General features: G+C 43.6%; 32 protein-coding genes (1 of these 32 running past the window's edge). 21 read left to right on the forward strand and 11 right to left on the reverse strand.

What is annotated here, in order from left to right; translation table 11 throughout:
* The 6 genes from secE to rplL form a co-directional block, all read left to right on the forward strand.
* Positions 1-45: the 3' portion of a preprotein translocase subunit SecE gene (secE, locus tag EO126_RS01295; protein WP_040770771.1), read on the forward strand. Its footprint begins 183 nt before the window's first position; the window shows 45 of its 228 coding nt (coding positions 184-228); its start codon lies beyond the left edge, outside the window; it ends in the stop codon at positions 43-45.
* A gap of 11 nt (positions 46-56) precedes the next feature.
* The gene (gene nusG, locus EO126_RS01300) at positions 57-593 is read left to right on the forward strand and encodes a transcription termination/antitermination protein NusG (protein WP_006555620.1); all 537 of its coding nucleotides are present in this window, start codon (positions 57-59) and stop codon (positions 591-593) included.
* A gap of 105 nt (positions 594-698) precedes the next feature.
* Positions 699-1124 carry a 50S ribosomal protein L11 gene (gene rplK, locus EO126_RS01305; RefSeq protein WP_006555621.1) on the forward strand — a complete coding sequence of 142 codons (426 nt, stop codon included), beginning with the start codon at positions 699-701 and terminating at the stop codon, positions 1122-1124.
* Positions 1125-1203: 79 nt separating this feature from the next.
* Positions 1204-1914: a 50S ribosomal protein L1 gene (rplA, locus tag EO126_RS01310; protein ID WP_006555622.1), complete on the forward strand. Its 711-nt coding sequence runs from the start codon at positions 1204-1206 to the stop codon at positions 1912-1914.
* Between the two features lie 181 nt (positions 1915-2095).
* Complete coding sequence (rplJ, locus tag EO126_RS01315; protein ID WP_006555623.1) at positions 2096-2599, forward strand: 50S ribosomal protein L10; 504 nt, start codon at positions 2096-2098, stop codon at positions 2597-2599.
* Positions 2600-2651: 52 nt separating this feature from the next.
* Positions 2652-3023, forward strand: a complete 372-nt coding sequence (gene rplL, locus EO126_RS01320; protein WP_006555624.1) for a 50S ribosomal protein L7/L12 — start codon at positions 2652-2654, stop codon at positions 3021-3023.
* 108 nt (positions 3024-3131) lie between these two features.
* Here the strand turns inward: rplL and EO126_RS01325 are convergent, their stop codons facing one another.
* The 6 genes from EO126_RS01325 to EO126_RS01350 all read right to left on the reverse strand — a co-directional run bounded on the left by EO126_RS01325 (position 3132) and on the right by EO126_RS01350 (position 7125).
* Positions 3132-4037 carry a tyrosine-type recombinase/integrase gene (locus EO126_RS01325; protein WP_127007095.1) on the reverse strand — a complete coding sequence of 302 codons (906 nt, stop codon included), beginning with the start codon at positions 4035-4037 and terminating at the stop codon, positions 3132-3134.
* An 11-nt stretch (positions 4038-4048) separates the two neighbouring features.
* Complete coding sequence (locus tag EO126_RS11140; RefSeq protein ID WP_127007097.1) at positions 4049-4198, reverse strand: Arm DNA-binding domain-containing protein; 150 nt, start codon at positions 4196-4198, stop codon at positions 4049-4051.
* A gap of 15 nt (positions 4199-4213) precedes the next feature.
* Positions 4214-4684 (reverse strand): hypothetical protein, encoded by a 471-nt coding sequence (locus EO126_RS01335; RefSeq protein WP_006555626.1) that lies wholly within the window; start codon positions 4682-4684, stop codon positions 4214-4216.
* Between the two features lie 14 nt (positions 4685-4698).
* Positions 4699-5550: a relaxase/mobilization nuclease domain-containing protein gene (locus tag EO126_RS01340; protein ID WP_127007099.1), complete on the reverse strand. Its 852-nt coding sequence runs from the start codon at positions 5548-5550 to the stop codon at positions 4699-4701.
* Positions 5465-6010: a plasmid mobilization protein gene (locus EO126_RS01345; protein ID WP_127007100.1), complete on the reverse strand. Its 546-nt coding sequence runs from the start codon at positions 6008-6010 to the stop codon at positions 5465-5467. The genes EO126_RS01340 and EO126_RS01345 overlap by 86 nt, the downstream gene beginning before the upstream one ends.
* A 533-nt stretch (positions 6011-6543) precedes the next feature.
* A complete protein-coding gene (locus tag EO126_RS01350) occupies positions 6544-7125 on the reverse strand; it encodes a hypothetical protein (protein WP_127007102.1) in 582 nt (193 codons plus the stop codon).
* A 415-nt stretch (positions 7126-7540) separates the two neighbouring features.
* Between EO126_RS01350 and EO126_RS01360 the strand changes: the two genes are divergently transcribed.
* The 9 genes from EO126_RS01360 (at position 7541) to EO126_RS01400 (ending at position 26054) form a co-directional block, all read left to right on the forward strand.
* Complete coding sequence (locus EO126_RS01360) at positions 7541-8191, forward strand: helix-turn-helix domain-containing protein (protein WP_127007104.1); 651 nt, start codon at positions 7541-7543, stop codon at positions 8189-8191.
* Positions 8192-8699: 508 nt separating this feature from the next.
* Positions 8700-10379: a ShlB/FhaC/HecB family hemolysin secretion/activation protein gene (locus tag EO126_RS01365; RefSeq protein WP_127007106.1), complete on the forward strand. Its 1680-nt coding sequence runs from the start codon at positions 8700-8702 to the stop codon at positions 10377-10379.
* A gap of 30 nt (positions 10380-10409) precedes the next feature.
* Positions 10410-17267, forward strand: coding sequence for a two-partner secretion domain-containing protein (locus EO126_RS01370; protein ID WP_127007108.1), 6858 nt, complete (start codon positions 10410-10412; stop codon positions 17265-17267).
* Positions 17227-18267 carry a hypothetical protein gene (locus tag EO126_RS01375; RefSeq protein WP_006555633.1) on the forward strand — a complete coding sequence of 347 codons (1041 nt, stop codon included), beginning with the start codon at positions 17227-17229 and terminating at the stop codon, positions 18265-18267. Before EO126_RS01370 ends, EO126_RS01375 begins: the two co-directional genes overlap by 41 nt.
* Before the next feature lie 400 nt (positions 18268-18667).
* Positions 18668-19234 (forward strand): hypothetical protein, encoded by a 567-nt coding sequence (locus EO126_RS01380; protein WP_127007110.1) that lies wholly within the window; start codon positions 18668-18670, stop codon positions 19232-19234.
* Positions 19235-19781: 547 nt separating this feature from the next.
* The gene (locus EO126_RS01385; RefSeq protein ID WP_006555636.1) at positions 19782-21107 is read left to right on the forward strand and encodes a hypothetical protein; all 1326 of its coding nucleotides are present in this window, start codon (positions 19782-19784) and stop codon (positions 21105-21107) included.
* Between the two features lie 870 nt (positions 21108-21977).
* Positions 21978-23585 carry a multicopper oxidase family protein gene (locus tag EO126_RS01390; RefSeq protein WP_006555637.1) on the forward strand — a complete coding sequence of 536 codons (1608 nt, stop codon included), beginning with the start codon at positions 21978-21980 and terminating at the stop codon, positions 23583-23585.
* Between the two features lie 59 nt (positions 23586-23644).
* Positions 23645-24073, forward strand: coding sequence for an FKBP-type peptidyl-prolyl cis-trans isomerase (locus EO126_RS01395; RefSeq protein WP_006555638.1), 429 nt, complete (start codon positions 23645-23647; stop codon positions 24071-24073).
* A gap of 565 nt (positions 24074-24638) precedes the next feature.
* On the forward strand, positions 24639-26054 hold the full coding sequence (locus EO126_RS01400) for an aspartate ammonia-lyase (protein WP_006555639.1): 1416 nt from the start codon (positions 24639-24641) through the stop codon (positions 26052-26054).
* A gap of 222 nt (positions 26055-26276) precedes the next feature.
* Here EO126_RS01400 and EO126_RS01405 read toward each other — a convergent pair whose 3' ends face one another.
* The 5 genes from EO126_RS01405 to thiS are packed head-to-tail and all read right to left on the reverse strand — an operon-like array spanning position 26277 to position 30025.
* Positions 26277-26948 (reverse strand): thiamine phosphate synthase, encoded by a 672-nt coding sequence (locus tag EO126_RS01405; protein ID WP_127007112.1) that lies wholly within the window; start codon positions 26946-26948, stop codon positions 26277-26279.
* On the reverse strand, positions 26929-28167 hold the full coding sequence (gene thiH, locus EO126_RS01410) for a 2-iminoacetate synthase ThiH (protein ID WP_006555641.1): 1239 nt from the start codon (positions 28165-28167) through the stop codon (positions 26929-26931). The genes EO126_RS01405 and thiH overlap by 20 nt, the downstream gene beginning before the upstream one ends.
* A gap of 46 nt (positions 28168-28213) precedes the next feature.
* Positions 28214-29035: a thiazole synthase gene (locus EO126_RS01415; RefSeq protein ID WP_275938035.1), complete on the reverse strand. Its 822-nt coding sequence runs from the start codon at positions 29033-29035 to the stop codon at positions 28214-28216.
* A 1-nt stretch (position 29036) separates the two neighbouring features.
* On the reverse strand, positions 29037-29831 hold the full coding sequence (gene thiF, locus EO126_RS01420) for a sulfur carrier protein ThiS adenylyltransferase ThiF (RefSeq protein WP_006555643.1): 795 nt from the start codon (positions 29829-29831) through the stop codon (positions 29037-29039).
* On the reverse strand, positions 29831-30025 hold the full coding sequence (thiS, locus tag EO126_RS01425) for a sulfur carrier protein ThiS (protein WP_006555644.1): 195 nt from the start codon (positions 30023-30025) through the stop codon (positions 29831-29833). The genes thiF and thiS overlap by 1 nt, the downstream gene beginning before the upstream one ends.
* A 515-nt stretch (positions 30026-30540) precedes the next feature.
* Between thiS and rpoB the strand changes: the two genes are divergently transcribed.
* From rpoB to fusA, 6 genes are all read left to right on the forward strand, one after another.
* The gene (gene rpoB, locus EO126_RS01430; protein WP_127007114.1) at positions 30541-34692 is read left to right on the forward strand and encodes a DNA-directed RNA polymerase subunit beta; all 4152 of its coding nucleotides are present in this window, start codon (positions 30541-30543) and stop codon (positions 34690-34692) included.
* 33 nt (positions 34693-34725) lie between these two features.
* Entirely contained in the window at positions 34726-38937 is a 4212-nt protein-coding gene (gene rpoC / locus EO126_RS01435; RefSeq protein ID WP_127007116.1) for a DNA-directed RNA polymerase subunit beta', read from the forward strand.
* Between the two features lie 357 nt (positions 38938-39294).
* Positions 39295-39540: a ribosomal L7Ae/L30e/S12e/Gadd45 family protein gene (locus EO126_RS01440; protein WP_127007118.1), complete on the forward strand. Its 246-nt coding sequence runs from the start codon at positions 39295-39297 to the stop codon at positions 39538-39540.
* 77 nt (positions 39541-39617) lie between these two features.
* Entirely contained in the window at positions 39618-39992 is a 375-nt protein-coding gene (gene rpsL, locus EO126_RS01445) for a 30S ribosomal protein S12 (protein WP_006555648.1), read from the forward strand.
* A 45-nt stretch (positions 39993-40037) separates the two neighbouring features.
* Positions 40038-40508 (forward strand): 30S ribosomal protein S7, encoded by a 471-nt coding sequence (gene rpsG, locus EO126_RS01450; RefSeq protein WP_006555649.1) that lies wholly within the window; start codon positions 40038-40040, stop codon positions 40506-40508.
* 22 nt (positions 40509-40530) lie between these two features.
* Positions 40531-42606 carry an elongation factor G gene (gene fusA / locus EO126_RS01455; RefSeq protein ID WP_006555650.1) on the forward strand — a complete coding sequence of 692 codons (2076 nt, stop codon included), beginning with the start codon at positions 40531-40533 and terminating at the stop codon, positions 42604-42606.
* Positions 42607-42737: the final 131 nt, after the last annotated feature.

Here is a 42737-nt window from a genome sequence, read left to right on the forward strand (position 1 = left end):
ATTTTTAGCGAATTATTCCAGTTGTTGATGCGTGTTGTCGGATAGGAGGCCTTTCCGTGGAAGCAGAAAAGAAATGGTATGTTATACATACTTACTCAGGCTACGAAAATAAAGTAAAAACTAATCTTGAACGGAAGGTTCAGTCCATGGGCATGGAAGATACGATTGGTCGTATTTTGGTGCCTGTTGAGGATGAAATCGACGAGAAAGATGGCGTTAAAAAAGTTGTAAAACGCAAAATCTTCCCCGGCTACGTAATCGTAGAAATGGAAGTAAATGATCGTTCCTGGTATGTAGTTCGTAACACGCCGGGTGTAACAGGCTTTGTAGGCTCTGCTACTAAACCGGTACCGTTATCTGATTCCGAGGTTGAATATATCCTCAAATCACAGGGGCTGGATCAAGCGCCGAAGCATACGATTGATGTCGTAGTAGGCGAAACAGTGCGCATTACTTCCGGTGCCTTTGAAGATAGATTAGGTACAATTACTGAAATCAATCACGAAAAACAAACATTGAAACTTGATGTGGAAATGTTTAATCGTGAAACGTCGGTAGAGGTAGATTTTTCTCAAGTTGAGAAAGATCTTTAATATATACAATATAACTCTAAACTTTTTAGGCGGCTTGGTGGTCGCCAGTGGGAGGAAGTAATTTCCGTTACCACCACATTTTGAGCGCAAGGAGGTGTAATCACCATGGCTAAAAAAGTTACAAAAATTGTAAAACTTCAGTGTGAAGCAGGAAAGGCAAGTCCAGCGCCACCTATCGGTCCGGCTCTTGGTCAGGCAGGTGTTAACATTATGGCGTTCGTTAAAGAATTCAACGAACGTACAGCACAGCAGGCTGGCTTAACTATTCCGGTTGTTATTACTGTATTTGAAGATAGAAGCTTCACTTTCGTTACAAAAACTCCACCGGCAGCTGTTCTTTTATTAAAAGCAGCTGGTATCCCTAAAGGATCCGGTGTCCCTAACCGTGACAAAGTAGCAAAAGTTAGTCGCGATAAAGTTCGTGAAATCGCTGAACTTAAAATGCCTGACTTGAATGCAAATACTGTAGAACAAGGCATGCGTATGGTAGAAGGTACTGCACGCAGCATGGGCATTGTAATCGTTGATTAATTAGCGTACGACGTGTGCCAATGAGGGCACATATCGGTGGGAGGGAATTCCCGTTAAACCACATAAGGAGGATTTTAGAATGGCAAAAGTAGGTAAGAAATACGCTGAAGCAGCTAAACTTATCGAAGCCGGCAAATTCTACGAACCAGTAGAAGCTGTTGAGCTCGTTAAGAAAACTGCTACTGCTAAATTCGACGAAACTGTTGAAATCTCTTTCAACTTGAATGTCGATCCTAAATACGCTGATCAACAAGTTCGTGGTGCAGTAGTTTTACCTCATGGTACTGGTAAAACTAAACGCGTCCTCGTATTTGCGAAAGGCGAAAAAATTAAAGAAGCGGAAGATGCCGGTGCAGATTTCGTAGGTTCTGAAGAATTAGTAGCAAAAATTCAGGGCGGCTGGAGCGACTTCGACGTTGCTGTAGCAACTCCTGACATGATGGGCCAAGTTGGTCGTTTAGGTAAAATTTTGGGTCCTAAAGGCTTGATGCCAAACCCTAAAGTTGGTACTGTAACGATGGACGTTGCTCGTGCTGTTAATGAAATCAAAGCCGGTAAAATTGAGTATCGTACTGATAAAGCAGGTATCATCTCCTGTGCAATCGGTAAGGCTTCTTTCGATGATGCGAAATTGCTTGACAATTACCGCACAATCGTTGATACTATTATTAAGGCTAAACCGGCTGCAGCTAAAGGTCAGTACATTAAATCTGTAACCTTGAGCTCCACAATGGGACCTGGTGTTCCTCTTAACGTATTCAAATTGACTACGGTTACGAAGGAACAATAATTAGATATGTTCTCTTAGCTGTAGACCGCAGGTATGTATAATGGATGTAAATCCGCCCGCTGAGGCTGACACCGATTTCTTATTTTAGAACGGTTCCGACCTCATCGTTTTGGCGGTGAGGTCGTTTTTTACGCTAAGATAGTACATAGAGCATCACCAAAATCTATAAGGAGGTATTCTAATGGCTGTCACTACACAGAAACAGGCAATCGTTGCACAGATGAAAGAAAATCTTTCTGAAGCAAAGGGGGCCGTACTTGTTGGTTACCATGGCTTGACAGTAGCTCAGGTAACTGATTTACGCCGTAAATTCTTGGCTGAAGATGTAGAGTACAAAGTAATCAAAAATACATTGACTCGCATTGCAGTTAATGAATTAGGTATTGAAGGTTTCGCGGAGCATTTGGAAGGTCCAACAGCGTTGGCAATTTCCAAAACTGATGCAGTTGCTCCGGCACGTATCATTGAAAACTTCATTAAAGACACTAAAACTGAAGCAATTGACGTTAAAGTAGGTCTTGTTGAAGGTAAATTAATCAATGCTGACGAAGTTAAAGCTCTTGCTAAATTGCCTAACCGTGAAGGTATGCTTTCCATGCTCCTTTCCGTACTTCAGGCTCCAATCCGCAACGTGGCTTACGCTGTAAAAGCGGTTTCCGAAGCAAAAGACGAAACTGTAGCATAATCGGTAATTTAAACATATTACTACCAAATATAATTAGTGGAGGAACTAAATCATGGCACTTAACATTGAAAACATCGTTGCTGAATTAGAACAAGCAACAATCCTTGAATTAAATGATCTTGTAAAAGCTATCGAAGACAAATTTGGCGTAACTGCAGCTGCTCCTGTAGCTGTTGCTGCTGCTGGCGGTGCTGCCGGTGCAGGCGAAGAAAAATCTGAATTCGACGTAATCTTGAAAGACGCTGGCGCTGGTAAAATCAACGTAATCAAAGTTGTTCGCGAAGTAACCGGTCTTGGCTTGAAAGAAGCTAAAGCTGTTGTTGACGGCGCTCCTGCTCCTGTAAAAGAAGGAATTGCTAAAGCTGACGCTGAAGCTCTTAAAGCTAAATTGGAAGAAGCTGGCGCAACTGTTGAACTTAAATAATTTCATTCTTGAAATTACAAGTCCCACAAACCGCATGTTAATGCGGCTTGTGGGACTTTTTTGATTTCTGGAAAAGGCCTGTTTGATACTACTTTGATACTAAAACTTCTAAAAATTGAAATTAAGGGTATCTAATTTTTCGGAAACTTCGGTTTGTTTATGGGGATATAGGTGAGAGTAGATCTGCAAGGTCGTTGTGATTTTTTCATGTCCTAACCGATCGGCGATGACCAAAGGTGAAAATCCCATCTCGATGAGCAGTGATGCATGAGAATGACGCAGGTCATGCAGTCGGATGACTTTAATTCCGGTCTTTTTTGCCGTCGATTTTAATTTCCGGGAGAGACTACTCTTATTGAGGTTGAAAACAATGCGCTGTTCTGGCGAATAGAGGCGGTTTATGTGAGCTTGAAGGATATGACATAGGAAGAGTGGAATACTAATGGTGCGGTAGCTTTTAGCCGTTTTTGGAGTCTGGATTATTTTGGCACCTGTGACTTGAACGTAATTTTTGCTGATTCGAAGCGTGTGATTTTGGAAATCACAGTCTGCCGGCGTCAGGGCCAATAATTCTCCTAAGCGTAACCCCGTAAAGAAAAGCGTTATAAAAGCGACACGGAAGCTAATATTCTTTTCATCGGTAAGGCCTTTCAGGAACGTCTTGAATTCGTCTAGGGTCCAGAAGGATAGGTGCGGTGATTGACTGCTGCCGATGGTTCCTGCTTTGTGTACCGGGTTTTCCGGTAAGTTGTAGTATTTTACAGCATAATTGAAGAGCGCTGATAACTTTGTGTTGATAGAGCGTTGATAGGTAGGGGCCAAATTGCTGTGCTGCATCAGTTCTGTTTGCCACTTTCGGATCATAAGCGGTGTAATCTGGTTGATGGGCATATTTGAAAAAGCAGGCAGAAGCCAGCGCTTGATAATATTTTGGCTGGTATACTGCGTCGTTGGCTTTAGACGGCCTTGGTTGTCACTAAGATAGTGCTGGCAGAGATTGTCGAACGTGATCAAACTGCCCTGAGTCAGCTCGTTGAAAAAATCTCTTTCGTATTTTTTGCTTCCTGGGATCGGTTGAAACCGCGTTTTAGTTTTTGGTGATGCTGGCCGCGCCAGTCCCGGTAATAAAATTTAGCATAGTATTTTTTTGTCTTTTCATCTCGATAGACAGGCATTGTTCTTCCTTTCTGCTATTGCCCGGTATCTTCTCGGCTTCTTACGTAGAGTTGATGATTGTCAGCATCATACCAAAAAGAGGTATCTCCACGTAAGAGATTATTTATCATGTAGACTCCGTCAAGAGCGTTGCGGGCGGTTTTGTTGACGGAGTAGGTGAATCCGATATTTAGGAACAGAAGCGCTATGAGAAAAGAGAGTAGCATTTTAAGCACCCATTGTCGTTCATCGACATTGCTCTTAATGCGTATTTCTGAATTGAAAATGTCGTCTGAGAGATCTTTTCGTTCGCTTTTTATCGTTTCAATTGTTTGAGAGCAGCTTCTGTCAGTGTCTCTTTGAAACACTTTAATCTCTTTCATTAATTCGGTGATATGCGCTTCTAGTGCCGCGTTTTGTGTTTCTAGTGCATTGAACCGGTCGAGAAGTTCTTTTTGTATTGTCACTTGGCTTGGTGTAAGCCCGTTTTTGTTTATTAATGCCATGGATGAAACCTCCTTTATAGACTCCAACCGCGATATATTTCCTTTTCGATACGTCGAAGCTTACTTTTCTTTTTCGGATGTTCTTCAGTGTTGGTATGACTGTGGATACGATAAGAATATTCTTGTTCAGACTCAAAAGCCTTAAGTAGGCTTGGTTTATCGTAGTTGAGTCCAAATTTCTGACCTCTAACCTTCTTTCCGTTGGGATGGATATAGGTCATACCTCGGCCATGGTCACGTGTGATGATGACGCTCCATTCGTTTTCCAATATAGTTTTAAAATCGTCGTAATTTTTCGCTTCTTGCTGAACGGCGCTGATGACGTCTCTCAACTCTTGTTTCCAGACGTCTTGTCCTCGGGCGGATGCCCAATATTCACCATTTGTAATGCCTTCACTACGTTGTGGAATTGGCTGCAGACCTCGATTTTGGCAAATCTCATCGACGTATTCTTTCATCTGTCTCAGGTCATTCCGGGACGTATGGAGTTTTTGTCCCGTGTCTTGATTGACGGCATTAACCACGATATGGTCGTGGAGGTGATCTGTATCGGTGTGAGTAATAACGGCGAACTGGAATCCCTTTCTTCCGAAAAACTCTCTGGCTGCTTCGATGCCTAGGGTATTAACCTCAGATGGAGAAAGCGTTTTTGTTTCCTCTGGACTGAAAGACAAAATGAAATGATAATATCGTCGCCCTTGCGTCTTACCATAGAGCTGCTGCACTTGATTGAATTGCTTTCCAAAATTATCAGCCCTGACATTGAATCCGTAGATGACGCTATCTTGGATTTTCTTGTCCTGTAATAAATAGTCCTCGATGGCTTGAGGATTGCGACGACTTGGTAGAGCTTTTAGGATTGCCATGCATTATCCCCTCTTTTTGAATTTTCATTTTTTTTAATTCTAGCTTTTTCAGTTGAATAGAAGCGTCGAGTTTTTTCTGCATTTCCTTAGTTTTATTTTCTTCTCTGCAAAGATTTAAAAAATCGCGATGATACCTTCGGAGTTCACGTAGATATGCCCTTCTTGCGGTCAGAATTTCGTCGCAGCATGTATCGAGTTTTTGCATTAGCAGATGTAATTCTTTTTCCTGTTCGGCAAAGTGTTTGCCACGGTGGAGCAGATGGGCTATTTGATTTAGATTGATGCCAATGCGATGAAGTTCTTTCATGAGTTTTTTGTCTTCATCGTCACGTTCTTTTTCTTCGGCCAGCGTGTGGCGAAGAATGTATGATGTTAAGGTCTGCTGTTCTTCTTTCGCATGAAGAAGCAGCTGCTGTTTTTGCTCATTTGTGACGCGAAAATAAATGCGGCAATCTTTCATTTTCAGATCCTTTCCGAGGGATTCCCAAGGGGGCAGAGTCCCTTTGGGCAAGATGGCCTATTGCTCGCTGTGCGAACAATAGGCGTATCTTGCCACCCACCTCAAAACACAGATTGACGGTCTGAGAATCTAACCACTAGTTGCTGGATGTGTCGAGGATATCTCAGAATTTGTCGCAACAAAATTTCGATAAGGATGCCGTCATGCCTCGCCATAAGATGGTGAATCTTACCAATAGACTTGCAAGGTGGGTGTAACTCTATCAGATAAGTCATAAAGGCTTGTAGTGGTTCATTATGGCCTCATAAAGATATCCCATTGGCTTATCCTTCTTTTTACTATCCTTGATGTATCGCTGTAATTCTCTTTTAGTGATGGATTCTTTTTGTACGGCATTGACCAGTTTAAAGATACCAGGACTGGCGAAGCCGGCCTCTTTTAGATCTTCTAGAGTGCAGAGGGAATCATCCTCCCTTTTGTTATGTTGTGTTAATTGGTTTGTATTGAATTGTGTTATGTTATGTTATGTTATGTTATGTTGTATTGTCATGTAAATTCATGTCGTCTGTCACGGTATCTGCCATGTTATCCGCCACGACAGCTTCGTGTAATTCCATGGAATTTCCTGTACTCTCCACGAAATTTCCTGTAATCTCCATGGGCTTTTCTGTAATCTGATTATTTTCAAGGGATAACATATCCATGTTTGACTTCTTCATAACATATTGACTCACCGACATAATTCGTTTTATCGTTTTTCCGTTCTTGGTAATTCCGACCATAATTTGAATATCAGGGAATTTTTCGGCTAAAAGTGGCAAGTAATAGCTGTCTCTTTTGCTGCGGGCATCCATATTTCGGTTATGTTTGCGATAGTCGGGAAGATAACCAATTGCCGGTTTTTCTAAAAATAGAACATATTTTTTTTTTTCCAGTTCATTTAAGTCGGAAAATTGTGTGTGACTGACCTGCATTGGAAGATATGCATCGACGATACCGTCATCATCAGCATACATTAACAAGTAAAAATAGAGCAGTTTTGCTGTCGGTGGCAAGGTTAAAAAACGGCCGCTATTTACAGTTAAAATATCTATCATTGTTTGAGATTTACCCATGATTAACTCCTATCGTATAATGTACTTTTTGGCGAAAATTTGCTATAATAAAAATGGTAATTTTTGAGAGCTCCGGACCTGTGGTGCAACACGGGGCGGAGCTTTTTTAAATGGAAATTTTTTCTTCAAAATAACGACGATTGACGCGGCCGCGAAGAACCAGTTTCCCTTTTTTGGTCAACTCGGCATTCATCTGTCAAATGATGCTGTACGCACGGGATGGTTTGATTTGCAGGATTTTTGCAACATCAGCAGCGGTAAGCATGATTTTTTCGTTGTTTTCCATAATAGGATCTCCTTTCGTACGAAATGATACACTACCAATTTACATATTTTAAATAAAAATATTTTAAATAAAAATATTTTTATTAATACTATTATAACTGATAAACCAAAATATACAAGGGGAACGACTATGCTTTTTACTATATTTGGGGAAAATTTAAAAAATCTAAGAAATAGCTATCAATTAAGTCAGGTAAAACTAAGCCGATGCTTGTTTTTGAAAAGTCATAATGGCGTGGCTCGTTGGGAAACGGGGCGTAGCGGCCCAACTGTTGAAAAACTGACTGAAATAGCGGACTTTTTTGCGGTTTCTACTGATTGGCTGTTAGGAAGATCATCCGTTATGTATACGGACGATATGGTTAGCCTAGCTGAGGAAAAAGTGCTTGATTTTTTGTATCAAGTTCCTAAGAATAATAATGCCGAGATTTTTTATGAGGGGTATCTTGGATATTTTTTGAAACAATTAATAGAAACTCTGCCACATTTACCCTATGGAGATAGTGTGAAAAGGAAAAAAGAATATAATTTAGAAGTAAGAGCTAATCTAGTGGTTTTATTTCAGATTTTATTTGTTAGCTATATAAATGAAGTTAAATTTGCAATCCATCAGTTAAATCAGAATCTTAATGTAGATGAAGACCGTAAGGTATTAAAAGGATTAATTGTGCCATTTACAACTAACCAAATAGATACATATGGTGATACTATGGAAAAGTTTTTAGCGTTATTTACCCAGAAAGAAAAACATGCTCTTTATCATGTCATCCAGAAAAAGTGAGTCCTGTTTAAATATATAGAAAATTACCATAATTACCATAATTACCATAGCAAAGGGGCTTCCCTTGGGATGACGATTACCGACGGGGCGTCAGCCTCAATGGGAATCCCGATGCAAGGTGATTCGCCAGTACAACTTATTCTGCGATGGTGGACGAAATTATCAAGGTGGCAGGAAAGCGTCGCAGATTCAAGATTAATCATGACAGGGAATAGGCACTGAATCAGTTTATCTTAAGGGGTTATCAAATCATGATGACCTCTTTCTTTTATGACTTAACGAATGTCGCATAATCATAAACTTTCATCTGTCGCTGTATAATCTTAAAGAGGTTTCGGTTTGATAAATATATGGTGAAACACAAGCTATAATGCGGATATTTAATGATTAAAGAACATTACTTTATGCATTCTATGCTGTTATATTACAATTTATTGAATTTATGTATTGTGTGTTGTAAAATACAAACATAGTATTCATCGTATATTTAACCGAGGTGAATGGTTCAATGAAATTTTCTTTTTCGTCATACGGTCTGGCTTTGGTGCTGGCTGTACTCCCTTTTTCAGCGTTGGCGGCTAATTCAGTCCTGCAGCAGGAACAATTAGAACAGGCACGGCAGAACGCGGCATTGCGAGAGTCACGTTTACAGTCTCGTCCGGTAGTTTCGTTTCCAGAAACAGAAATGGGAATCGATACGTCTGCCGGTTTGCCGTCGGGGCCGTCTTTTTTTATTCGCCATGTGGTACTTGAAACAGAAGGCTCGACATTTTCTTTTCTCTCTTCCTATATTCACGATTGTGAAAATAAGAAGATGAATTTAAAAGATATAAATCAAGTTGTTCACAAGATGAATGCGGAACTGCTTAGAAGAGGCTATGTGACCAGCCAGGTCATCATTCCGGAGCAGAATATTGCCGGCGGTACACTGCGGCTTCATGTCCAGGTAGGACGGATCCATCACGTGCGTTACAGTGAAGGCAGTGCTCATTTGCCATGGCGAACCTCTTTTCCCATCTGGAAAAGTGATATTTTGAACGTACATCTGCTGGAACAGGGCATCGAGCAGATGAAACGTCTGAGCTCGCAAGATGTCCATATGGAGCTGGTACCGGCAGATGTCCCGGGAGAAAGCGATATTGTTCTGACAATTCAGCGCACTTCCCCGGTCCACGGCATCCTTTCTATCGATGATTCCGGCCTTAGTGAGACTGGGCGTTGGCAGCTCAATGCCGTCCTTGGTATCGACAATCCTTTTTATGCGAATGATTATCTTCAAGTAGATCTCAACGGTGATGGCATGGCCGACGGGTATAAACGCGGTACACGGGGAGAGCAGTTCTATTATCGGATTCCTTACGGCAAGGAAATATTCTCTATTTCTTACAGCCATTATAAATATCATCAGACTGTTTCCAATACACCGTATGATTTCATCAGCAGTGGGAAGAGTGACATCAGTATGCTTTCTTGGGAACACCTTATAAGTCGGAACCAGCACCGGAAAACGAACTTCGATGTCAGCCTTCGTAAGCGAAATTCCCATTACTACATCAACGACTTGGAAATTCCGATTCAAACCCTGCATACGACCGCTTTGGAAATAGGGTTATCACAGCAGCTTTACCATGGTGAGGATATGTGGTACGGACGCCTCTCTCATCGCATGGGCTTAGGTTGGTTCGGTGCGATGCCGGAAAATACCTATGAAGATGGGCCTAAGACACGCTATCATATGTGGCTTTTGGATATGGACTATCGTCATGCTTTTACGATGGGACACCGGCCGGCAGCCTATACTTCGTCTCTTCACGGTCAATGGACAACGAAAGGAGACCGGCTTTACGGGATCGATATGCTCAGTATCGGCAATCGCTATACCGTACGGGGCTTTGATGGAGAAATGACATTGATGGCTGAAAGCGGATGGTATTGGCGTAATGAGTTTTCCACTCGAATTGAGCCTCTACACAGTGATCTATATTTAGGCGTCGATACAGGGGCCGTTTATGGGCCGGCTACCGAAGACTTGTTAGGGCATACGATTGTGGGTGCTGTCCTTGGGATGAGAGGGGATTTCTCGTCTGGCATTTCTTATGATGCCTTTATCGGCTGCCCCTTGTATAAACCCGATGGATATCGTACAGACCGCGTCACGACCGGTATTACACTGAGCTGGCGCTTTTAAAAAATATTTGCAAGTAATGGAAGAAACGAGATGACAGAAATGAAATATACAATCTTGACTCGACAAATTACAGCCTGGTTGCTCATGGGACTTTTCATTACTGAACCGGCGGCCATCTTTGCAGCAGATGCACCGATTTTGCCGGATCTCAAAGCGCCTGCGGCCCATCAACCGCTGGTACAGCAGACGTCAAATGGTATTCCTTTAGTCCAGATTACGGCTCCGACGGCCTCTGGCGTATCACGCAATTTGTATACGGATTTCAACGTCCCGGAAAAGGGGGCGGTCCTGAACAATGCCCATAAGGTGACGAATACCCAGCTTGCCGGATATGTCCAAGCGAACCCCAATTTAGGACGTGGCACTGCTAAACTTATTGTCAATGAAGTGACCGGAACGAATAAAACGGCCATGAAGGGCTTTCTGGAAGTAGCGGGCGACCGGGCCGGCGTCATTGTTGCCAATCCGAACGGTATCGCTGTCCATGGCGGCGGGTTCCTCAATACATCGCGGGCTATGCTCACGACGGGACGGCCGCGGTATGCAGAAAGTGGGGACGTCGCTTCGCTTCAGGTAGCGGATGGTACCATCCAAATAGATGGTAAAGGGCTCGACGCCTCAGAAACGAATCAGGTCGATATGCTGGCACGGGCAGTAGAGTTTAATGCAGGCGTCTGGGCAAAAGAGGCGCATATCGTAACGGGGCGTAATGAAGTTACTTATGGCTCCTTAGCGGCAACACCAGCGTCCGCGGATGAAGAAGGCATGCGTACGGCTCCGAAAGTGGCACTGGATGTGGCAGCACTCGGCGGCATGTATGCCAACCGTATTTATCTTGTGGGTACTGAAAAAGGCCTGGGTGTCAATGTAGCAGGTACGATATCAGCATCTCAGTCCTTATCTCTTGAAAATAACGGGGACCTTCATATTGCTAAGACGGGGACTGCTTATAGTGATGCTGCTTTAAACATGCATACGACCGGCACCGTGACGAATGAACAGACGCTGGCCAGCGGCAGAGAGGCTGTTATCCAGTCGGACAGCGGGATTGTCAACACAGGTGTCATCGGGGCTGGTGTCAGTCGGGACGGTAAGGTCCAGCAAACGGGGACGCTCACGGTTAAGACAACTACCCTGAAGAATGATAAAGCTCAAGTAGTCAGCGGCGGCCGTTTGGACGTACAGGCAAATACGATTTCTAATCGTGAAGGGGAACTCTCGGCTCAGGGGGATGCTGCTATTCAGGCTGCGCAGATACTTGATATGGAAAAAGGGAAGATTTCTTCAAAAGGGGATTTGACGATTCACTCAGATGTACTGCCGCTGAATGGTGTCATTGCCAGCGGTGGGGATGCGACGATTACCACGCATCAATCTCTGAGCAATGACCATAGTGCAGAAAACATGGGGACGGTTATGGCTGATGGAAACCTTACCCTGCATACCGATGGAACCTTGATGAACAGCCGCAGGATAGAAAGCGGTAAGACCCTGATCGTTGAAGTCGGACAGGGAATCAAGAATACTGCGACCGGAGACATGAACGGACAAGATGTTGTCCAACAAACGACGACCCTTGATAATACGGGGCTGATTAATGGGACGCATCACGTTGCCGTGACGTCAGAAAGTATCATCAATCACGAAAACGGGCGCATGTATGGGGATGACGTGGTCATTCAGACAAATCGGTTGGAAAACTACCGTCAGGCTGAGCTGGAAGAACAGCTGGCCGCAGCGATGAAGACCCTGGCTGAAAAAGAAAAGGCCCTTGAAGCTGCCTATGCGGCAGATGTCACGAAATATACCAGCAGTGCCCAAGAAGCACAGTATAAGACGGCTATTGCCAGTGCCGATAAAGATTATGAGGCTCAACTCGCTGTTGTGAAGTCTGTCCGGGCCGAACTGGAGGCACATAAAGCCGGGACGATTGCAGCCCGGAATTCGCTGACCGTACAGGCAAAATCTATCGAGAATCGCCATAATGCGATGTTGTACAGTGGCGGAGATATGCAGTTAACGGTTTCTGACACGCTGACCAATCAGGGGGCCTCTATTGAAAGCATGGGGAACCTGACGATTCAGGCCGGGCAGATTCGCAATGAAAACGACGTTTTCTCTGCGAAACGCGTCAGCAGCGAATGGGTGGATAATCCAGAGAAAATCCGTATCGATCAGGCAGGCCATCCCGAACAGGGAGAAGCCTTTGACCGCAGTGAGTTCTCGAACCTTTCCAGCGGTTATGGGGCTTATCATCACCCGAAGGCTATGCCTACGTATGCGTCGGCCTATGATACGGTAGAAGCCCCGGAACCCGGAGAAACAGTAGATCCGGATCATCCAGTCGGCAGTCTGATTGCGAATTATGAATGGAATGACCCGATTTTTCAGACCTTTGGCTTGGTACCCATGGCGACAAGTCGGCCAGAAACGGCTGGTGACGCACAGAATGCTTGGGACAGCCAGTTCCAAACGCTCTTGAATCAGCTGGATGAAAAGATTACAGCGTACAATGCACAAGCTGAAAGGCATAATGCGGCCTTAGGCCTGACAGATACCCAAAAGATTAACAATTATACGATTATCCGCAGCCATTCCCAGACTTCGCATGAAGAAGTACAGTCTACCAATGCTGGCGTTATCCGCAGCGGGCAGGCTATGAAGCTGGACGGGGCTGTTTATAATACGAACAGCCAGATTACGGCAGGGACGACCCTTGCAGCGTCCGGTACCGTCGTCAATATATCCAAGGAAAATCAGGAACGGACCGTAACGTTTGGGACGCCCCAGGGCAGCTATACCTATAAACGACACTGGCCCCATAAATCGAGACGCCGCGGGTATAACTCGGAAGTTTTCATGACACCCCAGGAAGACTTAAGTAATACCTCGTCTTTGGCAGTAGGTGCCTATGCGGATCACGGAACCGTACCGACTCGACAGGATATTACCGAGACGGAACGAAATGAGGCCTCTTCGTATTTAGATCCGTTCTCCCTCGATACCAAACACCCTGTATCGACACCGGCTTCCTGGCAGATAACGGCGGCTAATTTAATCAGTTCCCTTTATATGCTCCACCCGGAAACGACGGCGAAATACCTTGTCGAAACAGATCCGGCCTTTACGAATAAACGGAATTTCCTGTCTTCAGACTATATGTATCAGCAGATGCAGTGGGATCCGGATAAAGCACCGAAACGGCTGGGGGACGGATTCTATGAACAGTATCTTATCCGCAGTCAGATCCTTGACCAGACAGGACGCCGTTATCTTGGTGATTATACAGACGATATGACGCAGTATAAAGCACTGATGGACGCTGGCATTACCTATGCCAACGCCATGGGCCTGGTTCCCGGTGTGTCCTTATCGGCGGCTCAGGCAGCTGCGCTTACGAGCGATATGGTCTGGCTGGAATCGAAGACGGTTACCGTAGACGGCCAAAAAGAAACCGTCATTTATCCGCATGTCTATCTGCGGGCCGGAAGCAGACAACAACTTTTGGCTGACGGCAGCCTCATCAGCGCTAATACGCTGATTGTGGATACAAAGGATGCCGTCACAAACAGTGGGCTCCTTACCGGCAATAACATCCGAATCCAAGCTGGCAATGTAGACAATGCCGGCCATGTTCAGGGACAGGATATAGCCATTGCCAGTGAAAATAATATCCATCAAACGGGCTTGATTACGGCTGCCGACCGACTCCGGATGCAGGCAAAAGGGGATATTACGCTTGAAAATACGGTCGACCATTTGGCCAATCAGGATGTCCTTAACCGTACGGCAGGCATTGCTGTTACGGGAAGCCAGGGTGTGGCCGTCATCAGTGCCGGCCGTGATTTGAATCTGGCCGGGGCTTCCTTGCAGGCTTTAGGTGAAAAAAGGGCTGTGATCTTGCAGGCCGGGAAGGATGTCAATTTGACGTCACAGACACTGAATGCTCGTAAGGATATGACCCTCAACAAGGATAACTATCTGCGGACACAGCGGCAGACTGAAGTCGGGACATCGATGGATGCTAAAGGCGGCGTTGCGGTCCAGGCTGGTCAGAATATAAACGCGCGGGCAGCCTATATCAACAGCGATAACGGTACGGTTGCTATGGCAGCCGGTCGGGATATTAACTTCACGACCGGCCGTGAAACTGCCGTAGACGACTATGGCCTGAAGCATAAAGAGTCGGGGTTACTGTCGAGTTCTACGACGACCGTCCGCACCCATGACGATCATCAACGGGTCCTTGGCACGACGGTTACGGGACAGGCGGTACAGATAGGGGCTGTACAGGATGTGAATATGACAGCGGCTACTGTTGCCGGACAGGATGATGTAACCGTTGCGGTAGGACGGAATGTGACGACGACGTCGGATATGCAGTATGACAAGGCTACGGCCTACACGAAGGTCAAATCTTCGGGCGTATTGGGGGCCGGCCTTGGAATCATGGTTGGTACACAGAAGATGCAGGATAATTACGAAGGCGAGTCCAAGACGCAGATCGGGACGACCCTCGGCTCCTCTGAAGGTAGCGTAACGATTGCGGCCGGTGATACGGCGCATTTGACGACCACGGATATTATTGGCAAGACCGGTGTAGATATGGCGGCGCAGGACATTATTCTCGAGGGCAAGCAGAATGAAGCCTATGAACATCAGACCCATGAAGAATCCATGTCGGGCCTTACGATCGGACTGAGTAGTCCTGTGATTACGGCAGCGGAAGGCGTGCGCAGCACCATCCGCACGGCCCAGACGCGGGATAATAAGACCTTGCAGGCTTTGGAAGCCTATGAAGGCGGCAAGACGCTGAACGATCAGATCCAAACCATGAAACAAGGCGGAATCGGTTCTGTCGGGATTCATGTAGGTATCGGCTCCAGCTCATTTAAGCAGGAATACCAGAAGGATACGGTCACCTATGCCGGCGGGACGCTGGCAAGTGAAGGGACGATCACGCTGACTGCCGGCAGTGAAGATGCAGCGAAAGGAAATATTAAAGCCATTGGCGAAACCATACAGGGGCAGAATGTTACTCTGGCAGCGTCTCATGATATTGACTTGGGAGCCGCGACCAATACGCAGACCATAGCAGAAAATTACAATAGCAAAGGATCTTCCCTTGGGATGACGATTACCGGCGGGGCCATCAGTGGTGTCGACGCCAGCTTCTCGAAGGAAAAAGACGAAGGGACGACGGCAACGACGACCCATGCCGGGACGACGGTGACGGCATCGGATACGCTGACCATGCAGTCCGGGAACGATATGAATATTACGGGCTCCCAGGTCGGTGGGAATACGGTAAAAGCAGACATAGGTGGAAATCTGCATATCACCAGCTTGCAGGATACGGAAACGTATCGAGGAAATAGTTCTTCCCTGGGTGGCAGTATATCCAGATCGCTGTCGTCCGGCAGTAAGAAGGAATGGCTGCCAGACTCTTTACGTAAGTATGATTCCACCCCATATGTCCCGGGAATGACAAGCAGCTCGGCTTTCTGGGGAAAAGGCCGTATGGACAGCGACTATGCCAGCGTAACGAAGCAGGCCGGTATCTATGCCGGTGAAGGTGGTTTTACAGTCCATGTTGGAGATAATACGCATCTTACGGGAGCGCTCCTGGACAGTACTGCGGCGGCAGATAAAAATAGCCTGACGACGGGGACGCTGACGATGGAAGATATCGGCAATAAGGCAGCCTATGATGTGAAGGATATCGGTGTTTCTTATCATCACTATGACTCAGAAAGTGAGCGCAACAGGCTTTTCAATCAGAGTGGCCTTACGCCGTCTATTTCGACAGGTGCTCAGGATGAATCGTCATCTGTCACTCAGTCTGCTATTGCACCTGGGACGATCATTACGACGAAAGCACAAACGGATTTGTCTCAGATTAACCGAAATACGGCGGATTCCCTTCATAAACTGGATCAGATTTTCGATAAGAAAGATATCAAGGAACGGCAGGAACTGGCGCAGCTATTCTCTAAAAATGCTAATGAACTACTCCATTACTACGACCGTGACGGTAAATTTGATAAAGTCTTAGCTCATGGCCTCGTAGCAGAAATCTCGTCTCAGATTGCCGGAAATGGAGCAGGCAGTGGCCTTTCTGCTGGATTTGCGAATGAACTGCTCATTAATAAGATAAAAGAATGGTCCGGAGGCGATCCGGCAAAAGCACAATGGATTAGTGCAGCGCTGGGGGCTACGGTTAATGAAGTTACCGGAAAAGATACAGAAACAGGCAGTGCTACGGCACAGTATGGGACGAAATGGAATTTATTTGGTGATGGACATCCTGGACAGAAAATTACAGATGTTGCAATTGGGATTGAACATGGAATTATGGGACATACATCATTGGTTATGAAATTTGAAGATGGAACATATGAGCAAGCTAATTTTGGTAGATATGGAGGAGATGGAGAACGAATAAGTTTTGGAAGATATCCTGCCCCTAATGGATCTGGAACATATACATTTGATTATCACTATTCTCCAGGCAAAGATGGGCAAACCTTATATTGGGTGAATTTAAATGCCAATGATATAGCATATTATTATAATCAAACAATCCTAAACAATGGCTACTATAGTTATAATCCGCCAAATGGAATAATTATTGGAGAAGATGTCAACGGGAATAAAATTTATTCAGGTGATTCTTATCGAAATGGAGAAGACTCTGATTATCAGTTACTTGCGAATAATTGTACGACAACTACGATGCTAGCTCTTTATGGACCTAGTGGGAAAGATAATTGGCTATTGAATGATTTGAGTGATGAAATATCTCCTTATATAGTTAATTGGAAATTGCAGCAATGGGGGTTTGCAAGTGGTTTGGTTTCAGCAATTTACGATCCAGAGGAAAATTAAATTTAAAGTAATGGTTTTTATCTTTATACTGGCAGGCCTTTTTACTGGGGGGCTTTTATTCAGCCGTGGCAAGGAAGGAGTAGAGTGGGGACCGCTTACTGTTCTTGAGATTAATTCAGGTGATTCTTGTACTTTTGTTTATCCTCAGGAAAGGTATTATCATGTCACGTTGGATAGAAACAAGCTTGTATTTCCGGAAATAATCAATCATCAGGCTTGTGATTGTAAAATTGATGATGATAAAATTCTTGTTGCTTATATCAATACGAAATCTCCCAGTGAATTAATTTTTAAAGTGATTACCGAAGGTAATAGCCAGCGGCGGATTATATTGGAAACATTAAGCAATCAACGAATAGAAGAAGGTGCTTATCCTAAAATTTATATTACTGAGAAATCCTATTATGTTTTGTCTGGGCGTTTTCTGTATAAACTAAGTAAAGCGAATTTGAAAATAGAAAAAATACAATTGGAAAGTTATGAAACTCCATTGATTACGAGGGATGGGAGGTTATTTTTTAGACAGGGTGATTTCCTTGTTTTGGATGACGATTATGGTGATAAAAAGATGTTACCGTTATCCTCTAAGGAAAGAGTTCGTGGATGGGGAATTGAAGGAGAATCGGTTATTATCGAGAGGAAAGATATGGCGAAAATGGTATCGTTAAAAGATGAAACGCAAACCAAACTTAGAACTCCTAGCTATGGGAGATTGAACGTTGTTGGAAATATGGGCCATATTGCTATTATTCTATTTTCTCACACAAGTGGTGAAGTTCCCCTATTCGATCCGGCGTTGGCAGCTTATTCGATAATTGACCATGTCGACTATTGGTATTATTCTCCGTATTTATATGATGCTGTGCAACATAAATTTTATGATATACCTGACGAAGTCAAACAATTATTTCCTAGCCATGATGCCTCACTAACGGGGTATTGCGCTCCTCTGAATCTAAAGTTAATTGAAGCAGAATTTCATCAATACATGGATAATTGAGGGAACAATAGGGTATATACCGTACATACCGTAAGATGGTATCTGTTCTGGATAAGGAATCTGCGATGAAGAAAAAGAAATTAGGCAGATTTTAACGCAAGACTCTTATTTCTCAAAAAATGATTTTAAGTTTAGCGTACGCGTTCTTGTTTCCTCAGATGGAACCTATCAACAGACGAATACATTTGAAGCAGGAGGAGACATTTATACTATTGCCGGTATCGATCAATATAATCGGATTTATGGTGTTGATGCAAACGGAAATACGGCGTATTTAGACAAACAATATAATATAGGAGGCAATCGAACCGCTACTTCTGCCGGAAAGCGTGATGAATTTGGACACCTTATTGGTATTGCCAATGATACGGGAGAAACGGTTAAACTAAATGATTGGGTATTGCCGGGTGGTATCCATGCATGGTATGACAGAACTAATCGGAAAACGGGAGAAGTTATTGTCACAGACGGTATTGGTGAATACACGACGGCGCAAATAAAAAATCCGGGTATTTCTTCTGGAGTGACAGAAGGAGCGATGATGCCGCCGAACAATACGCCCGACCCGTCCGACTTGGCCGATTTACTGTTACAGAGCCAGCAGCACAATAATAATAAGCCTGATTATTCGAATGATACGTCGTTTCTATATGCAAAGAATGTAAGCAAAGCCCTGTTAGAACAGGCATTGAATCGTATAGGCGGAAAATATGGTGCATCTCATTTAGGGACGGCAGCCATTACTGGCAGTGGTGTTGTGACTGATTATATGCAAGGTAAAAGTGCTGAAGAGATTGTTTTGAACTCAATATTCTCTGCGGGTGTAGGGAAATTTGGTCAATATAATAGTGAACGAACCAAGACCAATCCTGATATTATGTCCGCTTTATTTGCAGCAGGGGCTGATACCATGATAGACAAAAATGATGCAGAAGAAGAGAAAAAGCGAGTAGACTTTAATAAGTGAGGTAATATATGATTTCTATTCATAATGTTAAAGAAATACTTATAATCAGCGGGCTTTCAGCTTTCTTTTTATATGCTTTAAAAACAGAGTTGCAGAAAAACTTTGATAAAAAATGTTGCGTGTTTATCAATATAGTATTCTCTTTTTTTTAGGAATATTTATAACTTTGATTTCATGGTTCGGATGTGTGTATTCATTTTACTATGCCGCAAAATATGCCCCCTGGTTGTTGATATCAACTTGCATGGGATATTCGCTTGTGATTTATAGTGATGGTATTTTGGCAAAATACCAAAATGATGAAAGAAAATATAAAAAGATAATGAATATGACAAAGAATTCGGCAAAATATCTAATCATTGCTTTATTTGCCCTTATTTTGAAGGAGTGGTTTATTTAGAAAATGTTTCTCTTCTGTTTTACGATAGTAGGTAGTTTTCTAATTCAGTAATGGTAGTGAGGTTGTACAATGCAAAAGCATATTATTATAGCAGATGCTGTAAGATATGCTTTTGCTGGTACGGTTTTGTAAAAGGAGAGTTTTTTTATGAGACGAAGGCTTTTTATTCTATGGGGACTCTTGGTTTTTATGATGATGCAGTGCTTTTGGGTCATGGGGTACTCTACACGAGATAATCCGCCAGTATTTGGTATAGTACATCAGAATGATTCGAGCATTGTGTTTGCCAGGGAACATTTAGATTATAACGAGTATTATTTTGTAGAATTACAGAAGGTTCAAAAGAACGGAAATACGCAGACGCTGCTCCGTATTTGGGGTCCTTCTGACTATGATAAGGTGGAAATCCGCTCTCCAAAAGGAAAATCTGTTTTTCTGATTGAGGATACGAGCATTCCTATTCCTACACCCCAAATCGGTGAAGATCGGTGGTATACGGTCGATTTAAATGAGTGGATACAGTTACCCAATCCAGATTCCTGCCAGATTCGGCTGCATCGTCCGAACGGGAAATATTATACAGTAACCGCCAAGCGTCTGTTGGCATGTGCCCGACAACTGACAGGAAACATGCTGCCGCAAGATAAAGTAAAAGAGCCAAAGCCATATGGGCCATTTTACAGTATATTTTATCCTAATGTTTCGTTAGAACAAGTACGTAATACATTTGCTTATTATTTGAACGGGCCCTCTAAAATAGGGAATAGTAAAATATATCGCAAAGGAAATTGCCATTATCTAATGAGCACGAAACTGCCGCTGATTGCTTTTTTGCTGGAAGGCCAAAGCGGTCATGGGCTGGCAACTTTTAAAGAGGTAGCTGGCGGAGTCTGGATGGATATGGATTTTTGGAGCATAGGTTATACCCAGTATGGCTATTACTGTTCAACTCTGGTAGATGACGAAGTAAAAAATATTGGCATGGAGGCCGTTGCAATGACGTATAGGCACTTAGTGCCATTTGCGGATTATGGAATCGCATTAAACGGAGGATATAACAAAAGTAATCCGACGATTGACACAGTGAATTTAACTAAGCATCCAGAGTTAGCAGCAGTACAACATGGTGATAAAGTCTTATCAATTAATGGTATAGATCTAAAGGCAAGCAAAAACTATTCTGTGGAATACATGCTGACGTATGGAAATGCTCCCTTGTCTATTACATTACAGCGCAAAGATAATCCGCCTTATACTGTGGAAGTTATACCTCAAATGAATGTCCCTATGCATGCAGATGTTGATGTTACCGCAGAAGTAATGAAAGAAGAAAGGCAACATATAAAAGAAGAAAAATTATGGCAATTTTGGCCGCAAATGCCTCTTCCGGAAGTATTTGATCCTATGCAGTCCCCAGACACTCATATGGATTCGCCGCTTACGACACCATTGTTGAAAGGTGCTAGAACATAAGCGGAAACTGAACCCGTTGGGGGATCTTTAACCCGAAAGATTTGGAAGGACGGTAAAAATCTACTAGCGACATTTTTGAAAAAACTTAAAGTGGTGGGTCATCTGCAAATTTGTATTTGGCTATTGAGGTTGAAAAATCGAGAAAAGCTTTATCAGAAAAATGCCGTTGATTGAAGGGCAAAAAACATGCTGACGGATCGTAAAGAATACCGGAGCGTGATACTCAAATGATACTATTTTTTTAAAAACTGCTCAAATGAGGATGATTTTGAAAAACTGATGCCATAAAAATGGCTTAGTGAAGCCATTCTCATTTTTACGAAATGCCGATGGAGTAGAACTTAAATAATTTAAGTTTAGCATCATAGTTTAACAAATCAAACACCCTGTAGCTTAGGCCATAGGGTGTTTTTTTGTGGAGTGAAAATGAATTTAACGAAGTGCATCATACAGCCTTCTGGAATAAAATTAACAGTGAATATCAGGAAAAATAGTGTGTAGCTTGGTAAGTATTTTGAAATACTTAGATTAAAAACACTTCAATATTTAAATTATAAATTGACCTTTTAACGTTAGACGTAAACACTAATGTTAGAAGGCCTTTTTATTATGGAAATTTTTAAGAGTCTTATCATAAAAGACGTATGTTCATTATAATACCCCCTTGTTGAATATTTCCTACAATCATGGTATGATTATATGGTGAAATAAGTCGATATACCGGTAGGGGTACACGCTATGCCTGCGTAATTATGAAAAAATGCAGGTGCCGGCTGTATTATATTGGTATAAGAACACGTATACCCTGTATTTTCAGGTAAAATATTTAAGATGTGTTGTAGTAAAAATGTAAGTATTGGAGACGGTGAAATGAAGAAGTATTCAAACTATGTAAAGGCGCTTTTAGTAGCGACTATTTTAGTGGGGGGCACTACCATTGCTTCCGCTGCTGACACAGCGAATACATGCTGTACCGGCAGTACAACAAGTACAATGGGTCAAAACATGACAGCCAATATGAGTTCCATGATGAACGGCGGTATGATGGGGATGACCGGAACTAACATGATGAACGGTATGAGTGGCATGATGGGCCATATGCACGGTGTTGATGATGTACCTGTTTTGAAACAGGTTCAGCAGGTTGAAAAACCATTGGCTATACCCCCTATGCAAAAAGGTACGGTAGATGGAAACGGCGTTCGCCATTTGGAAGTTGATGCTCAAGTCGGCAAAACAGCCATTAAAGACGGTGCTCTCACCGATACTTATGGCTATAACGGCAGCGTACTCGGTTCTACTTTATACATGAAACAAGGTGAAAAAGTAGCGATTAAATTGAAAAATGATTTGCCTGAAAAAACTACGTTCCATTGGCATGGCATGGTAGTTCGTTCCGATGTTGACGGCGGTCCTCATTATTCGATTGCCGCTAACGGCGGTACCGGTGAAGTAGACTTTACCGTAGACCAGGTTGCCAATACCGCTTGGTATCATCCGCATGCTATGGGCTTTACGGCCAGCCAGGTATATAAAGGCTTAGCCGGTTTTATCTATGTGGATGACAACAAAGAAGGTGCTTTGAACTTACCGCACACTTATGGCGTTGATGATATTCCGGTAGCGATTCAGGATCGTAACTTCACATCGGATAATCAATGGGATTACCGGAAAGATTACAATGCGGACGGTGTATATGGTGATACTCTCGTAGTAAACGGCACCATCAATCCGTACTTCGATGTAAAAACTAACGTAGTTCGTCTTCGTTTGTTGAACGGTTCCAATGCACGTACTTATACTTTGCAGTTGTCCGATATGGGCACGATGATGCAGGTAGCCGGTGACGGTGGCGTATTGCCGTGGCCGGTACCAAAACAATCTATTACCATTGCTCCGGGTGAACGTGTTGAAGTATTGGTAGACTTCTCCCAATATAAAGATGCTTTGCCAAGCTTAGTAACTCAGAACGGTAAAAACGGTACAGCTACAGTATTAGCATTTAAACGTGGTGCTGATACCCTGGCTGCAGAAGCTAAAGTAAATACGGACATGGCTGCTTGGAACTATAATAAAATTAATTCATCAGACGATTTGACAAAAACGGCTGACAAATCCATTGTGATGTCCGGCATGGCTCAAAATGTGTTGATTAACGGTAAGAAATTTGACATGGGTCGTATTGATTTCACCAGCAAATTGGGCTCTACTGAAATCTGGGACGTATCTAATGCGGATCCGGGCATGATGGGTATGATGCATCCGTTCCATGTTCACGGCGTACAGTTTGAAGTATTGTCCCGCAACGGTCAACCGGTAGATCCTTCTGAAAAAGGTCTCAAAGACACTATCCAGGTAAATCCGGGCGAACACGTTCGTATCAGACTCCACTTCACAAAACCGGGCGTATTCATGGTTCATTGTCATATCTTGGAACATGAAGAAAACGGCATGATGTTGCAGTTGGAAGTTAAATAATGTACAATGAAGAAGATTCAAACATTTTCAGAAATTCTCTAAACAGAATGGAGTACATTATGAGCAACGAAAACAAAAAAGTACAAGTACATTACACCGGCACTTTCAATGACGGCACGAAGTTTGATTCCTCTTACGATCGTGGCGAACCGTTAGAATTCATTTGCGGCGCCGGCATGATGATTAAAGGTTTTGACGAAGCTGTTAAAGACATGGCAGTAGGCGAAGTGAAAGATATTCACTTGATGCCCGCCGATGCTTACGGTGAACCTAATCCTGCTTATATTTTGACGACGGAAATCGCCGAATTACCGGGTTCTGAAAAACTTGAAGTAGGCAACCGCGTTCAGTTAACTAACACGGCAGGTCAACCGGTACCGGCTAAAGTTGTTGAAAAAACTGAAACAATGATTACTTTCGACGCTAACCATGAAATGGCCGGTAAAGAATTGAATTTTAAGATTGAATTGGTTTCCGTAGAAGACTAATAGACAATCTAAAGACAGTCTAAAGACAATCTGAAGATAATCCAAAGAAGCTGTAGCGAAGTACAGATTTATTCTGTATAAATGCTATGGCTTCTTTTTTTATATAAAGGTACTCATTTTAAGAAAAAAGTTTTCACAAAAGTGTAATGACGTACTAAAAAACGTCAAAACTCGTCAATACTATGCGTCAAACTCATTGTTGGTATACCTTGTTAGTTTGCGTGTTTGTTAACTGTTCTATAGAAAAAGACATTTACACTATGCTCTATATCCTTATTTGATATAGGTTTATCGCTCGTTTAGTCTTTGTTGTACATTGTATACATGTTATAATGAACGTGTCCGGTAGATATTGGATGGAGCGAACTTAGCTCATGCCGGACATTTCCTATATGTGTTTTGAATAATGACTGCGACTGAATGACAATGTCGGAGTCTTGGACGATTGGAATGCATACAGATACGAATTTGAATTAAACTTAACAACATAACAATAAAAGGGATTTTAACCGATTTGCGATAATCGGTACATATAGTAGGTTGTAGAAGAAATGAGGTAAAACGTATGCGTAAGGAACATGATTTTTTAGGTGAAATGGAAATTGCCGACGATTTGTATTATGGTGTGCAAACATTGCGTGCTATGGAAAACTTCAATATTACGGGCAAACACATTGACCGTGATTTTATTAAATCCATGGCGATGGTTAAAAAAGCAAGTGCTTTGGCCAATTTGAAAACAGGTCGTATGGATCCGACGATTGGCAATGCCATTATTCAGGCTGCTGATGAAATTATTGTCGGTAAATGGGTAGAACAATTCCCAATCGATCCGATTCAAGGTGGTGCGGGTACATCTTTCAACATGAATATGAACGAAGTATTGGCTAACCGCGGCCTTGAAATTTTAGGGTATGCTAAAGGTCGTTTTGACATTTTGTCGCCAAACAATCATTGCAACATGGCACAGTCCACAAATGATACGTTCCCGACGGCTATTAAAGTTTGCGCCATTTTAAAAAGTAAACCGTTAATTGAAGCGTTACAACGTTTAGTTGACGAATTGGAAAAGAAAGCGGAAGAATACAAGGAAGTTTTGAAAATGGGTCGTACTCATTTACAGGATGCGGTACCTATTACGCTCGGTCAGGAAATGGGTTCTTATGCATCCGGTATTCGTCGCGGTATTAAACGTATTCAATCTTCCATCGAAGGTGCTCATGTAGTAAACATGGGGGCTACTGCTGTAGGTACCGGTCTTAATGCGGAACCTTCTTATATCGCAGATGTAGCTCATGAATTGTCGGAAGTTGTTGGTGAAAAATTCATTACTGCCGACAACTTGATTGATGCGACTAATAATACGGATATTTTCGCCGATATTTCCAGCGGCATGAAAGTAACGGCCCTTGTTTTGATTAAAATGGCTAACGATTTCCGTTTGATGGCATCCGGCCCTCGTTGCGGTATCGGCGAATTAAAATTACCACCTCGTCAACCGGGTTCTTCTATTATGCCGGGTAAAGTTAACCCTGTAATTGCTGAAGTATTGAATCAGGTTTGCTACCAAGTAGTGGCTAATGATTTAGCCGTAACCTTGGGCGTTGAAAACGGCCAGTTCGAATTGAACGTAATGGAACCGGTTATTGCGTATAACTTATTCAATGCTATGTGTTACTTGAAGAACGGCGTAAATACTTTTGTTGACAAATTGTTAATCGACTTGGAAGTAGACCGTGAACGTTGTGCATACTGGTTGAACCGCAGTGTGGGTATCGTAACTGCCTTGTTACCGCATGTTGGTTATGAAAATGCCTCCGCTTTGGCTAAAGAAGCCTATACAACCGGCCGTGCTATTAAAGACATTATTTTGGAAAAAGGTTTATTAACCGAAGCCGAAATGAATCATATCTTATCGCCGGCTGAAATGACGAAACCTGGTATTGCCGGTGCCGACATTTTAAAAGTAAAAGGCAACTAACAGGTATTAATATCATATCGAGTATTAGATATTTAACGCCTAATGCCCAATACCCAATGCTCAATATTTGAATATCTAAGTGCTCAATAATGATATAGTCAATGACTAACTATAAAAACCACCCTAATCTTTTCTCTGCTAAAGATTAGGGTGGTTTTTGTTTGTTGTGAAATTGTTACCTGCATACGTCCGTGAGGATTCGTTGATAAAATTCAGCTTTGCTTAGTCGATTAACAAGTTACGCCATTTTTGTGTGTAACTCTTAATATCGACTTGTTCCATGGTTTCCGTCATCACATAGATGCCTGCGTAGTCGTTTGGCATGAGGGGGTATGTATTGAAATTGATCCCACCGATGCCGTGAATGGGAATGTTGTCTTCTTTTGCCAATTCGAGAATACGTTGACAATCAGTTTCCGAGCGAGGGGCTAAACCGGGCTTACAGCGGGAGGGGAAGAGATGACCCAGCACGAGTCGACGGGCCCCGGTTGAAATAGCGGTATTTGCTTCTGCTAATGAATGTACGGATACGCTAACAAATGGCAGTTCTGGAAGTGTGTTCGTCTTAGTCGACGTATTCGCTGAAGTCAAACTTGTGCATTCCATGGCTGACAGTTGCACCGGTACGTTATATTTCACTGCTAACTCTATATGATGGCTGACAATGAGTTGTACTTCGGACTCTTTGGCTGTGGGCAAGAGTTCTGATAGTAAGCGTTCATAATCTTTCGGAACTGACTCCTTAGCTCGCAGCAATAGGGCATTCGGTTTGGAACGGATTAACTCCTTTAGGTAGTCTGTAGCCGATATAAATGAGTTAGTCTTTTTCAAGAATTTAGCGAGTGCCGGCAAGTGAGTAACGTAAGTTAATTCTTTAGACACGGATGTGGTCATGGTACACCACCTGTAACCCCAGTTTTTTTATATCATCGTGCATTTCGGCGACGCTGCGGGTGTCGTTAATATCGAACTGGTCACTGCTGCGATGTTTGTTGCCGGCACTGTGGCCGCCCACGTCAACTTGAACGCCGGCGGATACTTTGGTGGCGCAAATATTCATGACCGCATTACGGAATTCTCTGCTTTCACGACTGGATACGGTGATTTGGGCCTGAGGTACGAATAAACGATAAGCACACATAATTTGTACGAGGTCACGGTCGCTTACGAGATGGTTGAAGTGGCCGAGTTCGCCGTTAACCGGACGTAAACGTGGGACGGAGAAGCTGAGTTCGGCAGCCGGGAAGGCTTGTTGCACAGACCATACGTGCAGACCGGTAGCCAAGGCGTCGTAGCGGAAGTTGCTGAGCCCCAGTAAAGCGGCGAAGCCGGCACCGCGAAAGCCGCTGTTCAAGGCTCGTTCCTGTGCATAGAAGCGATACGGGAATGAGCGCTTGTTGCCGTAAGGATGATAGTATTCATAGGCTTCAAGGTCGTAGCTTTCTTGGAAAACCGTAATAAAATCGGCACCCACTTTATGGAGAATTTCGTAATCCGCCTGATTGGCCGGATAGATTTCGATGCCGATATTGGCGAAGTACGGTTTTGCCAATTCCAGAGCTTCGGCAATGTATTCAATGGAAGAACGGGCTTCCGATTCACCGGTTAAGAATAAAATTTCCTGTAAGCCTGTTTTGGCAATACTTTCCAATTCGCGTTGAATTTCATCGGCGGAAAGTTGTGCCCGTTTGATAGTTTGTTTGCTGTTAAAACCGCAATAGCGACAGCCGTTGCTGCAATAGTTGGCAATGTATAAAGGGGTGAAAAGTTGAATGTTATTACCGAAGCGGGCTCGGGTCAGTTCTTTTGCTTTTTGGGCCATTGCCTCTAAATAAGGGGCTGCGGCTGAACTGAGGAGTGCCATAAAATCGTGAGGCTCTAAACTATCTTTGGCCAAGGCGATTTTTACATCCTTAGCCGTAAAGTTTTCATCCGCAAAACTGTTTTTAGTATTGAGGACGTAGTTGAGCCGAGACATGTCTAATTGATCCATGGCTGATGTGTAAGCCATGATATTTTCTTTTAATAGGGCGGCGTCTTGTGCATTGGCCGTTTTAATACGACCGTTTAGTTGCGGCGCCGTGGTCTTATGATGATTAGGTAGTATATTCATTTAAAACCTCCTAAAGTATTGGACAGATTAGTAATATGGGGATATATTAATTGTTTAAAAATCCGGTCAGCGGACTGGAGGCTTCGGCCTGGTCGGTAATGACACGGCCCGTTTTACCGAGATAAGCTAACCGGCCTGCTTCGATAGCAAGACGGAAGGCCTTACACATTTGGGCTACATTGCCGGCTGTGGCAATGGCCGTATTACACATGATAGCGGTGACGCCCATTTCCATGGCCTCACAAGCTTCTGACGGTTTGCCGATACCGGCATCAACGATAATCGGTAAATCGGTACTTTTGAGTACAATGTCGATAAAAGCTTTGGTACAAAGTCCGCGATTACTGCCGATAGGAGCGGCCAGCGGCATAATGGCGGCGGCACCGGCCTCTTCAAGCGCTTTGGTGGCATAGTAATCGGGATACATATAAGGGAGAACGACGAAACCTTTATCGGCTAACATCTTGGTAGCACGAATGGTTTCATTGTTGTTCGGCAGGAGCCAACGGGCATCGCTGATGATTTCGACTTTTACAAAATCACCGCAACCCATGGCACGGGACAGTTCGGCGATACGCACGGCTTCTTCGGCGGTACGGGCACCGGACGTGTTAGGCAATAAGGTAACATCTTTAGGCATAAAGTCCAAAATGTTTTCCTGGCCGTCCGGCGTAGCCCGACGAAGTGCTAAGGTAATGATTTGGGCTTGCCCTTCTTCGGCTACTGCTTGGATAAGGGGCAGGGAAAACTTACCGGAACCCAAGATGAGGCGGGATGAAAAAGTTTTACCGCCTAATGTGAAGGTATCATCGGCGGGTGAAAATTTAGAATTGGTTTTCATCGGAGAAGTTTGAGAGTTGTTTGGCATACTATGACTCCTTTTGTGTCAGTAATAAATGTAAGAGGATGGTCGCTTCATGAGCAGCGCAGAGCATGACGCGCGGCGCCAAAAGACCGATCGTGCTTTCACTATGACCATCACCGGTTTGGTAATAGCGGCTGAATAATTCTTTGGTTTGGACTGTGTTCGGATGATCATAACCGCTTACGCCGCTGGCGCCGATTATGATTGTTTGCGGGTAGTGTGTTAACACGTAGCTTGTTAATTCCGCTTTGTTTTCGGCCGAATCGAAGGCTTCAACGATGTACGGGAAGTCTTTTAAATAGTTGTCATAATTGCCGCTGTGAATCGTGGTGTGAACGGCATTGACTTTGATGAACGGATTGATGCGGTGCAGAATATTTTTTAGTGCGTATACTTTAGGTTTACCCAAATCCGTCATTTCATACGCTTGACGACCGAGATTGGTAAGATCGACTACATCCTTGTCTATGATGGTGAGTTCGCCGATGCCGAGTCGGGCGAGACTGATGGCGATGTGAGAGCCGAGGCCGCCGGCACCGCAAACGGGAATATGACTTTGTTTGAAGCGGGTATAAATCTCGGTGCCGTAGCGCGCATTCCACACGGCATCATAGGTTGCTTCGTCGGGTACTTTGTTGCGTGACACACATAATAGGGCGTCGCCGTCTTGAAGCGGTGTATCGGAATCAACGGCAAAGCCGTTCAATAACCAAAGGTCATCGCTCTTGTTGGTAATGACGTCGGCGGTCACTGTGTCGGGAGCTACCGACACAGTTTGACCGTTAATTGTAATATTCATCAGCCGCCTCCTACAAAATGAACAATTTCCAGCGTATCGCTGTCCAGTAGCCAAGTTGATTCAAATTTGCTTTGCGGAATAATGGTGCGATTCCGTTCTACCACAACGCGTTTGGAATTGTAGCCCGCAGTTTCGAGATAGGCGAGAACTGTCACAGATTCCGCAAGCGGTTGTTGTTTGCCGTTGACGATCATGGATGCCTCCTTATAAAAAAAGACATGAAGGGAGAGCACCCTTTTGGTGGTGCTCCCCCTTCATGTCATGATTATAGATTGATTTTAGTATATCAGAGTTTAGTTGTAACGCAAAGCAAATTTTTCAAAAAAATGAATTTTAAGCATGCGAAAATAACGGGCGTAATTTATTTAAAAAAGTTTTTGACAAAGTAATTATATAATGCTATAATACTTAATTGCAAATGTACTCGGATATATATTGATTTATGTATTATTTTATTTTATAGACGTATGAATGCGACGCATAAAATTAAGGAGTACTTAATAAGATGACTATAACATTGTTACTGATAAAGGGTAAATCTTCCAAGGTTGTGTTAACCGGAGGCGAAGCAAGGTTCAAAATAAAAAATTAAGAGCCTTGCTTATTTTGTCATTGTGTTAACAGGAAAACTGAGACCTGGATTTTTGTCTGATGTCATACCGTTATAGAATAGAAGGTAAGCCAATTGAAATGAGGGGTGAAAGCTGGTATGTTCAAACCTGAGAAGGTAGGTAAAAGAACGCGTTATACGTATGCCAAGATTAACGAAGTTCTAGAAATGCCACATTTATTGGACGTGCAACGTAAGTCTTATGAGTGGTTTTTGGAGAGCGGTTTACAAAATATTTTTGACGATATTTCTCCGATTAAAGACAATTCAGGTAATTTAGTGCTTTCTTTTGAAGGCTTTAGCCTTGGGGAGCCAAAATACGACATTAACGAATGTAAAAACCGTGATGCTACGTATGCAGCACCATTGCGTGTTAACGTTCGTTTGATTAATAATGATCCTGAAAACCAGGATATTAAAGAACAGGAAGTTTTCATGGGTGACTTCCCGTTGATGACCGAAACCGGTACATTCATTATCAACGGGGCAGAACGTGTCATCGTATCTCAGCTCGTTCGTTCGCCGGGCGTTTACTACACTCGCGAAATTGATACCATGGGTAACCGTTTATACGGTTCTACGGTAATCCCTAACCGCGGTGCTTGGATCGAACTTGAAACGGATGCTAATGAAATCGTATCCGTACGTATCGACCGTAACCGTAAATTGCCGGCTACTATTTTAGTTCGTGCCCTCGGTTGGAGCACGGATGAATCCATTTTGGAATTATTCTGGAATGGTGAAACCGACGAAGAAGGCAATCGCGTATATGACGAACGCTTACTTCGTACACTTGAAAAAGATACTACCGAATCTTCTGAAGAAGCTTTGGTTGAAATTTACAAAAAATTACGTCCGGGCGAACCGCCTACTGTAGAAAGTGCCCGTAATTTATTCGACAATTTATTCTTCGATCCTCGCCGTTATGATTTAGCGCGTGTAGGTCGTTATAAATTGAATAAAAAATTAGGTTGGCGTCAACGTATGTTGGGTCAGACTTTGGCTCAACCGATCGTTAATATGGAAACCGGCGAAATTATCGTGGATGCCGATACGGTAATGAACGAAGAACAGCTCGATATCGTTGCACAGAGCGGTGGTTTCCGCGGTGAAGGTTTTGCCGAATTCTACGTGAAGAGTGCGGAAGGTCATTCCTTCAAGGTGATTTGCAACAACAGCAACTTGCCGTTCGAACATCGCACCGTAACTCGCGAAGATATGATTGCCAATATCAGCTATTTGTTGAATTTAATGGACGGCGTTGGTCACGTGGACGATATCGACCACTTGGGTAACCGTCGTTTACGTTGCGTTGGCGAATTGTTGCAGAACCAGTTCCGAATCGGTTTGACTCGTATGGAACGTGTAGTTCGTGAACGTATGACTATCCAAGACAATGCTATGATTACGCCACAGGCGCTCATCAACATTCGTCCGGTAGTAGCAGCCATTAAAGAATTCTTTGGTTCCTCCCAGTTGTCCCAGTTCATGGACCAGACTAACCCACTTGGCGAATTGACACATAAACGTCGTTTGTCCGCGTTGGGACCTGGCGGTTTGTCTCGTGAACGTGCGGGCTTCGAAGTTCGTGACGTGCATCACTCCCACTATGGTCGTATGTGTCCGATCGAAACTCCTGAAGGTCCGAACATCGGCTTGATTTCATCTCTTTCCAACTACGCGAAAGTTAATGAATTCGGCTTTATCGAAGCTCCATATCGTCGTGTAGAAAAAATCTACGGTACCGGCGATGAAGCTAATAAAGTTATTAAAGTACAAGTTAGTGATCAAGTTGTGTATATGACGGCCGATGAAGAAGAAGGTATGACCATTGCACAGGCTAACTCCATTCTTGATGAAAACGGTTATTTTGTAGATACTCATATTGCCTGTCGTCGCGGTTCTGAAGTCCTTGAAGTGGCTCCCGATAAAGTTGACTACATGGACGTTAGTCCGAAGGAAGTTGTTTCCATCGGTACTGCTATGATTCCGTTCCTCGAAAACGACGATGCTAACCGTGCCTTGATGGGCGCGAACATGCAGCGTCAGGCTGTGCCTTTGCTTCGTGCGCAGGCTCCGCTTGTAGGTACCGGTATGGAATATAAAGCAGCGACTGACTCCGGTGTTTGTGTACTTGCTAAAGAAGAAGGTATCGTTACTCGTTGTTGGGGTAATGAAATCCATGTACAGCGCGACAACGGTCGTGTTGACGTATATAAATTAAATAAATTCCTTCGTTCCAACCAATCCACATGTTTCAACCAGAAACCAATCGTATTCCGCGGTGACCGTGTTGTTAAAGGCCAGGTATTGGCTGACGGCCCGGCTACTGACGGCGGTGAATTGGCACTTGGTTTTAACGTGCTCGTGGCGTTCATGCCTTGGGAAGGTTACAACTACGAAGATGCTATCTTGCTTAGTGAAGAACTTTGCAAGGAAGATATTTATACATCCATTCATATTGAAGAGTACGAATGTGATGCTCGTGACACCAAATTAGGTGCCGAAGAAATTACCCGTGAATTGCCTAATACCGGTGATGACAATCTTCGCAATCTTGACGAAGAAGGTATCATCTGCATCGGTGCGGAAGTTCATCCGGGCGATATCCTGGTAGGTAAAGTTACACCAAAAGGTGAAACTGAATTGACACCTGAAGAACGTTTGTTACGTGCCATCTTCGGTGACAAAGAACGTGAAGTGCGTGATACATCCCTTCGCGTACCACACGGTGAATCCGGTAAAATCGTTGATGTTAAAGTATTTACCCGTGAAAACGGCGATGAATTACAACCGGGTGTTAACAAATTAGTTCGTGTATATATTGCGCAAAAACGTAAAATCCACGAAGGCGATAAAATGGCCGGTCGTCATGGTAACAAGGGTGTCGTTTCCCGCGTTATGCGTCAGGAAGACATGCCGTTCTTGCCGGACGGCACTCCGGTTCAAATCGTATTGAACCCGTTGGGCGTACCTTCTCGTATGAACATCGGTCAGGTATTGGAAACTCACCTCGGTTGGGCTGTTCAGGGGCTCGGCATGCAGATTAAAGCAACCGACCTCAAGATTCAAAATGTATTGAACCAAGCGAAAGCCGACAGCCGTTATTGGGATAATATCGACCGTATTAAAGAATTATATAGCGAAATGGACGCTTTAAAAGCTAAAGTGGCTGAAAATGTAACTGTAGCACATCTTGATGTAGACAGTGAAATCGATGCACGTCGCGAAGAAGCGTTGAGCTTAATTTATACGGAAGCACAGAATCAGTTAGCTGAACTCGGCGGCCGCGAACGTTACGATGAATTGCGTGCTATCGAAAAAGAATACAGTGACGCTGAAATTGAATATTTTGACGATGAAGAACAAGCTCCGGAAATGGAAGAATCCTTACAGGTGGAATTAAAAGACATTTCTGTAGTGGTTGATATCATCGATGCTATTGAATCAGCTCGTGAAAAACGCGAAGAAATCCGCAAAGATTTAGAATCTTACGGCTATGATTATGAAACTTACGGCATGCCGAAACCTGATGTAGCCGGTATTCACATCGCTACACCGGTATTTGACGGTGCGCACGAAAGTGACGTATTCGATACACTTCGTATTGCCGGTAAAAACGATGACGGTAAAACCGTATTGTATGACGGCCGTACAGGCGAACCGATGGATAACAAAGTTACCGTTGGTTACGTATATATGTTAAAACTTCACCATTTGGTTGATGATAAAATCCATGCGCGTTCCACCGGTCCTTACTCCTTAGTAACGCAACAGCCATTGGGCGGTAAAGCTCAGTTCGGCGGTCAGCGTTTCGGGGAAATGGAAGTATGGGCGTTGGAAGCTTATGGTGCAGCGTATACCTTGCAGGAATTGCTCACAGTTAAGTCTGATGACGTGGTAGGTCGTGTGAAAGCATACGAAAAGATTGTTAAAGGTGAAAATATTCCTGAACCGGGCGTACCGGAATCTTTCAAAGTATTGCTTAAAGAACTTCAGAGTATCGGTCTTGATGTAAAAATCTTAAATGAAGATCAAGAAGAAGTTGTAATCAAAGAACTTGATGACGATGATGATGTAGATACTAATGAAGATGAAATCAAAGAAGTAATGGAAGGCTCAGATGCAGTAGCTGACGATACGGAAGAAGCGAACGTTATCGAAGAAGAACCGGTAACGAGCGGTGAAGATGATGATGTACTTAGCACAATGGCTATGTATGATCAAGAGTCCGAAACTGATGAAGACTAATATTTGAGTATCCGAAAGAAGGGAGCGATACTTGTGCTAGACGTTAATGAATTCGATTCTATGCGAATCGGCTTGGCTTCGCCGGAACAAATCTTAGATTGGTCCTATGGGGAAGTTAAAAAGCCGGAAACAATTAACTATCGTACGCTTAAGCCGGAACGTGACGGCTTGTTCTGTGAGCGTATTTTTGGACCGACCAAAGACTGGGAATGTCATTGCGGTAAATATAAACGCATTCGCCATAAAGGCGTAGTCTGCGATAAATGTGGTGTAGAAGTGACTCGTTCTAAAGTGCGTCGTGAACGCATGGGTCATATTGTATTAGCTACACCGGTATCTCACATTTGGTACTTCAAGGGGATCCCATCTCGTATGGGTCTCATCCTTGATGTATCCCCACGTTCCTTAGAGCGCGTACTTTACTTTGCTGCTTACATCGTTGTAGATCCCGGCAGCACGCCGCTCATGAAACGTCAGTTGTTATCTGAAACTGAATTCCGCGAATATGAAGCGCAATTCAATGAAGAAGATTACAAAATCAACGGTAAACAGGTGGAAATCGAAACCGTGGCTCAGCGCCGCGATCGTTTGGCTGTTATTGCCGAAGCACAACGTAAGATTGCTGCTAATGAAGCATTAAAAGCTAATACCGAAATTGCCGAAGAAGAAAAAGAATATGAAGAATTGACTCGTGAAGAACGTTACGAATTGGGCGCTCAAGAAGAAGTGGAATTCGTATGTGTTGACATGGGTGCCGAAGCCATTAAAGCTTTACTCAGCGAATTGGATTTGGAAGCGCTTAATGTTGAACTTCGCAGTGAATTGGAAACAGCTACGGGCCAACGTAAAATTCGTGCCGTACGCCGTTTGGAAGTAGTAGAAGCATTCCGTCAGTCCGGCAACAAACCGGAATGGATGATCATGGATGTAGTACCGGTTATTCCACCGGAACTTCGCCCTATGGTTCAGCTTGACGGCGGCCGTTTTGCTACCTCCGACCTTAACGACTTATATCGTCGTGTAATTAATCGTAACAACCGTTTGAAACGTTTGCTTGATTTAGGTGCGCCTGATATTATCGTGCGCAACGAAAAACGTATGTTGCAGGAAGCTGTTGATGCCTTGATCGATAACGGTCGTCGCGGTCGTCCGGTAACAGGTCCGGGTAACCGTCCTTTGAAATCTTTATCCGATATGCTTAAAGGTAAACAAGGTCGCTTCCGTCAGAACCTCTTGGGTAAACGTGTTGACTATTCCGGCCGCTCCGTAATCGTAGTTGGTCCGGAACTCAAAATGCATCAATGCGGTTTGCCTAAAGAAATGGCGCTCGAATTATTCAAACCTTTCGTTATGAAACGTTTGGTAGAACGTCAACAGGCAAGCAACATTAAAGCCGCTAAACGCCAGGTAGAACGAATTGGTCCGGGCGTTTGGGAAGCTTTGGAAGAAGTAATTAAAGAACATCCGGTACTTTTAAACCGTGCACCGACATTGCACCGTTTGGGTATCCAGGCATTCGAACCTATCCTTTGGGAAGGGCGTGCCATTAAATTGCATCCGTTAGTATGTACTGCGTTTAACGCCGACTTCGACGGTGACCAGATGGCGTGCCACTTGCCGTTATCCGTAGAAGCACAGTCCGAAGCGCGTACGCTCATGTTGTCTTCTCATAACATCTTATCCACTAAAGACGGTAAACCGGTAGCGGTTCCTTCTCAGGATATGATTTTGGGTACTTACTACTTAACCGTAGTACGTCAACATACGAAGGAAAAAGCTAAATACTTCGCTAACTTTGACGAAGTTATGTTGGCTTACGATTCCGGCGTAATCGGTTTGCAAGATATTTTATATATTCGTGAAGAAGGCCGTGGTCGTGTAGAAGCGACAGCCGGCCGTTTGATCTTTAACAACGCCCTCTATCCTGAACTTCGTCAGTACGAATTACAGGAAGACGGTCACTATACATTAGGTCGCGTTATGGACAAGAAGATGGTTGGTAAATTGGTCGACCAATGCTTCCAGTTATTCGGCAATGAAAAAACCGCTGAACTTCTTGACCGTGTAAAATCTTTGGGTTACTCCTACGCCCGTCGTGCCGGTATGACTATCGCTATTGCCGATATTAAAGTACCGACTGAAAAAGCTGAAATTTTACAAAAAGCCGATGAAGATGTAGAAAAAGTATCCCGTAACTATCGTCGTGGTTACATGTCCGAAGATGAACGTTATCGTAAAACTATCGAACTTTGGACTCAGGCTACGGAAGATGTAACGGATGCCATGATGGATACCATGATGCGTGACCAGGAAGGTTTCAACCCGGTTTACATGATGGCTATCTCCGGTGCCCGCGGTAACAAACAGCAGATTCGTCAGTTGGCCGGTATGCGTGGTTTGATGGCCGATCCATCCGGTCGAATCATCGACTTACCTATCAAGGCAAACTTTAAAGAAGGCCTTACTGTATTGGACTACTTTACATCCAGCCATGGTGCTCGTAAAGGTTTGGCCGATACGGCGCTTCGTACAGCTGACTCCGGTTACTTGACTCGTCGTCTCGTTGACGTATCGCAAGACGTTATCGTTCGCGAAGAAGACTGTGACGTAGTTGGTATTGACTTAGTACGTGAACGTGCTCGTTTGGCAAGCTCTACCCGTCAGGCGCTTTCCTTATTGAAAGATAAATTGATCGGTCGTGTGCTTGATAAAGACGTAGTGGATCCTGCAACAGGTGAACTCGTATTGGCAGCTGAAACTATTTTAACGCTTGCCGATTTGGAATCCTTGGCAGATCACAAAATTACCGATATTGATCTTCGCGGTGCTCATTTGGGTAGCGATAGTGATATCAACCATACTAATTTGGTGCAAAAAATCAGCCTTGGTGAAACCGATGAAGGCATTCGTCAAACATTGCGTGAAACCATGGTTCAGAATATGCTCGGCAAAGAGACAGTTAATGCTGTAGTTGACAGCGAAGGCAACGAAGTGTTCCCTGCTCACAGTGCTCTTACCGAAGAAGGTATTGAAGCTATTCTTGACAGCGATGTTAAAGAAGTGCAGGTACGCAACAATGATATCCACGGCATCGAAGTGGAAGCCATCGTTGAAGGTTCCGGTATTATCGAACCGCTTAAAGACCGTATCGTAGGTCGTACGGCGGCTGAAGAATTAATCAATAAAGAAACCGGTGAAGTCATCGTTCCGCTTAACGGTGAAATTACGGAAGAATTGGCTGATGAAGTAGTTAAACACTACGAAAAAGTTAAGATTCGTTCCGTATTGACTTGTCGTTCACCATATGGCGTATGTATGAAGTGTTACGGTCGTGACCTTGGTACCGGTAACCAGGTACAGGTAGGGGAAGCTGTAGGTATTATCGCAGCTCAGTCTATCGGTGAACCTGGTACTCAGTTGACAATGCGTACGTTCCATACAGGCGGTGTTGCCGGTGACGATATTACGCAAGGTTTGCCACGTGTTGAAGAATTGTTCGAAGCACGTCGTCCTAAACGTCATGCCATCATCAGCGAAGTGGAAGGTACTGTTCGTGTAGTACCTAATGATAATAAGAAAGGTACCAATACCATCTATGTTACCGACAAAGACGGTGTGGAATTCGATTACCTTATTCCTTACGGTGCCCGTATTATCGTTCGTGACGGCGATGTAGTTAAATTGGGTGCCCGTTTGACGGAAGGCTCCATTAATCCGCATGATATTATGCGTGTAATGGGTACGGAAGCTACACAGCGTTACCTCGTTTATGAAGTACAGAAAGTATATAAATCTCAAGGTGTAGAAATTAACGATAAACACATTGAAGTTATTGTGCGCCAGATGCTTCATAAAGTGAAGGTAGAAGAAGTGGGCGATGCCGACTTGTTACCTGGTGATCCTATCGATGTAAATACCTTTGAAGAAGAAAATCGTCGTCTTATCTTGAACGGCAAACAACCGGCTACGGGTAAACGTATTTTACTCGGTATTACCAAAGCTGCGTTGGCTACCGACAGCTTCTTGTCGGCCGCATCCTTCCAGGAAACGACGCGTGTTCTTACCGATGCTGCTATTAAAGGCAAAATCGACCCATTATTGGGCCTCAAAGAAAACGTTATTATCGGTAAATTGATTCCGGCCGGTACGGGTATGAGCCGTTATCGTAAGATTAAGGTAACTAAAAAGGAACCTCAAATCGAAGATATTGCAACGGTAGAAGCTCCGACTGCGGTTGAAGAATAAACTGTATAATAATTGTTAAAGTTTTAACAGTATAATAGAGTTGTTATAAGAGTGTCATTATGTTAAAAATAATGACACTCTTTATATTTATTGCGAAAGTTATGTATGCTAATTTTGCAAACATTGCATAGAATTGTATAAAAAAAAGAAAAATTACGTAAATTTTGTATAAAATTATGAGAAATATACAAAAATAAAGCCTTTTGGAACACACGGATAAGTGTACATATAAAATGTTGATTTAATGCGGTGAAAAGGCTATAAAAGTTGTTGACAGGCAGGGGTTAGTAATGCTAAACTGTTATAGTGCTCGGGGGAGAGTGTGCCTGAGTACAAGAAAAATCAAGGAGTAATGGTATGGAAATCGAAGTTTTAACATCAGCGAAAAAGACAATCGGAGCTAAGCAAACGTCGAAAGCAATTATGCGCGGCGAAGTTCAGATGGTATTCGTTGCCAATAACAGCGATGATCGAGTGGTGTTACCCATACTTGAACTTTGTGAGAAACACGCCGTACCGGTGAATCAAGAACATTCCATGGAGGAACTTGGTAAGGCCGGCAAGATTAAAGTAAAAGCAGCCACAATCGGTGTGCTGCGCTAAATTCGGTAATATCTGCAGTAACACTTTGTTGCAGTAGATCAATTATAAATCTAATTGTTTGGAAAGGAGGTGCCCACATGCCAACTATTAACCAGTTAGTACGCAAAGGCCGTCAAACTTTGACTAAAAAATCCGACGCTCCTGCACTTAAAGAAAGTCCGCAGAAACGTGGTGTATGTACTCGTGTATATACAGCGACTCCAAAGAAACCGAACTCCGCGCTTCGTAAAGTTGCCCGTGTTCGTTTGACTAACGCTATTGAAGTAACTGCTTACATCCCAGGCATTGGTCACAATTTACAGGAACACAGTGTAGTACTTATCAGAGGTGGTCGTGTTAAAGACTTACCAGGTGTGCGTTATCACATTGTTCGCGGTGCTTTGGATACAGCCGGCGTACAGAATCGTATGCAGAGCCGTTCCAAATATGGCGCTAAAAAAGCTAAGAAATAATTATAGCTGACAATTGAAATCACACATCGTAGAGGAGGAAATAACATGCCAAGAAAAGGCCCTGTGTTGAAGCGTGATGTACTTCCGGATCCGGTGTACAACAGTAAATTGGTTACACGCTTCATTAACAAAGTAATGTACGATGGTAAAAAAGGTATTGCCGAAACTATCGTATATGATGCATTTGAAATTATTCGTTCTAAAATGGGTCAGGACCCAATGGAAGTATTTGATCAGGCTTTAAAAAATGTAATGCCTGTATTGGAAGTTCGTGCTCGTCGTATCGGCGGTGCTAACTACCAAGTTCCGGTTGAAGTTCGTGCCGATCGTCGTCAGACTTTAGGTATTCGTTGGATGGTAAACTATGCTCGTCTTCGCGGCGAACGTACCATGAAAGAACGTTTGGCCGGTGAATTAATGGATGCGTTCAACAATACCGGCGCAGCCATTAAGAAAAAAGATGACACTCATAAAATGGCAGAAGCTAATAAAGCGTTTGCTCATTATCGTTGGTAATTAGTAAGAGGAGTTGACATTCGTGGCAAGAGAATTTTCGTTAGAGAAAACTCGTAATATCGGTATCATGGCTCACATCGACGCCGGTAAAACAACCACAACGGAACGTATTCTTTACTACACAGGTCGAGTTCACAAGATCGGCGAAGTTCATGAAGGCGCTGCGACAATGGACTGGATGGCACAGGAACAGGAACGTGGTATTACAATCACGTCTGCTGCGACTACTTGTCACTGGAAAAATCATCGCATCAACATCATCGATACTCCGGGTCACGTTGACTTTACTGTAGAAGTAGAACGTTCGTTGCGCGTACTTGACGGTTCCGTTGCAGTATTCAGTGCTAAAGGTGGCGTTGAACCACAATCCGAAACTGTATGGCGTCAAGCTTCTACCTATGGCGTACCACGTATCGCTTATGTAAATAAGATGGATACCGTAGGCGCTGACTTCTTCAATGTTGTAAACATGATGAAAGATCGCTTGGGTGCAAACAGTGTTGCTCTTCAAGTACCAATCGGAGCTGAAGATACTTTCAAAGGCATCATCGACTTGATGACTATGAAAGCTGAAATCTACATCAGTGATGATGGTAAAGAATTCGAAATCACTGATATTCCTGAAGACTACTTACAAGTAGCTCAAGAACGTCGTGAAATGTTGGTAGATGCTATTGCTGAAACTGACGACGAAATCATGATGAAGTACTTGGAAGGCGAAGAAATCAGCATTGATGAATTAAAAGTTGCTCTTCGTAAAGCAGTTTGTGATAACAAATTGTTCCCTGTACTTTGCGGTTCTTCTTACAAGAACAAAGGTGTGCAGATGTTATTGGATGCAGTTATTGACTACATGCCATCTCCACTTGATATTCCGGCAATTAATGGCGTTAACCCTGATACAGGCGCTGAAGAAGCTCGCCCTGCATCTGATGAAGAACCATTCTCTGCATTGGCCTTCAAAATCATGGCTGACCCTTATGTTGGTAAATTAGCGTTCTTCCGCGTATACTCCGGTACTTTAGAATCCGGTTCTTACGTGTTTAACTCCACTAAAGGTAAGAAAGAACGTATCGGTCGTATCCTTCAGATGCATGCTAACAGCCGTCAGGAAATCGAACGCGTTTACTCCGGCGATATCGCAGCTGCTGTTGGTTTGAAAGATACAACCACCGGTGATACTCTCTGTGATGAAAAAGCTCCGGTAATTCTTGAATCTATGGAGTTCCCAGAACCTGTTATCTCCGTTGCAGTTGAACCAAAAACTAAAGCTGACCAGGAAAAAATGGGTATCGCTTTAGCCCGCTTGGCTGAAGAAGATCCAACCTTCAAAGTTCGTACTGATGAAGAAACCGGTCAGACAATCATTTCCGGTATGGGTGAACTTCACCTCGACATTATCGTTGACCGTATGAACCGTGAGTTCAAAGTTGAATGTAATGTTGGTAAACCTCAGGTTGCTTACCGTGAAACGATTCGCAAATCCGTTAAAGCTCAAGGTAAATTCGTACGTCAGTCCGGTGGCCGCGGTCAATATGGTGACTGCTGGTTGGAATTAATTCCACAAGAACCTGGTGCAGGCTTCGAATTTGAAAACAAAATCGTCGGCGGTGCAATTCCTCGTGAATACATCGGACCGGTTGAAAACGGTGTTAAGGAAGCAATGGAATCCGGTGTTATTGCCGGTTATCCAATGGTTGACATCAAAGTAATCGTATTTGACGGTTCTTACCATGATGTTGACTCCTCCGAAATGGCGTTTAAGATTGCCGGCTCCATGGGCTTCAAAGAAGGTGCTCGCAAAGCCGATCCAGTACTTCTTGAACCATACATGGCGGTAGAAGTTGACGTACCGGAAGAATACATGGGCGACGTAATCGGCGACTTGAACTCTCGTCGCGGTCGCATGGAAGGCATGGAAGCTCGTAACGGCAGCCAGCATATCAAAGCATTCGTTCCATTGAGCGAAATGTTCGGTTATGCAACGGACCTCCGTTCTAAAACTCAGGGCCGTGGTAACTACTCGATGACAGTAGACCACTACGAAGAAGTGCCTAAGAAAATTGCTGAAGAAATTCAAGCAAAGAAAAACGGCTAATCCCTTAAGGGTTAACACAATAAGTAAAATTTTAATTATCCGGGAGGACAATTCAAAATGGCAAAAGCAAAATTTGAACGTACTAAACCGCATGTTAACATCGGTACTATCGGTCACGTTGACCATGGTAA

The sequence above is a fragment of the Veillonella seminalis genome, assembly GCF_003992065.1.
Taxonomy (GTDB): Bacteria; Bacillota; Negativicutes; order Veillonellales; family Veillonellaceae; genus Veillonella_A; species Veillonella_A seminalis.

Excerpts from the sequence above, each read along its gene's own strand:
- EO126_RS01360 (WP_127007104.1), top strand. The coding sequence starts at position 7,541 with ATGCTTTTTACTATATTTGGGGAAAATTTAAAAAATCTAAGAAATAGC.
- EO126_RS01415 (WP_275938035.1), bottom strand. The coding sequence starts at position 29,035 with ATGCCAAACAACTCTCAAACTTCTCCGATGAAAACCAATTCTAAATTT.
- rplL (WP_006555624.1), top strand. The coding sequence starts at position 2,652 with ATGGCACTTAACATTGAAAACATCGTTGCTGAATTAGAACAAGCAACA.
- rpsL (WP_006555648.1), top strand. The coding sequence starts at position 39,618 with ATGCCAACTATTAACCAGTTAGTACGCAAAGGCCGTCAAACTTTGACT.
- EO126_RS01405 (WP_127007112.1), bottom strand. The coding sequence starts at position 26,948 with ATGACCACATCCGTGTCTAAAGAATTAACTTACGTTACTCACTTGCCG.
- EO126_RS01340 (WP_127007099.1), bottom strand. The coding sequence starts at position 5,550 with ATGGCAATCCTAAAAGCTCTACCAAGTCGTCGCAATCCTCAAGCCATC.
- EO126_RS01335 (WP_006555626.1), bottom strand. The coding sequence starts at position 4,684 with ATGGCATTAATAAACAAAAACGGGCTTACACCAAGCCAAGTGACAATA.
- rplJ (WP_006555623.1), top strand. The coding sequence starts at position 2,096 with ATGGCTGTCACTACACAGAAACAGGCAATCGTTGCACAGATGAAAGAA.
- EO126_RS01365 (WP_127007106.1), top strand. The coding sequence starts at position 8,700 with ATGAAATTTTCTTTTTCGTCATACGGTCTGGCTTTGGTGCTGGCTGTA.
- thiH (WP_006555641.1), bottom strand. The coding sequence starts at position 28,167 with ATGAATATACTACCTAATCATCATAAGACCACGGCGCCGCAACTAAAC.
- rplA (WP_006555622.1), top strand. The coding sequence starts at position 1,204 with ATGGCAAAAGTAGGTAAGAAATACGCTGAAGCAGCTAAACTTATCGAA.
- EO126_RS11140 (WP_127007097.1), bottom strand. The coding sequence starts at position 4,198 with ATGCCTGTCTATCGAGATGAAAAGACAAAAAAATACTATGCTAAATTT.
- EO126_RS01400 (WP_006555639.1), top strand. The coding sequence starts at position 24,639 with ATGCGTAAGGAACATGATTTTTTAGGTGAAATGGAAATTGCCGACGAT.
- EO126_RS01350 (WP_127007102.1), bottom strand. The coding sequence starts at position 7,125 with ATGGGTAAATCTCAAACAATGATAGATATTTTAACTGTAAATAGCGGC.
- EO126_RS01440 (WP_127007118.1), top strand. The coding sequence starts at position 39,295 with ATGGAAATCGAAGTTTTAACATCAGCGAAAAAGACAATCGGAGCTAAG.
- rpoB (WP_127007114.1), top strand. The coding sequence starts at position 30,541 with ATGTTCAAACCTGAGAAGGTAGGTAAAAGAACGCGTTATACGTATGCC.
- EO126_RS01390 (WP_006555637.1), top strand. The coding sequence starts at position 21,978 with ATGAAGAAGTATTCAAACTATGTAAAGGCGCTTTTAGTAGCGACTATT.
- EO126_RS01385 (WP_006555636.1), top strand. The coding sequence starts at position 19,782 with ATGAGACGAAGGCTTTTTATTCTATGGGGACTCTTGGTTTTTATGATG.
- EO126_RS01370 (WP_127007108.1), top strand. The coding sequence starts at position 10,410 with ATGACAGAAATGAAATATACAATCTTGACTCGACAAATTACAGCCTGG.
- thiF (WP_006555643.1), bottom strand. The coding sequence starts at position 29,831 with ATGAATATTACAATTAACGGTCAAACTGTGTCGGTAGCTCCCGACACA.
- EO126_RS01395 (WP_006555638.1), top strand. The coding sequence starts at position 23,645 with ATGAGCAACGAAAACAAAAAAGTACAAGTACATTACACCGGCACTTTC.
- thiS (WP_006555644.1), bottom strand. The coding sequence starts at position 30,025 with ATGATCGTCAACGGCAAACAACAACCGCTTGCGGAATCTGTGACAGTT.
- rpsG (WP_006555649.1), top strand. The coding sequence starts at position 40,038 with ATGCCAAGAAAAGGCCCTGTGTTGAAGCGTGATGTACTTCCGGATCCG.
- rplK (WP_006555621.1), top strand. The coding sequence starts at position 699 with ATGGCTAAAAAAGTTACAAAAATTGTAAAACTTCAGTGTGAAGCAGGA.
- EO126_RS01345 (WP_127007100.1), bottom strand. The coding sequence starts at position 6,010 with ATGAAAGATTGCCGCATTTATTTTCGCGTCACAAATGAGCAAAAACAG.